Source organism: Pseudomonas sp. PvP028 (assembly GCF_017832255.1).
Lineage (GTDB): Bacteria > Pseudomonadota > Gammaproteobacteria > Pseudomonadales > Pseudomonadaceae > Aquipseudomonas > Aquipseudomonas syringae.
The window spans coordinates 1,372,850-1,430,371 of sequence record NZ_JAFIBL010000001.1 but is presented as its reverse complement, the minus strand read 5'-3'; the positions used below and the strand labels follow the sequence as shown (position 1 = coordinate 1,430,371).

Sequence of the window (57,522 nt, the reverse complement as noted above, 5' to 3'; positions counted from 1 at the left end):
GTTTGGTCCAGGGCAAAGATGCCTGAAACGGCAACCCTTGTTTTGCTCAGGAGAATGGAATCATGAAAAAACTCAGCTCCCGTCAACCTCTCACGCCTCGCGACGAGTTAGATAGCGCGTTGACCGACAGGGTGTTTGTAAAAGGGCTTCGTGCCTTCGAGGCCCAGGCACTGCTTGCACGCCGAGGCTTTCAAGTGGTGATGGCGACCAAGGGTTTCGGCGTTGGAACCCTGCTTGAAAACAACCTGCCACGTCGATGATCCCACGGATCATCAGCGGCACGCGCTCCATCCGACTTGTCCACAGGCCAGCAGATAATCAGCTTGCCTGTGGACAAGTCCCTCTTCGCTGAAAAGGGTAAGAACATGACTCGCACGACGATAGAAGATTTGTTCATTCACGAACTGTCAGACGTCTACAGCGCCGAAAAGCAAATTACCAAAGCACTGCCGCGTCTGGCACGTGCTTCGACCAATCCACTGCTGGCAGAAGCCTTCAAGGCTCATCTTGAAGAAACTCAAGGCCAGATCGATCGTATCGATGAACTGGTGGAAGGCGCTGGTCTGAAGCTGAAACGCATGAAATGCGCGGCCATGGAAGGTCTGATCGAAGAAAGCAAGGAATTGCTGGAAGAGATCGAAAAAGGCGCAGTGCTCGATGCCGCGTTGATCGGCGCATGCCAGAAGGTCGAGCATTACGAGATCGCCAGTTACGGCACACTCATCGCAATGGCCAAACATCTGAAGATGACGGAGGCGGCCGCTCTGTTGAGTGCCACGTTGGCAGAAGAAAAAGGCGCAGACGAAAAGCTGACAGCGATCGCCGAACAGGGCGGAACCCAGGCGGCCACTTCGAAAAAGTAATCATTGTTCACAGCGGCAGCCGCATGACGGTCTACAGGGTGTGGATCCCGTCATGCGGTGCAATGGATCTCCAGAATCAGTGCCTTGCCTTCGTCCATCAGCATAGGGTCTTCAGACACTTCAAGGTGCTTGCTTTTTGCGATCGCAGCCAGCGTCTCATTGGCGGCGATGTGATGCGTGACCACCTGTGAAGATGTAAACCCCGACTGAAAATGCATTTTTTCCGCGCAATCATCACCCTCTGGAATAAGCACGATTGCCACCTATCGGTACCCGGAAAATTACGCTGAATTTCCCTGTACCGAGGCACTCACTTATCTACGCTTCATAGAAAAACAGAAAGTCCCGAATGACTGCGTCAACGTGATGTTCAACTGCCGAGGTACGATTTTCATGACGTCTCTTCAAGTGATGACAGGCGATGCCGTCGTCAAAACCGTCGTTGAAGAAGCCCGTTCAAAAACCGTCTATCAATCATGGATGAATGAACGTGCTCCCGAACATCAACACTATGCGGTCCTGTTTCTGAATCACTGCCTCGCCCTGGCCGAGCGGGAACACTGCGACCTTCCGGCCCAGCCTGAAGCGCTTGAACAGTGGATGGAACAGAACGTAGGGGTCGTGGCTGATCAATATGCGCTCTATCTCGAGCAACGCCGCGCAGGAAAACCGAGACGGTTTTTCAAAAGCAAAGCGCACGCGATGTATTTCATTCAGCAAGTTGCACCGACCAAAATGGTCGACGGCGCCTGGCTATACGGATTGCTGCCGCGCTGGGCAGACTACCGCTTTCACGGCCTGATTCGTACGTACCTTGAAGAACTCGGTGACGGCGAGCAGGCGCAGAATCACGTTTCCCTGTATCGGAAACTGCTGGCGGATCTGGACTGCGACACCAGCGCGCCACTGACAGACGACGCCTACCTACAAGGCGCCATTCAGCTCTCACTGGGGCAGTTGAGCGAGCAGTACCTTCCCGAGGTCATTGGTTACAACCTGGGCTATGAACAGCTGCCACTGCACTTGCTCATCACATCATTCGAGCTGAATGAACTGGGCATTGACCCTTACTATTTCACCCTGCATGTGACGATCGACAACGCCAGCACCGGCCATGCGCGCAAGGCTGCGCAGAGCGTCCTGGAACTGATGCCTGTCGGCCAGGAGCGCGACGAGTTTTATCGTCGTGTCGCCAGTGGTTACCGCCTCAATGAGCTGGGCATGGGATCAACTCAGGTGATCCAGTCGTTCGACCTGGAGCAGGAAGTGATCGCCATGCTTGAGCGCAAGCGCACGTTCGGTCAGCACATGCATTCCGACTACTGCCGTCTCGACGGCAAGACCGTCAACGAGTGGCTCGCCGAGCCCGATCAGATCCCGGAATTTCTTGCCGTACTGGAGAATAGGGGCTGGATCAAACGTCACGAAGACCCTCTGCACAGCCGTTTCTGGAAGCTGTTCGAGGGTGCCGGTGCACCGATGTTCGGTGTCTTCAACGGTTATGAAAAACAACTCGTGCATGACTGGATCGCCGGTGAGTGGCTGTCGGATGGCAGCGCTCAACCCACGGTCGGCAAACGGCTTCCGGAAGCCTTTCGCGCGCGTTTCCGCAACCTGCAAGACGGCGCTCAGCCCTCCCCTGCGCTTGCGGTGCCTGCCTCGGCGGATGCTGATCCGGACGTGCGCGAACTGCACAGGAAACTGGAATCTGCGCCCGCCTCGGAGAAGATGTCCACGTTGATCGAAAGCATGTCGCCGGCAAGACACGCGACCGCCGCCGGCCTGCAAGCGACGCGTCTGTTTGTGAGCAGCATGGCCGAGCGTATGACAGGAGCCCACGCATGAGTCTTCCCCTCCCCGACAGCGTCGCGCTGATTGCCTTGGCGCAGCGCCTTGAGACCAGTGGCTATCGCTTTATCACGCCCACACCCCTGACCCATCAACACGTCAATCAACGCCCGGAAAATCGTACTGCCGCGTCACTGCGCGATGTCTTCGGCTGGAGTCGGCTGATACCGGAATCCATGTTGCCGGTAGAAGAGGCCCAAGGCCTGCTGGCTGCCGGTATTCTGGAACGCAAGGAAGATGGCTTGAAAAGCCGGGTGAGATTTTCCAGCCTGGATAATCTGCTATTGGTGCATTCGGCGTTTCCTACCACAGATGAAGACTCGGTATTTTTCGGTCCGGATACCTATCGCTTCGTGCAGTCCATCAATCGTCATCTGCAAGGCACGTCGCACCCGATCAACCGCGCCGTCGACATCGGCTGCGGTACGGGCGCCGGTGCCATGTTGATCGCGGTCGCCCGTCCGCAGGCTCAGGTGCATGCCGTCGACATCAACCCCAAGGCCCTGCATTTCGCCCAAACCAATGCCACGGTCGCCGGGCTGAAGAATATGGAGTGCTGCCACAGCGATATTCTCTCGGGCCTGAGCGGAAATTTCGACCTGATCGTCGCTAACCCGCCCTACATGAAAGACACCCAGCGCCGCGCCTACCGCCACGGTGGTGATGCACTGGGCGCGGACCTGTCCGTGCGCATCGTGCGCGAATCATTGGACCGCCTCACGCCGGGCGGCTCGCTGGTGCTTTACACCGGCGTGGCCATGGTGGGCGAGCACGATCCGTTCTTCGAGGCGGTGCGCGGCGATATCGATCATGCGGCCCTGGCATGGACCTACCGCGAGCTGGACCCGGATGTGTTTGGCGAAGAGCTGCTTGAAGAGGGTTACGAGGACGTGGACCGTATTGCAGCAGTCGAACTGGTAGTCACCCGACGGCCCGCATGACCCACCGAAATATCTTCAATAGTTCATGCTTATAGCGCGCATAAGAACCGAGCATTGGTCAGCCAGTCAGCATCCCGGTGACACTTGCTACGAGCCATCGATCAACACCTTGCTGTTGATCGATGCAGGCTCGTAGCGCACCGAAAAGGATGACGACACATGCCACGCCTGAACAGGATTATCGAAACAGCCCTCTACGTAGAAGATCTGGCGCGCGCCAGTGAATTCTATTCCGGCACCCTTGAACTGGAAGTGATGTTCGAAAGCGCGACATTGGTGGCCTTCAATGTCGGCGGTGTGAGCACCCTGCTGCTGTTCAAGCGTGGCGCGTCACTACAGACGCAGCACCTGAGCGGCGGAGAGATACCGCCCCACGACGCACAGGGCCGGATTCATGTGTGCTTCGCCATCAATGCCGACGAGATGCAACCCTGGGCTGATCGCCTTGCCAGGGCCGGGGTCGCCATCGAAGGCCGCACCGAGTGGCCCAAGGGCGGATCAAGTATCTACTTCCGCGACCCTGACGAAAATCTCGTCGAACTCCTCACGCCCGGCTGCTGGGCGATTTATTGAATCGCCAAGGTCACACGTTGTTCTGCAAAGGTGGGTCAATAAAGCGGGCAATCGAATGTTGATACGCGAGTGTGCTGCACCTCAATTGTTATGTTATAACAATTGAGTGTTTTTAACTCAGCCTTCCCTAGCGATCTTCCCACGCCATGATCAAGCCTGTTTCCCAATCCTTTCCAGTCACCATAAAGCACGCCTTGCAGGCCGGTCAGCACGCTCGGCAATGGATACCGGGTAAGCCGCCCTCGCGGCACATCACTGTAGGCCCGCGTGTTTGATGCTGGCGCTGGAACGCCTCGCGTGGGCACCGGAACAGACGTCAGTCTGCACGCACGAACACTTTGCCTTGAAGGATATCGACCTGCAGATCGCCGCAGGCGAGTTCGTCGGCCTGATCGGGCCCAATGGCAGCGGCAAAACCAGCCTGCTGCGTTGCGCATTCCGCTACAGCCGCCCGCACAGCGGCAAGGTCGCCATCAATGCCCGCGATATCTGGTCCTGCAGCCCGCGCTGGTGCGCCCGGCACGTGGCAGTGGTTGCCCAGGAGTTTCCCGATGCATTCGGCCTGACGCTGCTGGATGTGGCAAACATGGGTCGCGCGCCTCATCAGGGGTTCTTTGCCGCAGACAGTGACCACGACCGCGCAATTGTCCACAACGCGCTGAACGCCGTCGGGCTGGCGGGCTATGAGCAGCATCGGTTCGACACGCTTTCCGGCGGCGAAAAGCAGCGTTGTCTGCTGGCGCGGGCGCTGGTGCAAGAACCCCGATTGATGGTGCTGGACGAACCCACCAACCACCTCGACCCGCGCCATCAACTGGAATTGCTCGGGCTGGTCAAACAGCTCGGCATGGCCACGCTGGCCAGTATTCATGACCTGAACCTGGCGGCGGCATTCTGTGATCGCCTGTGTGTCATTCATCACGGCCGGCTCATTGCGCAAGGCACGCCCAGGGAGGTGCTGACCCCGGAAATGCTGCTCAGTGTGTTCGGCGCCAAGGCGCTGGTCGACAGCCACCCTCTGCGTGACTACCCACGCATCACCTGGATACCCTGACATGAACTGCCTGTCCGCCCGCCTGGCTTTGGCCGCGTTGCTATGCAGCCCGATGGCGCATGCCGCCTACCCCGTCACCGTGCAAAGCTGCGACCGCTCGGTGACGTTCACGGCTGCGCCGCAGCGTGCCGTCAGCAACGATGTGAACCTCACCAAAATGATGGTTGCCCTGGGTTTGCAATCGCACATGGTCGGCTACAGCGGCATCACCGGCTGGAACAAGCCCGACCAGGCGCTGTTGCGCGACCTGGGCAAGCTGCCCGAGCTGTCCAGTAAATATCCGTCTCTGGAAACGCTGCTCAATGCCAACGCCGACTTCTATTTTGCCGGCTGGAACTATGGTATGCGCGTGGGTGGCGATGTCACGCCGCAAAGTCTCGCCCCGCTGGGCATTCAGGCCTACGAACTGACCGAATCCTGCGCCCAGATAATGCCCCGCACCGAAGCGACGCTGGAGGATGTCTACAACGACCTGCTCAATCTGGGCCGGATATTCGATGTGCAGACCCGGGCCGAAACGCTGGTTGCACAGATGCGCCGCAGCGTGAGCGACGTCGAAAAACGCGTGGCAGGCAAATCGCCGCCGAGGGTGTTTCTGTATGACAGCGGTGAAGACCGGCCGATGACCGCCGGGCGCCTGGCCATTCCCCAAGCGCTGATCAGCGCTGCGGGCGGCCGCAATGTCATGGGCGACGTCGCGGCCAGCTGGACCCACGTCAACTGGGAGTCGGTCGTGCAAAGCAATCCCGAGGTGATCGTGATCGTTGACTACGGCGAAGTCAGCGCTGCGCAGAAACAGCACTTTCTTGAAAACAATCCGGCACTGCAATCCGTGGACGCGATCCGCAACCGGCGTTATGTCGTGCTGCCCTATGTGGCGGTGACGCCCGGCATCGACAATGTCACGGCCATCGAAACGCTTGCAGCGGCATTTCATGACGTGAAGCGATGACGCTGGCGCAGTGGCTGACCGAACGGCCGCGTCGTTACCTGGGCCTGTTGATCGCTCTGACGCTTTTGCTGCTGATGTCGTGCCTGGTGTGCATCACCTTCGGCGCGGCCCCCGTGCCCTTGAGCCGGGTGATGGCTATCCTGATGTTCAAAGTCTCAGGCACTGCCGAACACTCACCGCTCTGGACCGCGGGTCAGGAAACCATCGTCTGGCTCATACGCACGCCCCGCGTACTGCTGGGCGCGCTGGCAGGCGCAGGGCTGGCACTGATTGGCTGTGTTCTGCAAGCCGCGACCCGTAATCCGCTGGCCGATCCGCATTTGCTGGGAGCGACCTCGGGCGCCACGCTTGGCGCAGTGATCGTGGTCATGCATGTGGGCGAAGTGTTTGGCATGCTGACATTGCCACTGGCCGCCTTTGTCGGCTCGCTGGTCAGCCTGTGCCTGGTGTTGTGGCTGGCCAGTCACCAAGGCCGCCTGGACAGCCAGCGCCTGCTGCTCGGCGGCGTGGCCGTGTCCTTCGTGATGATGGCAATTGCCAACCTGTCGTTGTTTCTGGGCGACCACCGCGCCAGTTCCTCGGTGCTGTTCTGGATGCTCGGCGGGCTGGGTCTGGCCCGTTGGGAGTTGCTTGCGGTGCCGTTTATCACAGTGCTGTGCGGTTGGATCCTGCTGCAAGGGCTGGGTCGCTCACTGAACGCGCTGATGGGCGGCGACCAGACTGCCGTGAGCCTTGGCCTGCAAGTGCGCAACGTGCGCCTGCTGGTTTTTCTGATCGCCTCACTGATGACCGGCGTACTGGTCGCCCTGTGCGGCTCCATCGGTTTTGTCGGCCTGATGGTGCCGCACATGGCCAGACGTCTGGTGGGCTCGGAGCGTCGACGATTGTTGCCCGTCGCCACCCTTCTCGGCGCATTGTTGATGGTCTGGGTCGACGTCATCTCCCGCACCCTGATCGCCCCCGAAGACCTGCCGATAGGCATTACGACTGCATTGTTGGGAGGGCTGTTTTTCATTTTCATGATGAAGCGCGGTCAGTAATCGGCAACAAGTTCGCTGCAGGCAAACAGGACTGCCCGCGGCCCTTCTGGCTACATGACAAACTTGTGTCATCGTTTCTTAACACCTTTATGACATTTATTTTGCGCTGGTTATTTAAGGCTGCCGACGCACCTGAATACAAACCGGCTCATCCATTCATGCATGAAGCAGAAGGAGCGACACTTGAGAGTGACAGTGTTCGGAACCGGTTATGTGGGACTTACCCTTGCTGCTTGTCTGGCTGAAGTAGGCCATACCGTGTGTTGCATGGACGTCGACAGCAAGCGCATTGACGCGCTGCGCGAAGGCATATGTCCGATATTCGAGCCCGGCCTTGGCGAACTCCTGCGCAATGGCCTGGACTGCAAGAGACTGAGTTTCACGACCGATGAAGTACACGCCAGTCGCTTTGCAGAGTTGCTATTCATCGCAGTCGGTACGCCAGCGCAAGCCGACGGCAAGGCGGACCTGAGCCAGGTGCTTGCCGTACTGCACTCGGTGATCAGACACGCCGAGAGCGCCCCGATCATTGTCAACAAGTCGACCTCGCCAGTGGGCACCGTTGACCGTCTGCTCGCTGAGATCGCTGCCAGTACGCGACGCGATGACGGCTTTGAAGTGATCAGCAACCCCGAGTTTTTCAAGGAAGGCTGCGCGGTCAGCGATTGCCTGCGTCCGGATCGCATTATCGTCGGCGGGGCCAGCCCGCGAGCGCTGGAGCAGATGCGCGAGTTGTATCAGCCGTTCAGTCGCAACCGCGAGAAGTTCGTGGTCATGGATGCGCGCAGCGCAGAGCTGTCCAAATACGCTGCCAACTGCCTGCTGGCGACCAAGATTTCGTTCATCAACGAGATCGCCAACCTCGCTGAACAAGTGGGTGCCGACATAGAACAGGTGCGGCTAGGCATCGGCTCCGACCCGCGCATTGGCTATGACTTCATTTACCCGGGCTGCGGCTTCGGCGGTTCATGCTTTCCCAAGGACTTGCAGGCGCTGATCGGCACAGCCAGCGAGCACGGCGTGGAAACGGCGTTGCTCAACGCTGTGGAACAGGTCAATAGCCGCCAGAAGCACCGCCTGTTTGAAAATATCCACACGCATTATCGTGGTGATCTCAGTGGCAAGGTCTTCGCCGTCTGGGGACTGGCCTTCAAGCCCAATACCGATGACATTCGCGAAGCCTCCAGCCATACCCTGCTTAAAGCGCTCTGGGCAGCCGGTGCCAGGGTTCAGGCACATGACCCTCAGGCACTGGAAGCGGTCAGGCATCATTACGGTGAGCGAAACGACCTGCAACTGGTGCAGTGCAAGCATGATGCTCTGGAAGGCGCAGACGCCCTGGTGGTGGTGACCGAGTGGCAGGACTACCGGGTACTGGATCTGAACCAGCTCGGCGAAAAGCTCGGTGATCGTGTGGTGTTCGATGGCCGCAACCTGTTCGACCCGTCGCAGCTGCGTGAGGCGGGCTTTACCTACTACGGCATTGGTCGTGGCCGGGCGACTCCGGCATGACGGTGCTGGTGACAGGTGCTGCGGGGTTCATCGGCTTTCATGTCGCCAGGCGTCTGTGCGAACTCGGTGTGGAGGTCGTCGGTATCGACAACCTCAACGATTACTACAGCGTCGAGCTCAAGCAATCGCGCCTTGCCATACTCCAGCGCCTGCCAGGTTTCACGTTCCACAGGCTGGACATCACCGACACCGAAGGCCTGTACACCCTCTTCTCGCAAAACGCCTTCGAACAGGTCATTCATCTGGCGGCGCAGGCCGGTGTGCGTTATTCGCTTGAACAACCGAATGTTTACGCCCAATCCAATCTGGTCGGCTTTATCAACGTGCTCGAGGCCTGTCGGCAGTATCGACCGGCGCACCTGATCTACGCGTCGAGCAGCTCGGTCTACGGCGCCAATACGCGCATGCCGTTTCAGGTAGAGGATGCCGTCGACCGGCCGCTGTCCCTGTATGCCGCCACCAAGCGCGCCAACGAACTCACCGCCTACAGCTATTGCCACTTGTACGGCCTGCGCGCCACAGGGCTGCGCTTTTTCACCGTCTACGGCCCCTGGGGCCGGCCGGACATGGCGCTGTTCAAGTTCACAAAAGCCATGCTCGCCGGCCAGTCTGTGGATATCTACAACCACGGCGAAATGGCGCGGGACTTCACCTACATCGACGACATTGTCGAAAGCATCCTGCGCCTGCGTCTGCTGCCGCCCGATGCCGTTGGCAGCGAGCCGCCTCATCAGCTCTTCAACATCGGCCGGGGTCAGCCCGTCAAGCTGCTGGAGTTCGTCGATTGCCTGGAGGCCGCGCTAGGCCTGCGCGCTGAACGGCGCTACCTGCCCTTGCAAGCGGGCGACGTGCTGCAAACCTGGGCTGACGTCAGTGCGCTGAGCCAATGGATCGACTTTCAACCACAGGTCTCGGTCGACACTGGCGTCAGGGCCTTCGTCGACTGGTATCGGGAGCACTATCAGGCCCGGATCTGCGAGCCACTTCAATAACAAGGACTTCCATGACCACGCCCACTTTTCTCTCCGTCGTGATCCCGGCCAAAAACGAAGCCGACAACCTGCCCTGCCTGATAAAAGAGATTTGCACAGCGCTGGACGGGGAACGCTACGAGATTCTGGTCGTTGATGACGGCAGCACAGACGACACCTTGAAAGTGCTGACTCACCTCAAAGACAGCGGATTGACCTTGTTGCGAATCCTGCGCCACGAGCGATCGCTCGGGCAGAGCACTTCGGTCTATCACGCAGCACTGGCGGCCAACGGCACCTGGCTGGCGACCCTGGACGGTGACGGTCAGAACGACCCGGCGGATATTCCCGGGATGTTGGCGCTGGTACGCGCTCACGCAAACGGCTCCGGTGCGATACAGCTGGTGGCAGGCCACCGAGTGAATCGGCGCGATACCGCCAGCAAACGCTGGGCCTCGCGCTTTGCCAACGGCTTGCGCAGCCGGCTTCTCAAAGACGCGACTCCAGACACCGGGTGCGGCCTGAAACTGATCGAGCGAGCCGCGTTTCTGCGTCTGCCGTACTTCGACCATATGCATCGGTTCATTCCAGCGCTGATTCAGCGACATAACGGCCGTATGGTCACGCACCCCGTCAACCACCGCCATCGCCAGGCCGGCGTGTCCAAGTACGGCAACCTGGACCGCGCGCTGGTCGGCATTCTTGATCTGGTCGGCGTCTGGTGGCTGATCCGTCGGACTCGGCTGGATGTTCAGGCACAGGAACTGCGGCCATGAAGCCGGATAACGAGACTTTCTGGCTGATCCTCGGCTTTGTCGGGCAGGCGGTTTTTACCGGACGCTTTGTCCTGCAATGGCTGTACAGCGAATTCAAGAAGCGCAGCATGATCCCGGTGGGCTTCTGGTACCTGAGCATGCTGGGCAGCACGATCCTGCTGGCCTACGCCATTTACCGACAGGACCCGGTCTTCATCGCCGGCCAGGCCTTTGGTCTGCTGGTGTACATGCGCAACCTGCAGCTGATCAGCCGACAGGCTAAGACACCTGAGGAGCAATGACGGTGCGAACTCACCTTTCGCCTCGCCTCGAGGGATGGCTACTGGTCGCGCTGGCCGTTTTACTGGTCGGGGGCGGCCTGGGCGTGCGTCTGCCGCAGAACGTGGACGAAGAGCGGTTTCTCGGCGTTGCCCTGGAAATGCTGCAGAACGGCTCATGGTTCGTCCCGCACCGGGCCGCGCAGATCTATGCCGACAAACCGCCGCTGTTCATGTGGGCGACGGCATTCTTCATTTGGCTGACGGGCAGCCCGAATATCGCGCTTTACCTGCCCGGGCTGCTCTCTGCAGGCGCAACCACCGCAGTCCTCTACGATCTGGGCACCCGTCTGTGGAACCGACGCATCGGTCGGTACGCTGCCTTGTTGTTCCTGGCGACCTATCAGACCTACAGCATCCTGCGCACCGGGCAGATCGACAGTTTTCTGTGCTTGTGGATTGCGCTGGGCTTCTACGGCCTGGTTCGCCACGTGTTGCTCGGGCCGGCCTGGGGCTGGTTCTATTTCAGCTGTGCGGCGATGGGGCTGGGTATTATCACCAAGGGCGTCGGTTTTGTTCCCGCGTTGATGCTGATCCCTTACGCCTATGCCGCGCGTAAAGGTTGGCACGGTGTGGTGGCCATGCCTGCACAGGCCGCGCGCTGGGCGCTGGGTCTGCTGGTGTTATTGCTGGCCTGCTGCCTGTGGCTGGTGCCGATGATTATCTCGGTCGTGCGTGACGGCGGCCCGGAAGGCTTCGCCTATGTGCAGGAAATACTCTTGCACCAGACGGCCAATCGATACGCCAGCGCCTGGGACCACCGCGAGCCCTTCTGGTATTTCTTCGTCAAAGTCATCCCGCAGTATTGGATGCCGCTGGTGTTGGTGCTGCCCTGGCTGATCCCGGCCTGGCGCCGACAGTTGAGCAAGCACGATGGCCGGGTGTTGGTACTGCTCGGCTGGGTGTTGCTGGTGCTGCTGTTCTTCAGCCTCTCCAGTGGCAAACGCAAGATCTACATCTTTCCGGCGCTGCCCGGCCTGGTACTGGTGGCCGCCCCCTTACTGCCCTGGTTGTTGAAACGCTGGTTACATGACCGCGTCAGGGCTCGGCGAATTGTCCCGGTGGTGGTGGTTGTCTGGCTTGGTCTTTGGTTCGCCAGAGGGTTCGTCGAACCCGTCATAGAGGGCCAAAACCCACACAAGGAACTGATGGAGCAGGCCGCTTACGTCACGCAAGGTGCCGATCTGGTGCTGGTCAACTGGCGCGAGGGGCACTGGCTCTATGCACGCCAACCCATTGTGCATTTCGGTTTTGCCAAGCCGTCGGCAACCGAACAGGCCGCCCGCTGGCTAAGAGAACACCCCGGCACCTTTGCGCTGGTGCCAGGCGAGCAACTGGCCAATTGCTTCTTGCCGGAAAAAGCCCGGCCGCTGGGTCAGACCTCCAGAGCTGACTGGTTCATCGTCGATGCCGATGCCGACAACGGCCTGTGTAAACCGGAAAGTCCGATGCAGGCCTATCGTTTCGCCTGGCAGCAAAATGTTGATTAATCCCCCGCCCAGCCGCCCAACACGCGGGAGTGCCTGACGCCATGCAGCTGGAAACGATCAAGGCAAAGCGCCTTACGTGGTCGAACGTCGCACGAAAGCAGGTATCACTCGCACAACTCGTGCTGAGTGCAGGTGCTCTCGGGCTGCTGATCCTGGCCTATTCCGTGTCGACACACTTTCAGGTCCACCAACAGCTGTATCAGTACGGTCGCACCTGGTTAAAGGGCAATACGGCAGCCGACAAGAATATCTGGCTGCCGGATTTCCATGTGGTTATCGACGCCAAACCACTTGCCCCGGACGTCGCCAATATCTCCGGGATCACCTACGACTACGACAATGACCGACTGCTGGCAGTGACCAACAAAGGCCCCATGCAACTGCTGGCGCTGAACGTGAACGGCGACATAATCGCCCGCTACCCATTGATCGGTTTCGACGACACCGAAGGTGTGGCTTATCTGGGCAACGGTCGCATCGTGCTGTGCGATGAAGATCTCCAGCAACTGGACATCATCACGTTGCCGCCGCAGGCACGCCCCATCCACGTCGAGGAAGCTCAGTTCATTGCGCTACTGATCAACCCCAGTATTCATAACAAGGGATTCGAAGGCGTAACCTACGATCCCGCCAACGACCGCCTGTTCGCGATCAAAGAGCGCGATCCACGGCAGATGTTCGAGGTTTCCGGCGTCCTGCGCTCCATCGATCAAGGCCGCCTGCAGATCAAAGTTGCCGACCGGCTGGACTGGATCACGAAAAGTGTCGCTGCACGCGACCTTTCAGACGGCTACTACGATCCGCGAACCGGCCATTTGCTGCTGCTCAGCGACCAGTCGCGCTCGATCACAGAACTGGACAGCAAAGGACGATTTGTCAGCATTCGATCACTGCTGGGTACCTTCTCCGACCTCAAGCACAGCGCCCCCCAACCCGAAGGCCTGACCATGGATCGCGCAGGCAACCTGTACGTCGTCAGTGAGCCGAATCTGTTTTACAAGTTTTCGAAAGTGCCGGAATAGGTAGTGAAGAAACCAGGCCTTGAGGGCGACTTTCGGGGAGTGGGGTAGGGTCTGTTTTGGGAGTATCGCTGGTCGAGTTGATCAGCGAGTTGCGAGGGTTTATCCACAGGGGGTGGTTTTGAGTTTTGAAAAGCCAAAACCTCACCCCTGTGGATAACTCACTCCACCGTCACCGACTTCGCCAAATTCCGCGGTTGATCCACATCCGTCCCCTTCAACACAGCCACATAATACGAAAGCAACTGCAGCGGAATGGTGTACAGAATCGGTGCCAAGGCATCGATGATGTGTGGCATGGCGATGACGTGGGTGCCTTCGCCGTTCTTCATGCCGGCTTGCTCGTCTGCGAATACGATCAACTCGCCGCCGCGTGCGCGCACTTCCTGCAGGTTGGATTTAAGTTTCTCCAGCAGTTCGTTGTTTGGTGCGACGGTGACGACTGGCATGTCGGCATCGACTAGCGCCAGCGGGCCATGCTTGAGTTCGCCGGCCGGGTAGGCTTCGGCGTGGATGTAGGAGATCTCTTTGAGCTTGAGTGCGCCTTCCATTGCCACCGGGAACTGTGCGCCGCGCCCGAGGAACAGGGTGTGGTGCTTCTCGGCGAACAGTTCGGCGACTTTCTCGACCGTGCCGTCCATTGCCAGCGCTTCGCCGAGGCGCGTCGGCAGGCGACGCAGTTCTTCGACCAGTTGCGCTTCGACGCCCTGCTCCAGCGATCCCTTGACCTGACCCAGCGACAGGGTCAGCAGCAACAAGGCGACCAGCTGGGTGGTGAAAGCTTTGGTCGATGCCACGCCAATTTCCGGACCGGCCTGGGTCAGCAGGGTCAGGTCGGATTCGCGCACCAGTGAGCTGATGCCCACGTTACAGATCGCCAGGCTGGCCAGAAAGCCCAGTTCCTTGGCGTTGCGCAGCGCTGCCAGGGTGTCGGCGGTTTCACCGGACTGCGAGATCGAGACGAACAGGGTGTCCGGCTGAACCACCACCTTGCGATAGCGGAACTCGCTGGCCACTTCGACCTGGCAAGGGATGCTGGCCAGGCCTTCAAGCCAGTAACGCGCGACCATGCCCGCGTGGTAACTGGTGCCACAGGCCACGATCTGAACGTTGCGTACTTTGGCGAACAGCTCGGCAGCCTGTGGACCGAATGCGTGGACCAGCACTTGCTGCTGCCCCAGACGACCTTCGAGGGTGCGCTGTACGACCTTGGGCTGCTCATGAATTTCCTTGAGCATGAAGTGGCGGTACTCGCCCTTGTCGGCGGCTTCGGCGCCTTCATGGTATTGCACCACTTCGCGCTCGACCGACACTCCGTCGACGTTCCAGATCTGCACGCTGTCGCGACGGATCTCGGCGATGTCGCCCTCTTCCAGGTACATGAAACGGTCGGTGACCTGACGTAGCGCCAGTTGGTCGGAGGCCAGGAAGTTTTCACCCAGACCTATGCCGACGACCAGCGGGCTGCCACTGCGAGCGGCCAGCAGGCGATCCGGCTGCGCGGCATTGATGACCGCAAGCCCATAAGCACCGTGAAGTTCTTTCACCGCAGCCTTCAGGGCAACCGCCAGATCGGCGGTGTCCTTGAGCTTGTGGTGCAGCAGGTGGACGATGACTTCGGTGTCGGTATCGGATGCGAAGACGTAACCCAGGCCTTTCAGCTGTTCACGCAGCGCTTCGTGATTCTCGATGATGCCGTTGTGGACAACTGCCAGCGTGTTAGCCGAGAAATGTGGGTGGGCGTTACGCTCACACGGGGCGCCGTGGGTCGCCCAACGCGTGTGGGCGATGCCCAGACGGCCGATCAGCGGCTCGCCGGCAAGTGCCTGTTCCAGTTCACTGACCTTGCCCGAGCGACGACGGCGCTCAAGGATGCCTTCGTTGCTGAAGACTGCCACGCCCGCGCTGTCATAGCCGCGGTATTCAAGGCGCTTGAGGCCCTCGAGCAAAATGGCCGTGATATTACGTTCAGCAACGGCGCCGACGATTCCACACATGGTTATCTCCTAGCTGACAGCAGCACAAATCAAATTGATGCCGCGGGCCTGTATCTGATCGCGTGCCTCACTGGACAGGCGATCATCAGTAATAAGGGTGTGGATACTGCTCCAGGGCAGCTCCAGATTGGGGATCTTGCGACCGACCTTGTCGGCTTCGACCATGACCACCACTTCCCGGGCGACTTCCGCCATGACCCGGCTCAAGCCCAGCAGCTCGTTGAAGGTGGTGGTGCCACGCACCAGATCGATGCCGTCGGCACCGATGAACAGCTGATCAAAGTCGTAGGAGCGCAGTACCTGCTCCGCGACCTGCCCCTGAAAAGACTCCGAGTGCGGGTCCCACGTTCCGCCCGTCATCAACAGGACCGGTTCGTGTTCCAGCTCGGTCAGGGCGCGCGCAACATGCAGGGAATTGGTCATGACCACCAGGCCGGGTTGCTGGCCCAGCTCAGGAATCAATGCCGCCGTGGTGCTGCCGCTGTCGACGATGATTCTGGCGTGCTCGCGAATTCTGCAAACCGCAGCGCGGGCGATGGCTTGTTTGTAACGAGAAACCGGCTGACTGCCATCGCTTATAAGCTCGTGAGGAAGCGGCACTGCGCCCCCGTAGCGGCGCAACAGCAGACCGTTGGTTTCAAGCGCAGCGAGGTCCTTTCGAATCGTAACTTCGGAAGTTTCAAAGCGTCTGGCCAAGTCGTCGACACTTACTTCACCTTGCTCGTTGAGCAGGGCGAGAATGTTGTGGCGACGTTGTGGTGTATTACGCTTCGACATGACTGCCTTAAGTTTCGTTTCGAAAGATAACGAAGGCAATAAAAACCTATTTTTGGGGTTTGGTCAAGGTTTCGGGATGGGGCGGCGCAATTTCTATCAGATACTTGTGACACCGGCTTTTGAGCCTGGGGTGTGACGCGGAGCGTCAAGAACGGCATTCCCGCGCTGGAGCGTGAGGAACGATAGGTGTCTGACGGAACGCTATCGTACCCATGCTCCGCGTGGGTATGCGGTTCTGGACGCTCTGCGTCCTGGCTTGAGTGTCAGGTGTGGATAGTTAGGGCCGCGTGCCAATGTTGAGCATTGGCACGCGGGTCATAAGGGGCTGTGGATAACTCAGTCTTTCCTGATTTTCACCGGCCGCTTCCAGCCTTCGATGTTGCGTTGGCGGGCGCGGGCCACGCCAAGTTGTTCAGCAGGCACGTTCTGCGTGATGGTCGAACCGGCTGCAGTCGTCGCACCGTCCAGGATATCCACAGGCGCAACCAGAGAGTTGTTGGAACCGATGAAGACGTCTGCACCCAACGTGGTCTTGTGCTTGTTGGCACCATCGTAGTTACAGGTGATGGTGCCGGCACCGATATTGGTGCGCGCGCCAACTTCGGCGTCGCCCAGGTACGTCAGGTGGCCGACCTTTGCACCCTCGCCGAGGTTCGCATTCTTGAGCTCGACAAAGTTACCCACATGCGCCTTGGCACCCAGCACGCTGCCTGGTCGCAGGCGCGCAAACGGACCTGCATCACTGCCCTCACCCAGGATTGCGCCTTCGATGTGGCTGTTGGCTTTAACGACGACACCCTTGCGCAGGGTGCTGTCCTTGATGACGCAGTTCGGACCGATGACCACGTCATCCTCGATCACGACCTTGCCTTCAAGAATCACATTGATATCGATCAGCACGTCGCGCCCGACGCTGACTTCACCGCGCACATCGAAGCGCGCAGGGTCGCGCAGGGTCACGCCAGCCGCCATCAGACGACGGGCTTCGCGCATCTGGTAATGACGTTCCAGCTCGGAAAGCTGCTTGCGATCATTGGCGCCCTGCACTTCCATCGCGTCGTGGGGCTGCTCTGTGGCAACCACCAGGCCGTCATTAGCCGCCATGGCAATCACGTCGGTGAGGTAATACTCACCCTGGGCATTGTTGTTGGACAGCCGCCCTAGCCAGTCAGCGAGATGAGCGGCAGGCACCGCGAGAATTCCGGTATTACCTTCGGTGATAGCCTTCTGTGCGTCGCTCGCGTCCTTATGCTCGACGATGGCACAGACACGATTCTGATCGTCGCGAACGATACGGCCGTAACCGGTCGGGTCATCCAGCGTAACGGTCAGCAGACCCAGTTGCTGCGGATTGACCAGTTCGAGCAGGCGCGAAAGCGTTTCCACTTCGATCAACGGTACATCGCCATAAAGAATCAATACGGTGTCAGCCGTCAGCGCGGGCAGCGCCTGAGCAACCGCATGGCCGGTACCGAGTTGCTTGTCCTGCATCACGAAATTCAAGTCATCGGCTGCCAGCTGTTCACGCACGGCATCAGCGCCGTGCCCGATCACGACGTGTATTCCACTTGGGGATAACTGACGTGCGCTGTGGATAACATGACCCAGCATGGAATTGCCGGCCACGGGGTGCAGAACCTTCGGCAGCGCGGAACGCATCCGGGTACCTTGGCCAGCAGCGAGAATAACGATATCGAGAGACATGATAGGACTACCAACTGAGCGGCAACCGGACCGAAGACGGGCTGACTTGAAAGAGGAAATCTGAAAAAAGAAAAAGGGTAGCCGAGGCTACCCTTTTTCTCAATCGCGCATCGAGTGCAGCAGGGTTAGCCGCCGAACTTCTTGCGAATTTGCTGAACGGTGCGCAGCTGAGCTGCAGCCTCGGCCAGACGAGCAGTTGCAGATCCGTAATCGAAATCTGCGCCCTTCTCGTTCAGGGCCTTCTCTGCAGCCAGTACGGCTGCCTGAGCAGAAGCTTCATCCAGGTCGGCAGCACGTTGCACAGTATCGGCAAGCACCTTGACCATGTTCGGCTGAACTTCAAGGAAACCACCGGAGATGTAGAACACCTCGGCTTCCCCACCCTGCTTGATCAAGCGGATCGGGCCCGGCTTCAGATCAGTGATCAGCGGCGCGTGGCCTGGAGCGATACCGATATCACCCAGGTTGCCGTGCGCAATCACCATCTCGACCAGACCGGAGAAGATTTCCCCTTCCGCGCTGACGATGTCGCAATGGACTGTCATAGCCATTTGCTTGCCTCAACCTAATAGCGCCCGTTGCCGGGCGCCGGGATTACAGTTTCTTGGCTTTCTCGATCGCTTCTTCGATGCCGCCGACCATGTAGAACGCTTGTTCTGGCAGGTGGTCGTAGTCACCGTTGAGGATGCCTTTGAAGCCAGCAATGGTGTCTTTCAGGGAAACGTATTTACCCGAAGCACCGGTGAAGACTTCTGCCACGAAGAAAGGCTGGGACAGGAAGCGCTGGATCTTACGAGCACGGTTAACCAACTGCTTGTCGGTCTCCGAGAGCTCGTCCATACCCAGGATCGCGATGATGTCTTTCAGCTCTTTGTAACGCTGCAACACGTACTGAACGCCGCGAGCGGTGTCGTAGTGTTCCTGGCCAATGACGTTCGGGTCCAGCTGGCGCGAAGTCGAATCCAGTGGATCTACCGCCGGGTAGATACCCAGAGAGGCGATGTCACGGGACAGTACGACGGTGGCGTCCAAGTGGGCAAACGTGGTAGCTGGCGATGGGTCAGTCAAGTCATCCGCTGGTACGTATACGGCCTGGATCGAGGTGATCGAACCATTCTTGGTGGAAGTGATGCGCTCTTGCAGAGTGCCCATCTCTTCAGCCAGGGTCGGCTGGTAACCTACTGCGGAAGGCATACGGCCCAGCAGTGCGGATACTTCGGTACCGGCCAGGGTGTAACGATAGATGTTGTCGACGAACAGCAGAACGTCGTTACCTTCGTCACGGAACTTCTCGGCCATGGTCAGGCCGGTCAGTGCTACGCGCAGACGGTTACCCGGCGGCTCGTTCATCTGACCGTAGACCAGTGCCACTTTGTCCAGAACGTTGGAGTCCTTCATCTCGTGGTAGAAGTCGTTACCCTCACGAGTACGCTCACCCACACCGGCGAACACGGAATAACCGCTGTGCTCGATGGCGATGTTACGGATCAGTTCCATCATGTTTACGGTCTTGCCGACACCGGCACCACCGAACAGACCGACTTTACCGCCCTTGGCGAACGGGCAGACCAGGTCGATAACCTTGATGCCGGTTTCCAGAAGGTCGTTGCCGCCTGCCTGCTCAGCGAAGGACGGTGCAGGACGGTGAATGCCCCAGCGCTCTTCGGTGGCGATCGGGCCAGCTTCGTCGATCGGGTTGCCCAGCACGTCCATGATCCGGCCCAGCGTCGCTTTACCGACCGGTACGGAGATGGCTGCGCCAGAGTCTGTTACTTCCAGACCACGCTTCAAGCCCTCAGTGGAGCCCATCGCAATGGTACGAACCACGCCGTCGCCCAGCTGCTGCTGAACTTCCAGGGTGGTTCCTGCCGCGCTCTGAACTTCCAGCGCGTTGTAGATACTCGGTACGCTATCGCGTGGGAATTCCACGTCGATCACGGCGCCGATGATTTGAACGATACGTCCGCTACTCATTAGCTGGTTCCTCTAATATTTGAACCGTTAAACCGCGGCAGCGCCGCCGACGATTTCCGAGATCTCTTGGGTGATCGCTGCCTGACGCGCCTTGTTGTAGATCAGCTGCAAATCGCTGATCAAATCACCGGCGTTGTCTGTGGCGTTCTTCATCGCGATCATCCGCGCTGCTTGTTCAGCTGCGTTGTTCTCGACCACCGCCTGGTACACCTGCGATTCCACGTAGCGAACCATAAGGCCGTCTAGCAGCTCTTTGGCATCGGGTTCGTAGAGATAGTCCCAGTGGTGCTTGAGCCCTTGATCCGGGGTTGCCACCAGCGGAATCAATTGCTCCACTGTTGGTTGCTGGGTCATGGTGTTGATGAACTTGTTGGATACCACGGACAGGCGATCAATACGGCCATCCAGGTAGGCATCCAGCATCACCTTGACGCTGCCGATCAAGTCGTTGATCGACGGCTCTTCGCCCAGGTGGCTGATCGCAGCGACGACGTTACCGCCGAAGTTGCGGAAAAATGCCGCACCTTTGCTGCCGACCACGCACAGATCGATCTCTACACCGTTTTCACGGTTCACCGCCATGTCCTTGACCAGAGTCTTGAACAGGTTGGTATTCAAGCCACCACACAGACCACGGTCACTGCTCACTACGACATAACCGACGCGCTTAACAGGGCGCTCGATCATGAACGGGTGGCGGTACTCCGGGTTGGCGTTTGCCAGATGACCAATCACCTGACGAATGCGCTCCGCGTAAGGACGGCTAGCAGCCATGCGCATTTGAGCCTTGCGCATTTTGCTGACCGCCACTTTTTCCATGGCGCTGGTGATCTTTTGCGTGCTTTTGATGCTCGCAATCTTGCTGCGAATCTCTTTTGCGCCTGCCATGTAACACCTATCAGGTTAGCAAGCGGGAGCCTTGCGGCCCCCGCTGCGGCTTACCAGGTTTGGGTGGCCTTGAACTTCTCGATGCCGGCTTTCATGCCAGAATCGATTTCGTCATTGAAGTCACCCTTCACGTTGATCTTCGCCATCAAATCGGCGTGATCGCGGTTGAAGTAAGCAATCAGCGCTTGTTCAAAGCTGCCGATCTTGGTGATTTCGACGTCAGTCAGGAACCCACGCTCAGCGGCATACAGCGACAGCGCCATGTCAGCGATCGACATTGGTGCGTATTGCTTCTGCTTCATCAGCTCGGTGACGCGCTGACCATGCTCAAGTTGCTTGCGGGTCGCCTCGTCCAGGTCAGAAGCGAACTGGGCGAATGCCGCCAGTTCACGGTACTGAGCCAGAGCGGTACGGATACCACCGGAAAGCTTCTTGATGATCTTGGTCTGAGCGGCACCACCCACACGGGATACCGAAACACCGGCGTTCACAGCCGGACGGATGCCGGAGTTGAACATGGCCGATTCCAGGAAGATCTGACCGTCGGTGATGGAAATCACGTTGGTCGGAACGAACGCGGAAACGTCGCCAGCCTGGGTTTCGATGATCGGCAGTGCGGTCAGGGAACCGGTTTTGCCGGTCACTGCGCCGTTGGTGAACTTCTCTACGTACTCTTCGGAAACACGCGATGCGCGCTCCAGCAGACGGGAGTGGAGATAGAACACGTCGCCTGGGTAAGCTTCACGGCCTGGTGGACGGCGCAGCAGCAGGGAAATCTGGCGGTAAGCCACTGCTTGCTTGGACAGATCGTCATAAACGATCAACGCGTCTTCACCGCGGTCGCGGAAGAACTCGCCCATGGTGCAACCCGAGTACGGTGCAAGGAACTGCAGCGCAGCGGATTCGGAAGCACTTGCAGCCACGACGATGGTGTTAGCCAGTGCGCCGTTTTCTTCGAGCTTGCGAACAACGTTGGCGATGGTCGATTGCTTCTGACCGATCGCTACGTAGACGCAGAAGATGCCGCTGTTCTTCTGGTTGATGATTGCGTCGATGGCCAGAGCGGTTTTACCGATCTGACGGTCACCGATGATCAGCTCACGCTGGCCACGGCCGACAGGAATCATGGCATCGACAGCCTTGTAGCCAGTCTGTACAGGCTGGTCTACCGACTTACGCCAGATCACGCCTGGAGCAACTTTCTCGACCGCATCGGTCTCGGTGTTGTTCAGCGGACCTTTGCCGTCAACTGGATTACCCAGTGCATCGACAACGCGACCCAGCAGTTCCTTACCCACCGGAACCTCGAGGATGCGGCCAGTGCACTTGGCGCTCATGCCTTCAGCCAGAGTCGTGTAAGCGCCCAGTACAACGGCACCCACGGAGTCTTGCTCAAGGTTCAGCGCCATACCGTAGACGCCGCCCGGAAACTCGATCATTTCGCCGTACATTACGTCGGCCAGACCATGAATCCGCACGATACCGTCAGACACGCTGACGACTGTGCCTTCGTTACGGGCTTGGGAGGTTACATCGAGCTTGTCGATGCGACCCTTGATGATTTCACTTATTTCGGAAGGATTGAGTTGCTGCATTGCTCTGCTGCCCCTTCAAACTCAAGATTTCAATGCTTCGGCTAGTTTCGCGATCTTGCCACGAACTGAGCCATCGATAACCAGGTCGCCGGCGCGGATGACGACACCCCCTATAAGAGAGGCATCCTCCGCAGCATGCAGGCGCACTTCCCGGCCGAGCCGTGCACTGAGAACCTTGGCGAGTTTGTCTTGCTGTTCTTGGTTCAATGCGAAAGCACTGGTGACATCCACATCGACCGATTTTTCCTGCTCGGCCTTGTACAGGTCGAACAGTTCGGCGATCTCCGGCAAAAGCGGGAGGCGGTCGTTTTCAGCAACGACGTGAATGAAATTCTGTGCCTTGGCATCGAACTTTTCGCCACACACTTCAATAAAAGTGGTGGCCTTTTGTGCGCTCGTCAGTCGCGGGGCCTTGAGCATGCGCTGCATGGTGTCGTCTTGTGACACCGCAGCAGCCAGGCCGAGCATGGCTGACCAATTGGCCAGCTGCTGGTGGGCCTGCGCATGCTCGAAGGCCGCCTTCGCGTAAGGTCGGGCCAACGTGGTCAGTTCTGCCATGATCGCCCTCGCTTAAATTTCAGCAGCCAGTTTGTTAACCAGCTCCGCGTGCGCGTTTTGATCGATTGTGGCACCCAGGATCTTCTCTGCGCCATTGACTGCCAGGCTACCCAACTGGGCGCGCAAGGCGTCTTTGACACCGTTCAGTTCCTGCTCGATCTCGGCATGAGCCTGAGCCTTCACACGGTCAGCTTCAACGCGTGCCGTTTCACGGGCTTCGTCGACAATCTGAGTACCGCGTTTCTTGGCTTGCTCAATGATCTCGGCTGCTTGAGCTTTAGCTTCGCGCAGTTGTTGACCCGCTTTTTCTTGGGCCAGCTCCAGGTCGCGAGCTGCTCGGGAAGCAGCGTCCAGTCCATCCGCGATCTTCTTCTGACGTTCGTGCAAAGCCGCGATGACCGGAGGCCACACGAACTTCATGCAGAAAATCACAAAAATGAAGAACGCAACGGACTGGCCAATCAGGGTTGCATTAATGTTCACGCCAACACCTCGCTCGTTCGTTGTCCATCACACCAATCAACTCGAAAATTCGAGTGATCAGCCAGCGAGTTGACCAACGAAGGGGTTCGCAAAGGTGAAGAACAGAGCGATACCGACACCGATCATGGTCACGGCGTCGAGCAAGCCCGCAACGATGAACATTTTAACTTGCAGCATTGGAACCATTTCCGGCTGACGCGCTGCGCCTTCCAGGAACTTGCCGCCCAACAGGCCGAAACCGATTGCAGTACCCAGTGCGCCCAGGCCGATCAACAGTGCAACAGCGATAGCGGTTAGACCAACTACAGTTTCCATCTTTCCTCCCGACTTTTACGTCGTATTGGTTAGGTTTTTTTAATTGAAGCGGTAAAACAAAATCGTTTCTACATCAGCCCTTGCGGGCACCGCCTCGCCACTGGCGAGACGGTCATCAGACGCGTCCTGAGACGAATCTCAATGGTTATCTTCGTGAGCCATCGACAGGTAGACGATGGTCAGCATCATGAAGATGAACGCTTGCAGGGTGATGATCAGGATGTGGAACACAGCCCACGCCCACTGCAGCACTACACCCAGACCGCTGAGCCACAACAGACCGCTGCCGAACATCACGGCGATCAGAATGAAGACCAGCTCGCCAGCATACATGTTGCCGAACAGACGCAGAGCCAGGGAAATCGGCTTGGCGATGAGCGTCACGAATTCCAGCAGGAAGTTGACCGGGATCAACAGCGCCTGAACGAACAGGTTCTTGCTGCCAAACGGGTGAAGGGTCAGCTCGCCGATGAAACCGCCGATGCCCTTGACCTTGATGCTGTAGAAAATGATCAGTGCGAACACGGACAGGGCCATGCCCAGCGTGGCGTTCGGGTCAGTGGTCGACACGGCACGGAACGGAATGTGCGAGTCACCCGAGATCATCATCGCCAGCTGTGGAATCCAGTCCACCGGTACCAGGTCGACCGCGTTCATCAGGAATACCCAGACGAAAATGGTCAACGCCAGTGGCGCGATGACCGCGCTGCGGCCGTGGAAGCTGTCTTTCACGCTGCCGTCGACGAACTCGACCAGAACTTCGACGAAGTTCTGCAGTGCGCCAGGCTGACCGGAAGTTGCCTTCTTGGCCGCCATGCGGAAGATCAGAACGAAAATCAGACCCAACGCAACCGACCAGCCGAGGGTATCGACGTGGAAGGCCCAGAAACCCATTTCCTTGGCTTCCGCTGCGGTGTGGGCAAAGCCCCATTCGCCATTGGGCAGGTGCCCGAATGTAAGGTTCTGCAAGTGGTGCTGGATATAGCCCGAAGCTGTTTGCTCTGCCATGGTTGCCTCAAACGCCCTAAGGTCTCGAAAGTCTTGTTCTCGTAAGCAGGGGAGCGAACCAGTTGACCACCTGGATCAACATGAACACGCCGAATACAGCCAGCGGCGCCAAAGGCTTCACACCTGCGAACGTCAATGCAAAAAGCACTGCCGTGAAAATCAGTTTGCCTGCCTCGCCGGCGTAGAACGACCGAACGATGGCTTGCGCTGCTCTGGCCCCGGAAAACCGGAATGCCTTGTGAGCAAAGTATAAATTGGGTAGCCAGGCTATCAGGCCTCCGCAGAGTCCCGAATATCCTGCAACGACTCCTTGCCACTGCCACAGCACCAATGCGGCCATGAGCAGCACGATCAATTGAGCCAGCAAAAGCGGGAAAACCGCCAGGCGATAGAACGGCAAGCGGTCTGGCATGCGGGATTCCATCGCAACTGCTCCTTTGATGTCGGTCGCCATGATCAATAACTTGGCATAATTTGTGCCGACAAAATGCGCGCAGAGTATAGGGGCGGTTAAGCCCCTATTCAACAGTCGGGTAGTGATTTCCGACTATACGCTACAGAGCAATTGTTTCAGCGGATGTGAGCGAGCACTCCCTGAAGCTCGTCCAGCGAGTTGTAACGGATAACCAATTGACCTTTGCCCTTCTGACCGTGACGAATCTGCACCGCAGAGCCCAGACGCTCGGCCAGGCGCTGTTCGAGGCGGCTGATGTCCGGGTCGGTCTTCACCGGCTCGGCGGCCTCTGCCTTGCCACTCAGCCACTGCCTGACCAGTGCTTCGGTCTGGCGTACGGTAAGCCCGCGTGCGACAACATGTCGCGCACCTTCGACCTGCCGATCTTCACCCAGTCCGAGCAATGCACGCGCATGGCCCATTTCCAGATCGCCATGAGACAGCATCGTCTTGATGGCCTCCGGCAAGGCGATCAGGCGTAACAGGTTGGCGACACTGACTCGCGACTTGCCGACGGCATCAGCCACCTGCTGCTGGGTCAGTTGAAACTCCTGCTGCAAGCGCTGCAGCGCCATGGCCTCTTCAATCGGGTTGAGGTCCTCACGCTGGATGTTCTCGATCAGCGCCATCGCAATCGCGGTTTCGTCCGGTACATCGCGGACCATCGCCGGGATCGTCTCCACACCTGCCTGCTGGCTGGCACGCCAGCGACGCTCACCCGCGATGATCTCGAAGCGGTTGTCACCGATAGGACGCACCACGATCGGCTGCATCACGCCCTGCGACTTGATCGACTGCGCAAGTTCTTCGAGTGCCTGCGGGTCCATGTCACGGCGCGGCTGGTACTTGCCGCGCTGGATCAGGTCCAGCGGCACATGCTGCAACTCACTTGGCGGGGCCTTGACGGCCTGTTCTTCCAGCGAACTGACGGTTGGACTGCTCAGAAGTGCGTCCAACCCACGTCCGAGACCTCGTTTCTTGACGGCCATGGGAATTCCTTAGGTTGGCTGAGCGGTTTTTGCGCCGCGACGTTGACGACGAACCAGTTCACTTGCCAGGGCCAGATAGGCCAGCGCACCACGAGACGACTTGTCATACGCCAGTACCGGCATGCCGAAACTCGGTGCCTCGGCCAGGCGGATGTTCCTCGGTATCACGGTGTCGTACAGCTGCTCGCCGAAGTGTTCCTTGAGCTGCGCCGAAACGTCGTTGATCAGGCTCAGCCGCGGATCATACATGGTGCGCAGCAGGCCTTCGATTTTCAGCTGCGGGTTGAGCAGTTCAGCGATGCGCTTGATGTTATCCACAAGGTCACTGAGACCTTCGAGTGCAAAGTACTCGCACTGCATGGGGATAATTACGCCGTCTGCCGCGACCAGTGCGTTCAGGGTCAGCATCGACAGCGAAGGTGGGCAATCGATGAGAATGTAATCGTAATTCTCGCGGATAGGCGCCAGCGCATTGCGCAGACGACTCTCTTTCATCTGCATTTCCAGCAGAACCACTTCGCCCGCCGTCAGATCACGGTTGGCCGGAAGCAGTTGATAACCACCGTGCTCGGAAAACTGCATGGCCTCGCCCAGATCGCATTCGCCGATCAACAGGTCGTAGACGGAGTTTTCCAGGTTGTGTTTATCCACACCGCTGCCCATGGTCGCATTACCCTGGGGATCGAGATCGATCAACAGCACACGGCGCTTGGTCGCGACCAGTGACGCGGCGAGGTTGATGCATGTGGTGGTCTTGCCGACCCCACCTTTCTGGTTCGCTATCGCGAATACCTTAGCCATTCTTGCTTGTGTTCCCAGTCATGCCGTGCGGCGCAGTATCAGCAGATGGCGTTGGCCTTGGCAACCCGGAACGGTCAAGGCGTGTGCGCTATCGAGGTGAAAATCCGAGGGCAATGCTACCAGCTCATCGTCAGGATGCAGCCCTTTCATTGCCAGCCAGCGTGTATTGACGTCGCCCATGTGACGCGTCCAGCCGGTGAAGTCTTCCAGGCTGCTGAACGCACGGGAGATGATCCCGTCGAAAGGCACTTCAGGCTGATAACTTTCTGCACGGCTGTGGATAACTTCAAGATTATCCAGTTTCAGCTCAAGTTTGACCTGGGTCTGAAACCGGGTTTTCTTGCCATTGCTGTCCAGCAGCGCCACTTTGCGCTCCGGAAACAGGATGGCCATGGGAATGCCGGGCATCCCACCGCCGCTGCCGACGTCGATCCAGCGTGTACCTTCGATGAAGGGCACCACACTGAGACTGTCGAGCAGATGCCTCGATACCATTTCGTCCGGGTTGCGTACCGCAGTCAGGTTGTAGGCCTTGTTCCACTTGATCAACAACGCCAGATACGCCAGCAATTGCTCGTGCTGTGCCGGGCTGAGGTCAATCCCCAATTCCCGGGCACCGGTGGATAACTCTTGGGCGTGTTGCGGGGTGACCATAGAACTCAAGCGCTTTGCTCCAACTGACGGCCCGCGCCGCGTTTTTTCAAATGGATCATCAACAGCGATATCGCTGCAGGCGTAACGCCGGGGATGCGCGATGCCTGTCCGAGTGTTTGCGGACGAGTTATCCCCAGCTTGCTTTGGATTTCTTTCGACAGGCCGGAGATCGCGGCGTAGTCGATGTCTTCCGGCAGACCAGTGTCTTCACTGGCGCGCAGACGGGCAATTTCGTCCTGCTGGCGGTCAATGTAACCGGCATATTTTGTCTTGATCTCGACCTGCTCGGCGACCTGGGGATCGATGCAGCCCTGGCCAGTGATTGAAATCAGGCTGGCGTAGTCGATTTCCGGACGAGTCAGCAGGTTGAGCAAATTGTATTCGTGGGTCAGCGGCGTGCCGAAGTGTGCAGCAATCGCATCGCCCTGCTCGGTACCGGGACGCACCCAGGTACTTTTCAAACGCTGTTCTTCCAGCTCGATGCTTTCACGCTTGGTGCAGAACGCAGCCCAGCGGGCATCGTCGACCAGGCCCAGTTCGCGGCCCTTTTCGGTAAGTCGCAGGTCAGCGTTGTCTTCGCGCAGGATCAAACGGTATTCGGCCCTGGAAGTGAACATCCGGTAAGGCTCTTGCGTACCGAGCGTGATCAGGTCGTCGACCAGAACGCCGATGTACGCTTCATCGCGACGCGGGCACCAGCTGTCTCGACCCTGTGCGCGCAGCGCGGCATTGGTCCCGGCCAGCAAACCCTGAGCGCCTGCCTCTTCGTAACCGGTCGTGCCGTTGATCTGGCCAGCGAAGAACAGACCGCCGATGACCTTGGTTTCCAGGCTGTATTTCAGATCACGCGGGTCGAAATAGTCGTATTCGATGGCGTAACCAGGGCGAACGATGTGTGCGTTCTCCATGCCGCGAATCGATTGGACGATCTGCAATTGCACGTCGAATGGCAACGACGTGGAAATACCGTTCGGGTACAGCTCGTGCGTGGTCAACCCTTCCGGCTCGATGAAGACCTGATGGCTTTCCTTGTCGGCAAACCGGTGGATCTTGTCTTCGATCGACGGGCAGTAACGTGGACCAATACCTTCGATAACACCCGAATACATCGGCGAGCGATCGAGGTTGGACGCAATGATTTCGTGAGTCCGCGCGTTGGTGTGCGTAATCCAGCAACTGACCTGCGGCGGATGCTGTTCCTTGTTGCCCAGGAACGACATGACCGGGATCGGTGTGTCACCTGGCTGCTCGGTCATCACCGAGAAATCCACAGAACGCCCGTCAATGCGTGGCGGGGTCCCGGTTTTCAGGCGGCCGACGCGTAGCGGTAGTTCACGCAGTCGTTGCGCCAGTGCGATCGAGGGAGGATCACCTGCCCGACCGCCCGAGTAATTTTGCATACCGATGTGGATAAGTCCGCCAAGGAACGTACCTGTGGTCAACACCACGGACTCGGCAAATATGCGCATACCCATCTGGGTCACGACGCCGCGCACTTGATCCTGTTCGACGATCAGGTCATCGCAGGCTTGCTGAAATATCCACAGATTCGGCTGGTTTTCCAGGATTTCGCGGATGGCTGCCTTGTACAGCACGCGATCAGCCTGTGCACGGGTAGCTCGTACGGCCGGCCCCTTGCGGCTGTTCAGCACGCGGAACTGGATACCGCCCTTGTCAGTAGCCATGGCCATGGCGCCGCCCAAGGCGTCGATTTCCTTGACCAGATGGCTTTTACCGATACCACCTATGGCCGGGTTGCAACTCATCTGGCCGAGTGTTTCCACGTTGTGGGTCAGCAACAGGGTTTTGACACCCATGCGTGCCGACGCCAGTGCGGCCTCGGTACCGGCATGACCGCCACCGATGACGATCACTTCAAAACGGGAAGGGAAATCCACCACGCACCTCGTGCCTGTTGTCGATGAGAAATTGGGATAGCTGACAAGTATAGGGACTTACCCCACCTGAATGAAACCCGTTGGACAAAATTTAACCAGCTGTGGAAAACTCGCGAATAAAGAAAATAAAAAGGAAAGAAAGTTTATAAAGCCTTGTTTTTATGTTTATTCTTACTGAGCCACCTTTCTGTGGATAGATCTCTACAGGCCTTTATTTTCAAAGTGTACAGAGATTCAAAAGCCTGTGTTCATGTGGGGATGAGGGGTTTGGATAACCGTCCTGAGCCTGTTGATAAGATAGCCACTTGTCCACAGGGGCATTTATCTTCAGGTTTGCACCCTGCTTACCCACCGAGCTGAAGGGCAGTTATTCACAGGGCTTAATCCACAAAAAAACGGCTCTTCAGCAAAAATCAGGCACAGAAAATCCCTCCCTCGGGCATGTCTGCTCGTCAGATTCAGGTGTCGAGGCAAAATTAAAGGAGGAAATAGCCGAGTATGTGGATAACGCTGCCGCTGAAAGAGGCGTCTTGTGGTGCTTGAAGGCATGACCCAGGGCGGGCCATGCCAGGAGGTTTACTTACCGATGCAGAAGCTAGAGAAGATTCTGCCAAGCAGGTCGTCGGAACTGAATGCGCCGGTAATCTCGCCAAGCGCTTGCTGTGCCTGACGCAGGTCTTCGGCCAGTAGCTCTCCAGCGCCCGCCAGGGTGAGTTGAGCCCTGCCGTGTTCCAGCGAGTCACTGGCATGGCGCAGCGCCTCAAGATGGCGTCGACGCGCGCTGAAGCTGCTTTCCGAGGTTTGTTCATAGCCCATGCAGGCCTTGAGATGCTCGCGCAGCAGTTCAAGCCCTTCGCCACCAGACCTGGCGCTCAGGCTGATGGTGACGTGGCCATCAACGCTGGTCTGCAGATCGACGGGGTCTCCACTCAGATCTGCCTTGTTGCGTATCAGCGTGACTTTCGACGGGTCCGGGCGCTGCTCGAGGAATTCGGGCCACAGTGCAAACGGGTCTGCTGCCTCCGGCGCGGTCGCATCCACCACCAGCAGAATCCGGTCAGCTTCGCCGATGGCCTTGAGTGCGCGCTGCACGCCGATCATTTCCACCTGATCTTGAGTATCCCGCAGCCCTGCAGTGTCGACTACGTGCAACGGCATTCCATCTATGTGGATATGTTCACGCAGTACATCGCGGGTGGTGCCGGCGATCTCGGTGACAATTGCCGCCTCCCTGCCCGCCAGAGCGTTCAACAGACTGGATTTGCCCGCATTAGGGCGTCCGGCAATCACCACGGTCATGCCGTCGCGTAATAAGGCACCCTGCCCGGCTTCACGCAGCACTGTGGATAACTCGGCACGCACGTCATCGAGCATCTTCAGAACGTGGCCATCGGCAAGGAAGTCGATTTCCTCTTCGGGGAAGTCGATTGCAGCCTCTACGTAGATGCGCAGGCTGATCAATTTCTCGGTCAAGTTATCCACACGCCGTGAGAAAGCACCCTGCAGTGAGCGCAGTGCATTACGCGCTGCCTGTGCAGAACTTGCCTCGATCAGGTCGGCAATCGCTTCTGCCTGAGCAAGATCGAGCTTGTCATTGAGAAAGGCGCGCTCACTGAACTCGCCCGGACGAGCCAGTCGGCTGCCCAGTTGCAGGCAGCGTTGCAGCAGCATGTCCAGAACGATGGGACCACCATGACCCTGAAGTTCCAGAACGTCTTCGCCGGTGAATGAGTTGGGTCCCGGAAAATACAGCGCAATGCCTTCGTCGAGTACCTGGCCGGCGTCATCGACAAAGGGGCCGTAGTGGGCAAATCGGGGCTTGAGGGTCCGGCCGATAATGGCTTCGGCGGCCTTGCCCGCCAGAGGGCCTGATAGCCGGACGATACCGACACCGCCACGCCCTTGGGCTGTGGCGATGGCGGCAATGGTTTCACGAGGAACGTTCATGCTCCGGCTCCCGGGCAAATGACGGATAGCAAAACGCCCCACTAGGGGGCGTCTTGTAGAACTTATTCACAGGTTAGATCAGGCAGCTGCTTTCTTGGTAGCGGCTTCGATCTTGCGAGTGATGTAAGCCTGCTGAGCGATCGACAGGGTGTTGTTCACAACCCAGTACAGAACCAGACCGGCAGGGAACCACAGGAAGAAGAACGTGAAAATGATCGGCATCATTTTCATGACCTTGGCCTGCATCGGATCTGGCGGAGTCGGGTTCAGACGCTGCTGAATGAACATGGTCGCGCCCATGATGATCGGCAGGATAAAGAACGGGTCCTTGATCGACAGGTCGGTTATCCACAGGATCCATGGTGCCTGACGCATTTCCACGCTTTCCAGGAGTACCCAGTACAGCGAAAGGAAAACCGGCATTTGCACAAGAATAGGCAAGCATCCACCCAGCGGGTTGATCTTCTCTTTCTTGTACAGCTCCATCATTGCCTGGGACATCTTCTGACGATCATCGCCATGCTGCTCTTTCAGCAATGCAAGCTTCGGAGCCACGGCGCGCATGCGTGCCATCGACTTGTAGCTGGCTGCGGAGAGCGGGAAGAACAGGCCTTTGATCAGCATGGTCAGAACAATGATCGACCAGCCCCAGTTACCGAGGATGGCGTGGATATGTTGCAGCAGCCAGAAGATAGGCTGGGCAATGAACCACAGGAAACCATAATCGACGGTCAGCTCCAGGCCTGGGGATAACTCTTTGAGTACCGCCTGGCTTTTCGGACCTGCGTACAGGGTGGCACTGGTTTCACCTTGTGCACCAGGTGCAACCGACAGAGTCGGGCTGGTGAAGCCGATGATGTAGTTGCCCTGGCTGTCTTTGCGGGTCTGAACGGCGTTGGTTGCGTTGTGATCCGGAATCCACGCAGTCACGAAGTAGTGCTGCAACCATGCAACCCAACCGCCCTGGACAGTTTCCTTGACCTGGCCCTTGTCGATATCTTTCATCGACACTTTCTTGTACGGCTCGGCCGCAGTCCACAGGGCAGCGCCCAGATAGGTAGCGGTGCCGGTAGCAGTCGTCGAAGAAGGATCGGAGCTGGCATCGCGCTTCAATTGCGCGAACAGATTACCCGACCAGGGTTGTGCGCTCTGGTTATCCACAACGTAAGTCATGACCAGATCGTACAGACCGCGCTTGAAGGTGAAGCGCTTGATGTAATTGACGCCGTTTTCCGAGAATTTCAGATCCACGACCATCGTGTCCTGGCCATCAGCCAGTTGATAAGTCTTTTGTGTGGAGGTGTAAACCGGACGACCGGCAGCGCGTGCATCAGGACCGTTGGTCCCGGTCAGGCCGCTTTGTGCCAGAAAAGTACGCTCGCCGCCGTTGTCGAACAACTGAAACGGAACGTCAGGACGATCCTGACGACGCGGGTACAGAGGCAAACGAAGCTGAACGACGTCGCCACCCACCGGATCGATCGCCAGATCGAGCACATCGGTCTTGACGTGGATAAGGTCTTTGCTGGCTACGGCCGGAGTTTCAAGAGGTGCTGCAGCCGTATTGGCCGTAGCGTTTGCGCTTGGAACATCGGCACTTGCAGAACCATTAGTACCAGCGGCCGTATCCGGAATACCCGGTGCGGTGGTGCTGGCTGCAACATTCTGGGTCGGCATGGCAGCCTGGCCATAGTCTTGGTTCCATTTCAGAACCCCGACGTAGGTCACGATTGCCAGGGCGACGATCAGGATCGTGCGTTTAATATCCATGATTACTCGGCCATCGAAGAAGAACGGGAGGTGGGGACAGCTGGAACCGGGTCATAACCACCGGGATTCCATGGGTGACAGCGACCAAGACGACGAATTGACAGCCAGCCACCGCGCAAAAGGCCATGATTTTCGATGGCTTCATACGCGTAGCAGGAGCAACTGGGGTAGAAACGACAGTGACTGGCCATCAGCGGGCTAATGGCATAGCGATAGAACTGGATCGGAACGAGTGCCAGTTTACGCATCTGGACTGTCTACCCCTGCAGGTTCGGATTTTTCTTCCGGAATGGGTCGGCTACGCGCCAGACGTTTCCAGAGCTTGCCGAAATGCTGAATCAGTTCAGGGTTTTCTACGTCACCCAAGCCTTTACGCGCGACGATCACGATATCCCAACCGACCAAACTGTCTTGGTGTTGGCGAAATGATTCGCGCATCAGGCGTTTCAAACGATTGCGCTCGACGGAGAGCTTCACGCTCTTTTTACCTATCACAAGCCCCAGGCGGGGATGATCGAGGTCGTTGTTGCGCGCAAGGAGCAGGAGATTTTTCCCCGGAACCTTGCCGGTAGGGGAGTCAAAGACTGCCTTGAAATGCCGGGGAGTGAGCAAACGCTTTTCCCGACTGAAGTCTCGACTCACCTCCTGTGCCGATTTATCAAACTGCCAGACGCTTACGGCCTTTGGCACGACGACGCGAAAGAACTGCGCGGCCGTTTTTGGTGGCCATACGTGCACGGAAACCGTGGGTGCGGGCGCGCTTGATAGTGCTGGGTTGGAAAGTACGTTTCATGGCGTGTTACCTGGTTCGTCCACTACGGGCCGGAATGGCCCCCGTTTTAAGAGACCGGGGATTCTAGAGAAAGCAGGCCCGCAGGTCAATTTCCAACCAGCTTTTCTTCATAGGCGTCTTTTTATAGCTGAACGTCCTCTTCTTCTCATTCACCGCTACGCTAACCCGCTCCTGTTATAGAAATAAAAAGAAGAGAGTATTTAAAGCTTCTTTATAAAGCTTATAACTCTTACGCAGAGCTTTTCTGTGGATAACATCACACAGCCCTTGTTATTCAATGTGTACAGAGGTCAGAAAGGTTGTCGAGAAACGGTGCCTTGCCTGTGCCGGACCCTCGGAAAAGCTGTGCATGGAACGCCTCTTTATCCACAGGCGAGTTATGCACAGAGTTCAAGCCCGACTTATGCAACGGGCTGAAGACGGGTTATCCACAGCGCTTACGCGTTGACCGTTTGTCGTGTGGGCCATGCATAAATCGTTGATTTATAGCCGTCTGTGAGCAACCTACATGTGGATAAGTCGCCTCTGGGTCGTTACAATGGCGGCTGTTTTTGCCTCACCGGCTTTCAACTCAGGGGATATCCGTGTCAGTGGAACTTTGGCAGCAGTGCGTGGAGCTTTTGCGCGATGAGCTGCCTGCCCAGCAATTCAACACTTGGATCCGTCCGCTACAGGTCGAAGCCGAAGGCGACGAGTTGCGTGTGTATGCACCCAATCGTTTTGTTCTCGACTGGGTCAACGAAAAGTACCTTGGTCGTTTGCTTGAGCTTCTTGGCGAACACGGTCAAGGCATGGCCCCTGCTCTTTCCTTATTAATAGGAAGCAAGCGCAGCTCCGCACCCCGTGCCGCTCCGAATGCGCCATTGGCCGCTGCAGCCTCCCAGGCGCTGTCTGCCAACTCGGTGAGCAGCGTCTCGGCACCGGCTCCTGCCACGGCTGCGCCAGCTGCTGCCGTAGCGACGCCGGCACCGGTTCAGAACGTTGCAGCACACAACGAGCCGTCGCGTGACAGCTTTGATCCGATGGCAGGTGCCAGCTCGCAACAAGCGCCCGCTCGCGCAGAACAGCGCACCGTTCAGGTAGAAGGTGCGCTCAAGCACACCAGTTACCTGAACCGTACGTTCACCTTCGAGAATTTCGTCGAGGGTAAGTCCAACCAGCTGGCACGCGCTGCGGCCTGGCAGGTTGCCGACAACCCCAAGCATGGCTACAACCCACTGTTCCTTTATGGCGGTGTGGGTCTCGGTAAAACTCACTTGATGCATGCTGTGGGTAACCACCTGCTGAAGAAGAATCCGAATGCCAAGGTCGTGTACCTGCACTCGGAGCGCTTCGTCGCAGATATGGTCAAGGCGTTGCAGCTCAATGCAATCAACGAGTTCAAGCGCTTCTACCGCTCAGTCGATGCGCTGCTGATCGATGACATCCAGTTTTTTGCGCGCAAGGAACGCTCACAGGAAGAGTTTTTCCACACGTTCAACGCGCTGCTGGAAGGCGGACAACAGGTCATTCTGACCAGCGACCGCTATCCCAAGGAAATCGAAGGCCTTGAAGAGCGACTCAAGTCGCGTTTCGGCTGGGGCCTGACGGTTGCCGTCGAGCCTCCGGAGCTGGAAACCCGCGTGGCGATCCTCATGAAGAAAGCAGATCAGGCCAAGGTCGATCTGCCTCATGACGCAGCGTTCTTCATTGCCCAGCGAATTCGCTCCAACGTGCGTGAGCTTGAAGGTGCGCTCAAGCGCGTCATCGCTCACTCGCACTTCATGGGCCGCGACATCACCATCGAGTTGATTCGCGAGTCGCTGAAGGACTTGCTGGCGTTGCAGGACAAGCTGGTCAGTGTGGATAACATTCAGCGCACCGTCGCCGAGTACTACAAGATCAAGATCTCCGATTTGTTGTCCAAGCGTCGTTCCCGCTCTGTCGCCCGGCCTCGCCAGGTCGCGATGGCGCTCTCCAAGGAACTCACCAACCACAGTCTTCCGGAAATCGGTGATGTGTTTGGTGGCCGTGACCACACGACCGTCTTGCACGCATGCCGAAAGATCAACGAGCTCAAGGAATCCGATGCGGATATCCGCGAGGACTACAAGAACCTGCTGCGCACTCTGACTACGTGATAACGCCAGTGCAGCTCATCAAGGCAAGGGACTAGACCATGCATTTCACCATTCAACGCGAAGCCCTGTTGAAACCCCTGCAATTGGTCGCCGGCGTCGTCGAACGCCGCCAGACCTTGCCGGTTCTTTCCAATGTTCTCCTGGTCGTCGAAGGTCAGCAACTGTCGCTGACGGGTACGGATCTGGAAGTCGAACTGGTTGGCCGCGTCCAGCTGGAAGAGCCTGCCGAGCCTGGAGAGATCACGGTTCCTGCGCGCAAGCTCATGGACATTTGCAAGAGCCTGTCTAATGACGCGCTGATCGACATCAAGCTCGACGAATCGAAACTGATCGTCAAGGCCGGTCGTAGCCGCTTCACTCTGTCGACACTGCCTGCCAATGACTTCCCTACCGTCGAAGAAGGTCCGGGCTCGCTGACGTTCACTCTGGTGCAGAGCAAACTGCGTCGCTTGATCGAGCGCACCAGCTTTGCGATGGCCCAGCAGGACGTTCGTTACTACCTCAATGGCATGTTGCTGGAAGTAAGCGCCGGTATCTTGCGCGCAGTGGCTACTGACGGTCACCGCCTGGCCATGTGCTCGATGTCTGCCGATATCGAACATGCCGATCGCCATCAGGTGATCGTTCCACGTAAAGGTATTCTCGAAATGGCGCGCCTGCTGACCGAGCAGGACGGCACGGTCAGTATCGTTCTGGGTCAGCATCACATTCGTGCGACCACTGGCGAATTCACCTTCACCTCCAAACTGGTGGATGGCAAGTTCCCCGACTACGAGCGCGTGCTGCCTAAAGGTGGTGACAAGCTGGTGCTCGGTGATCGTCAGGCACTGCGTGAGGCGTTCAGCCGTACGGCGATTCTGTCCAACGAGAAGTACCGCGGCATCCGTCTGCAACTGGCCAGCGGTCAATTGAAGATTCAGGCCAACAACCCTGAGCAGGAAGAAGCAGAAGAAGAAATCAGCGTTGAATACAACGGTGATTCGCTGGAGATTGGTTTCAACGTGAGCTACCTGCTCGACGTGCTGGGCGTCATGACGACTGAGCAGGTTCGCCTGATTCTGTCTGACTCCAACAGCAGCGCACTGGTGCAAGAGTCTGATAACGACGACTCCGCCTACGTTGTCATGCCGATGCGTCTGTAACTTCATGTCCAGCGCAACCTAGATGTCTCTTAGTCGCGTCTCGGTCACCGGGGTGCGCAATCTGCACCCGGTGACCCTCTCCCCCTCCCCGCGTATCAATATCCTCTACGGCGCAAACGGCAGTGGCAAAACCAGCGTGCTGGAAGCTATCCATCTGCTGGGCATCGCCCGCTCGTTTCGCAGCAGTCGCCTGTTGCCTGTCATTCAGTACGAGCAGCCGTCATGTACGGTTTTCGGGCAGGTCGATCTTGCGCAAGGTGGACACAGCAATCTAGGTGTTTCACGCGACCGCCAAGGCGAGTTCCAGATTCGTATCAACGGGCAAAACGCCAGAAGCGCAGCGCAGCTAGCAGAAATTCTGCCGCTGCAGCTCATCAACCCCGACAGCTTCCGATTGCTCGAAGGTGCGCCGAAGATACGCAGGCAGTTTCTGGATTGGGGAGTGTTCCACGTGGAACCTCGCTTTATGGCTACGTGGCAGCGCCTGCAGAAGGCCCTCAAGCAGCGGAACTCGTGGCTTCGGCATGGTACACTTGACGCCGCTTCACAGGCGGCATGGGACCGTGAGCTGTGCTCGGCAAGTGATGAGATCGACGAGTTCCGTCGGGCTTATATCAAGGCACTGAAGCCGGTCTTTGAACAGACTTTGAGCGAACTTGTTGAGCTTGAAGGTTTGACCCTGAGCTACTACCGAGGATGGGACAAGGAAAAAGAGCTAAGTACAGTGCTCGCCTCTTCCCTCCACCGCGATCAGCAAATGGGCCACACCCAGGCCGGACCACAACGAGCTGACCTGCGCCTTAGATTAGGCGCGCACAATGCGGCAGATATTCTGTCTCGCGGTCAGCAAAAGCTGGTGGTCTGCGCACTGCGTATTGCTCAGGGACATCTGGTCAGCCAGGTCCGTCGAGGCCAGTGTATTTACCTGGTAGATGATTTGCCCTCCGAACTGGATGACAACCATCGACGCGCGCTTTGCCGCTTGCTGGAAGAATTACGCTGCCAGGTTTTTATCACCTGTGTAGATCAAGAATTTTTGAGGGAAGGCTGGCAGACGGAAACGCCAGTCGCTTTGTTCCACGTGGAACAAGGCCGTATCACCCAGACCCACGACCATCGGGAGTGATTGCATGAGCGAAAACCAAACGTACGACTCGTCCAGCATTAAGGTGCTGAAAGGACTTGATGCCGTACGCAAGCGTCCCGGAATGTACATCGGTGATACAGACGATGGCAGCGGTCTGCACCACATGGTGTTCGAGGTGGTTGATAACTCGATCGACGAAGCATTGGCAGGCCATTGCGACGACATCAGCATCATCATCCACCCAGACGAATCTATCACCGTGCGCGACAACGGCCGCGGTATTCCGGTAGACGTGCATAAAGAAGAAGGCGTATCTGCAGCCGAGGTCATCATGACCGTGCTCCACGCTGGCGGTAAGTTCGATGACAACTCCTACAAAGTATCCGGTGGTTTGCACGGTGTAGGTGTCTCTGTGGTTAACGCCCTTTCAGAGCTTCTGTTGCTGACGGTCCGCCGTAGCGGCAAGATCTGGGAACAGACCTATGTTAATGGTGTTCCACAGGAACCGATGAAGATCGTCGGTGAAAGTGACAGCACAGGCACTCAGATCCACTTCAAGCCGTCCGCTGAAACGTTCAAGAACATCCACTTCAGCTGGGACATTCTGGCCAAGCGGATTCGTGAGCTGTCCTTCCTGAACTCCGGTGTCGGCATTGTCCTCAAGGATGAGCGCAGCGGTAAGGAAGAATTGTTCAAATACGAAGGCGGTCTGCGCGCGTTCGTTGAGTACCTGAACACCAACAAAACACCGGTTAACGAAGTGTTCCACTTCAACATCCAGCGTGATGACGGTATCGGTGTCGAGATTGCTTTGCAGTGGAACGACAGCTTCAACGAGAACCTGCTGTGCTTCACTAACAACATTCCGCAGCGTGATGGCGGTACTCACTTGGTGGGTTTCCGTTCTGCGCTGACGCGTAACCTGAACAACTACATCGAGCAGGAAGGTCTGGCCAAGAAGCACAAGGTCGCGACCACTGGCGATGATGCGCGTGAAGGTCTGACGGCGATCATTTCGGTCAAGGTGCCTGATCCGAAGTTCAGCTCGCAGACCAAGGACAAGCTGGTTTCGTCCGAAGTCAAAACGGCTGTCGAACAGGAAATGGGCAAGTACTTCTCCGACTTTCTGTTGGAAAACCCGAACGAAGCCAAAGCGGTTGTCGGCAAGATGATCGACGCAGCCCGTGCCCGTGAAGCTGCGCGCAAGGCGCGTGAGATGACCCGTCGTAAAGGCGCACTGGATATCGCTGGCTTGCCGGGCAAACTGGCGGACTGCCAAGAGAAAGACCCTGCCCTCTCCGAACTGTACCTGGTGGAAGGGGACTCTGCTGGCGGATCAGCCAAGCAGGGGCGTAACCGTAGAACCCAGGCCATCCTGCCGCTCAAGGGCAAGATCCTCAACGTTGAAAAAGCGCGTTTCGACAAGATGATCTCTTCGCAGGAAGTGGGCACCTTGATCACTGCGCTGGGCTGCGGTATTGGCCGTGAAGAGTACAACATCGACAAGTTGCGTTATCACAACATCATCATCATGACCGATGCTGACGTCGACGGCTCGCACATCCGTACCCTGCTGCTGACCTTCTTCTTCCGTCAGTTGCCTGAGCTGATCGAGCGTGGCTACATCTACATCGCTCAGCCGCCGCTGTACAAGGTCAAGAAAGGCAAGCAGGAGCAGTACATCAAGGACGACGAGGCCATGGAAGAATACATGACCCAGTCGGCCCTTGAAGACGCCAGCCTGCACCTCAGCGAATCGGCACCGGGTATCTCCGGTACTGCGCTGGAGAAGCTGGTCAACGACTTCCGCATGGTCATGAAGACCCTCAAGCGCCTGTCGCGTCTGTACCCACAGGAACTGACCGAGCACTTCGTCTACCTGCCGCCGATCACGCTCGAGCAGCTGTCTGACCACGAGGGCATGCAAGCCTGGCTGGCACTGTTCGACGCGCGTCTGCGCACCGGCGAGAAGTCGGGTCTGGTCTACAAGGCCAGCCTGCGTGAAGACCGTGAACGCAACGTCTGGCTGCCAGAGGTCGAACTGATCTCCCACGGCCTGTCGAACTACGTCACCTTCAACCGCGACTTCTTCGGCAGCAACGACTACAAGACCGTTACCGCTCTGGGCGCGCAGATCAGCACGCTTCTGGAAGAAGGTGCCTACGTGCAACGTGGCGAGCGCAAGAAGCCCGTCAACGAGTTCAAGGAAGCCCTCGCCTGGTTGATGGCCGAAAGCACCAAGCGCCACACCATCCAGCGCTACAAAGGTCTGGGTGAAATGAACCCGGACCAGCTGTGGGAAACCACCATGGACCCGAGTGTGCGCCGCATGCTGAAAGTCACCATCGAAGACGCCATCGGCGCTGACCAGATCTTCAACACCCTCATGGGTGATGCGGTCGAGCCACGCCGTGACTTTATTGAAAGTAATGCGTTGGCCGTGTCCAACCTCGACTTCTGATGAAAGCGTGATCGAACACCAACCCCGGCGAAAGCCGGGGTTTTTGTTTGTGGAGTTTGGCCTGCTCGTCAGTCGACGGCGCTACCCCCTTCCCTGTTTCTACAAAATGCAACCTGCGCCATCTGAGGCTGTTCAGGGCCTTTTAATCACTGTCGTCCAGCAGGTTGTTCAACGCAATGGCGCGCAATTCTCGAACTTTAGCGATGCTTTTTTCTGGCGACGACCGGATCACATCTCTTGGGTCATTGATTCGCACCCGACCATACCCATCGATCAGGAACTGTAAGTCTTCAATGTGCAGGCTATGGGTTCTGAGTCTGGATATGATCTCATCACAGTCCTTCATAACGTTTTTATTGAAAGCCATGTCAGTTGGAATGTGTTTACGGTTATGGATAACGTCTTCGGAGTCCAGCGCATGATGGATGTAGTCTTTCGCTATCCCGACCTTGTTATCGTATTTGACTAAGGCGTATGCATCAACGACCGGAAACCCGAGGTCTTTCAGGTGTTTGGTCATCTTCAGCTCTTTTGCTGCGTATTCATTTCCGGAAATAATCCCGGTTGTGTCTGGCCGGATCAGGCATATGCATTGCCGTGGATCCTGCCGAGAATGATAAACATCCTTCTGACTTCCGCTTCCAAGCTTTTCGCCCACGGAAGGGATTGAAGTAAGTTCGGTAGGCGCGGCGACATCCTGGATACCCGGATGTCGCTGGATGGAGGCAGCACTGGAAACAATTGGCATAATGGTCACCGCTGTGTATTCGAGTTTACTGGTGTGTGATTCGCGAGCCGAGTCGTCGCTATCCTGTGCAATGAGTGAAGCATTGAGTGAGTTGGGTTCCCTGCTTAGCGGCTTTTTTGCACAGATTAGATACGTTGTATTGGTCAAGTAGGATCGGATCGGCCACTCATGGGCAAGACTGCTGGCCGTCGATCGTGGTTGATGACGAGCTATGCTTCTATGATGCAGGCCAGCTTACTGTCTTGGTCCGGACCCATATTCCACTGCTGTCCGTCGGTACTGTGCTGGCCATGGTTAATTGCGAGCCAATAAAAAACCGACCTCTTACAGGTCGGTTTCTGATACATCATTAAAACTTATGCACGTTTTTCAGGTTTTTATAGCCTGAAAAAATATGTATACGAATGAACAGGTTAAGCAGTCTTTTTCATCGATTTCAGAAAAACCGTACACAGGTTATCCACAAAATCACGCCGGGACTTTTTCGGGAGTTGCTGCAGGCTCGACAGGCGAACCCATCGCGCGTTGTGTGTTTTCATTCCAGGTCTGCACACGGTCATTCAACGCTGCAATGGCGCGTGGGCCTGTGCCTTCTGCATACATTGGCTCGCCGATTACCAATTGAATGGTGCCTGGTTTTTTCGCCCAGCCGTCGCGAGGCCAGTACTTGCCTGCGTTGTGCGCGACAGGCAGCACAGGCAGATCAGCGTTCACTGCCAGTGCAGTACCGCCTCGAGAGAATTTGCCGACCTGGCCGTAAGGCACGCGTGTGCCCTCCGGGAAGATCAATACCCAGACGCCATCCTTGAGCAGCTCGTCGCCCTTCTTGGCAATTTCCCTGAGTGCGGCTTTCGGGTTTTCGCGGTCGATGGCGATCGGGCGCAGCATTGCCATCGCCCAGCCAAAGAACGGCACATACAGCAGTTCACGCTTAAGGACCTGACTCATGGGCTCGAAATACGCCGACAGAAAGAAGGTCTCCCAGGTGCTCTGATGGTTGGAGATGATCACGCAGGGGGTTTTCGGGACGTTTTCAGCGCCAGTCACTTCGACCTTGATGTTAAGGAACACCTTGGTCAGCCAGATGGCGCAGCGGCACCAGTAGACGTTAATGAAGCGATAGCGGGCTTTGAACGGCAGAAAAGGCGCAATGAAAAAACTCAACGTGCACCACAACAGCGAGCTGGTGCCCAGCAACAGGTAAAAGAAGAAGGTCCTGATTGCCTGCATGATCGACATAGTTACGTTTACCGTACGGGCAGGTGCCCGCTCCTTGAGCGTCCTGAACCTGAAGAGCTGACTGTTCAGTGAGCGCTATTGTGGATAAGTTCTGCGGCAACTGCCGCCAGATCGTCAAAAATCAATGTGCCTGCCGGCACTCCGCCTTCCAGCGTCTTGCGTCCTTTGCCGGTCATCACCAGCACAGGCTGCGAATCGACGGCCAATGCGGCCTGCAGGTCACCCTTGCTGTCGCCCACGAACCAGAGACCTTTGAGGTCCGCTGTGTAATGACGGGCGATGGCCTGCAGCATGCCGGGTTTTGGCTTGCGGCAGGTACAGCCATCGTCTGGCCCATGCGGGCAATAGACGATCAAACCGAGCTCGCCGCCCTGCTCCGCCACCAGCTTGCGCAAGCGCACGTGCATGGCATCCAGAGTGGCCAGATCGTAATAACCTCGGGCAATGCCCGACTGGTTGGTGGCGACGGCCACCGTCCAGCCGGCCTTGCTCAGCGCTGCGATAGCTTCGATCGAGCCAGGAATGGGCAGCCACTCCGCCACCGACTTTATGTAAGTGTCGGAGTCATGATTGATCACGCCATCCCGATCGAGTATCAGAAGTTTCACAGCGACTCCTTGTCAGCCCAGCAGCGAGATGTCGGCGACGCCGAGGAACAGACCGCGCAAACGCGACAACAGGGCATAACGGTTGGCACGCACGTTGGCGTCTTCCGCGTTGACCATGACGGCTTCGAAGAATGCATCGACCGGCTCACGCAACATCGCCAGACGCGCCAGCGATTCGCTGTACTGACGCTCGGCAGCCATCGGCTGGGTCGCGTGATCGGCCTGTTGGATGGCCGAGTACAGCGAGAACTCGTTGGCGTTGTCGAAATACTTGGGCTCGACGGTCTGGGCAATGCTGCCCTCGGCCTTGCTCAAGAGATTCGATACACGCTTGTTCACTGCGGCCAGTGCAGCGGCCTGTGGCAGTTTGCGGAAGGCCTGGACCGCCTGGACGCGCTGATCGAAATCCAGCGCCGAAGCGGGTTGCAGGGCGCGTACCGAGAGGTACACCGCCACGTCGACGCCTTCGTCTTCGTAACGCGCGCGCAGACGATCGAAGATGAACTCGAGGACCTGTTCCGCCAGACCGGCTGGCTTGATCTTCGCGCCGAACTGCGTAACGGCGAATTTCACCGTTTCGATCAGGTTCAGGTCGAGCTTCTTCTCGATCAGGATACGCAGGATGCCCAGCGCAGCGCGACGCAGTGCATAAGGGTCTTTGCTGCCGGTAGGCAGCATGCCGATCCCGAAGATGCCGACCAGTGTGTCGAGCTTGTCGGCAATGGCTACCGCAGCGCCAGTCAGCGTGGTCGGCAGTTCGGCACCCGCGCCACGTGGCATGTACTGCTCGTTGAGCGCCAGTGCGACGTCTTCAGGTTCGCCGTCGGCCTTGGCGTAGTAGTAACCGGCAATGCCCTGCATTTCCGGAAACTCGCCGACCATCTCGCTCGACAGATCGCACTTGGACAGCAGACCGGCCCGCGCTGCACGCTGGGCGTCGCCGCCAATGCGGGGGGCGATGTAGGCGGCCAGTTTCGACACGCGTTCGGCCTTGTCGAACACACTGCCCAATTGCGCCTGGAACACGACGTTCTTCAGGCGATCGTTGAAGGTTTCCAGCTTCTGCTTCTTGTCCTGCTTGAAGAAGAACTCGGCGTCGGTCAGGCGTGGACGAACCACCTTCTCGTTACCGGCGATGATCTGTGCCGGGTCCTTGCTCTCGATGTTGGCCACGGTGATGAAGCGCGGCAGCAGTTTGCCGGTGCCGTCCAGCAGGCAGAAATACTTCTGGTTGTCCTGCATGGTGGTAATCAAGGCTTCCTGAGGGACTTCCAGGAAGCGCTCTTCGAACGAGCACACCAGCGGAACCGGCCACTCGACCAGACCGGCGACTTCGTCCAGCAGGCTTGGCGGCACGATGGCGGTACCTTCCTGCTGGGCGGCCAGTTCGTCGACGCGTTTACTGATGATCTGGCGACGTTCGTTGAAGTCGGCCAGTACATGAGCGGCGCGCAGGTCACTGAGGTAACCGGCAGGCGAAGAAATGCGCACGTCTTGCGGATGATGAAAGCGATGACCGCGCGAATGACGACCCGCGCTCTGGGCGAGGATCGTGCAATCGACTACCTGATCACCGAACAGCATCACCAGCCACTGGGTCGGCCGCACGAACTCTTCCTTGCGAGCCCCCCAGCGCATGCGCTTGGCGATCGGCAGGTCGTTCAGCGAGTCTTCGACGATGGTCGGCAACAGGGACGTCGTCGGCTTGCCGAGGATGGTCTGGCTGTAACGCAGTTTCGGGCCGCTCTGATCGATTTCACTCAGGTCGACGCCGCACTTCTTGGCGAAGCCCAGGGCGGCCTGAGTCGGATTACCGTCGGCATCGAACGCTGCCTGACGCGGCGGGCCGTCGAGGTTGACGCTGCGATCCGGTTGTTGCGTGGCCAGTGCGGTAATCAGTACGGCCAGACGACGCGGTGCGGCGTAGACCTGTTTGGCGCTGTAGGTCAGACCTGCGCCAGCGAGGCCTTTTTCAATGCCGGCGAGAAATGCATCGGCCAGTGAGACGAGGGTCTTGGGTGGCAGTTCTTCGGTGCCCAGTTCGACCAGAAAATCTTGAGCACTCATTGCGCTGCCTCCAGCTTGGCCAACACTTCATCGCGTAGATCGGGCGGCGCCATCGGGAAGCCGAGACGGGCCCGGGCCTGCAGGTAGGCCTGAGCCACTGAGCGGGCCAGCGTGCGTACGCGCAGGATGTATTGCTGACGTGCCGTCACGGAAATCGCGCGACGGGCATCCAGCAGGTTGAAGGTGTGCGAGGCCTTGAGGACCATTTCGTAGCCGGGCAATGGCAGCTCCAGCTCAATCAGGCGTGCGGCTTCGCTTTCGTAGAAGTCGAACAGCTCGAACAGCTTGTCGACGTTGGCGTGTTCAAAGTTGTAGGTCGACTGCTCCACCTCGTTCTGGTGGAACACGTCGCCGTAGGTCACTTTGCCGAACGGGCCGTCAGCCCAGACCAGATCGTAGACCGAGTCCACGCCCTGCTGGTACATCGCCAGACGCTCGAGGCCGTAGGTGATTTCGCCGGTGACCGGGTAGCACTCCAGACCACCGACCTGCTGGAAGTAGGTGAACTGCGAGACTTCCATGCCGTTGAGCCAGATCTCCCAGCCCAGACCCCAGGCGCCCAGCGTCGGCGATTCCCAGTTGTCTTCGACGAAGCGCACGTCGTGCACCAGCGGATCGAGGCCGATGTGCTTGAGCGAGCCCAGGTACAGTTCCTGGAAGTTGTCCGGATTCGGCTTGAGAATCACCTGAAACTGGTAATAGTGCTGCAGGCGGTTCGGGTTTTCGCCGTAGCGGCCGTCAGTCGGGCGACGGCTTGGCTGTACGTAAGCGGCGTTCCAGGTTTCCGGGCCTACGGCGCGCAGAAACGTGGCAGTGTGGAACGTGCCGGCGCCTACTTCCATATCGTAGGGCTGAAGTACCACGCAACCTTGTTCTGCCCAGTATTGCTGGAGGGCGAGGATCAAGTCTTGGAAGGTACGCACGGCTGGCGTAGGCTGGCTCACAAATTTCACCTGTGCTGGGCTGCGATTCAAAGAGCGGGAGTATACCCGATTCGGCCGCACGTCCACTCGTTGGGAGCCCTATGACACGCTGCTTTTGGTGCAACGAAGACCCCCTGTACATCGCATATCACGATCAGGAGTGGGGAGTGCCGCTGCGCGATGCGCAGAAGCTCTTCGAGTTGCTTTTGCTCGAAGGGTTCCAGGCCGGGCTGTCGTGGATCACGATTCTCAAGCGGCGGGCGCGTTATCGCGAAGTGCTGCACGGTTTTGACGTTGAGCGCCTGGCGCAGCTGAGCGATGCCGAAATAGAGGCGCTGATGCTCGATCCGAGCATCATCCGCAACCGCCTCAAACTCAAGGCCGTGCGCACCAATGCGCGGGCCTGGCTGGCGCTGGAAGATCCGGTCGCTCTGCTCTGGTCGTTTGTTGGCGGTACCCCGAAGATCAATCACTTCAAGGATCGCAGCGAAGTCCCGGCGATTACCGCCGAGGCCGAAGCGATGAGCAAGGCACTGAGAAAGGCCGGTTTCACCTTTGTCGGCCCGACCATCTGTTACGCCTACATGCAGGCCAGCGGCATGGTCATGGACCACACCGTCGATTGCGATCGGTATGCGATCCTGAGCCGCTGACGGTTACACTACCCGCCTCGAGAATCTGGGAGTCATCTGTGGATAAGTTCAAAGGCGCCGTAATGGTCGGGGCGTTGCGATTGTTTGCGCTGTTGCCATGGCGCGCTGTGCAGTGGACAGGCACCGCGATTGGCTGGCTGATGTGGAAGCTGCCCAACCGTTCGCGGGAAGTGGCGCGGATAAATCTGTCCAAGTGCTTCCCCGAGTTGAGCGAGCCAGAGCTGGAAAAGCTCGTCGGCCGCAGTCTCATGGACATCGGCAAGACCTTGACCGAAAGCGCCTGTGCGTGGATCTGGCCGGCACAGAAATCGATCGACCTGGTGCGTGAAGTCGAAGGGCTCGATGTGCTCAAGGACGCGCTGGCCTCCGGCAAGGGCGTGGTCGGCATCACCAGTCACCTGGGCAACTGGGAAGTGCTCAATCACTTCTATTGCAGCCAGTGCAAGCCGATCATTTTCTATCGTCCACCCAAGCTGAAAGCCGTGGACGATCTGTTGCGCAAGCAGCGTGTGCAGTTGGGCAACCGGGTGGCGGCGTCGACCAAGGAAGGCATTCTCAGTGTCATCAAGGAAGTGCGCAAAGGCGGCTCGGTGGGCATTCCGGCCGATCCGGAGCCGGCCGAATCAGCCGGCATCTTCGTGCCCTTCTGCGGTACCCAGGCGCTGACCAGCAAGTTCGTGCCGAACATGCTGGCCGGTGGCAAGGCAGTCGGCGTATTCCTGCACGCCATGCGCCTGCCGGATGGTTCGGGCTATAAGGTGGTCCTCGAAGCCGCGCCTGAAGCGATGTACAGCACCGACACCGAAACCTCGGCCGCTGCGATGAGCAAAGTGGTCGAGAAATATGTGCGGGCGTACCCGAGCCAGTACATGTGGACGATGAAACGCTTCAAGAAACGCCCGCCAGGCGAGGCGCGCTGGTACTAGGAAAGAACGGACGCGGAGCGTCCGGAACGGCATGCCCACGCTGGAGCATGGGCACGATAGTGTTTCCCTCAACTGGCCGCCGCAATCAACCCGCGTCGTCCCAGCGCCACCTGAGTCCCTTCCGGACTCATTCGTATCAGGTTCACCGGGATGGATTTGGCTGCAGGGGTGTTGCCGTGTTTATCCCGGTTGGCCAGTGGCAGCAGGCCGTTGGTTTCCGGGTAGTACGCGGCGCAGCAACCCTGGGGCACGTCGTAGGGAATGACTTTGAAACCCGCTGCACGCCGCGCCGTGGTCGGGTCGAGCGCCGTCTGAAACTCGATGTAGTCCCCGGCCTTCAGCCCCAGGCGTTCGATGTCCTGCGGGTTGAGCATCACCACCATGCGATCGCCAAAGATGTCCCGATAACGGTCATCGTTGGAATACACCGTGGTGTTGAACTGGTCATGGCTGCGGATCGTCATCAACTGCAAATGCTCGGCGCCCGGCGGCGTGTCGTCTTCGTCGTAGATGCCTTCGGGAAAGAGGAAGTTGGCCTTGCCCGACTCGGTGTCCCACTTGCGTTCACTGGCAGCATTGGGCAGACGGAACCCTCCAGGTTCGAGGATGCGCTGATTGAAGTCATAGAACTGTTCGGGCAGCACTTCTTCGATCTTGTCGCGAATCCAGGCATAGTCGCCCACATAGCTGTCCCAGTCCACCTTGGGATTGGGCGCCAGCGTCGCTTTGGCGATACCGGCAATGATGGCGATTTCGGAAATCAGATGTTTCGACGCAGGCTCCAGCATGCCGGTCGAACCGTGCACCATCGACATCGAGTCCTCCACCGTGATGGTTTGCGCCACGCCGTTCTGCAGGTCGCGTTCCGAACGCGCCACGCATGGCAGCAGAAAGGCCTTCTGTCCATGGACGGTCGCGCTGCGGTTGAGCTTGGTGTTGACCAGCACCGTCATTTTCAGGCGGCTGACGGTCGGGCAGATCACATCGGTGTCCGGAATGGCGCGGAAGAAATTGCCGCCCATGGAGATGAGCGCTTCCACCTCACCACGCAACAGGGCTTCGCAGGTCTCGGCCACGGCATGGCCTTTTTCTCTGGACGCTTCAAAACCGAACACCTTGCTCATGCTGGCCAGAAACGGTTCGCCGGCCTTTTCATAGATGCCCATCGTTCTGTCGCCCTGTACGTTGGAGTGTCCACGTACCGGGCAAGCGCCCGCACCGAGCTTGCCGATGTTGCCGCGCAACAGCAGCAGGTTGATGATCTGCTGCATGGCATCACCGCCACGCTTGTGCTGAGTGACGCCCATCCCCCAGCAGCAGATGACCCCCTTCGAGCGCTTATAGACCGTCGCCACCTCTTCGATGGCCTGACGCGTCAAACCCGAATGGCGCTCGATGATGTCCCAGGGCAACTGTCGGCAATAATCGGCGTACTGCTCGAAGCCATGGGTGTGTTCTTCAATGAACGCCACATCGAGGACACGCGGCAGGTTTTCACGCTGCGCCACGTCATCGGCTTCGATCACGGCCTTGCAAACGCCTTGCAGGGCGATCATGTCGCCGCCGATCCTGACCTGATGGTACTGCGAGCTGATTTCCACCCCATGCAGACTGAGCATGTCGCGCGGGTCCTGCGGCGCCGCAAAACGTACCAGCGCCCTCTCCCGCAGCGGGTTGAACGAGATGATGCTCGCGCCCCGGCGCGCGGCGGCGTGCAGCTCGGACATCATGCGCGGGCTGTTGGTCCCGGGGTTCTGGCCGATGATGAAAATCGCGTCGGCGTTCTCGAAATCTTCCAGCGTCGTGGTGCCTTTGCCGACCCCGATCGACTCGGGCAGCGCCGCGGTGGTAGTTTCATGGCACATGTTCGAGCAGTCAGGGAAGTTGGCCATGCCGTACAGGCGACCGAACAGCTGATAGAGAAAGGCGGCTTCGTTCGACGTGCGCCCGGAGGTGTACAGCTCCAGCTTCCACGGATCGCTCAGGCCGCGCAGTTCTTCGCCGATCTCGGCGAACGCTTCGTCCCAGGTGACCGGCAGGTATTTGTCAGTGGTGGCGTCGTAGCGCATCGGCTCGGTAATACGGCCTTCTGCTTCCAGGTCATGATCGCTCCAGGTCGCCAGTTCGCTGACTGTGTGCCGGGCGAAGAACTCGGGCGTCACGCGTTTCTTGGTCGATTCCCAGGCCAGTGCCTTGGCACCGTTCTCGCAGTATTCAAAGGTATGCGGCTTCTTTGGGTCCGGCCAGGAGCAACTGGGGCAGTCGAAGCCGCCAGGCTTGTTCATGGACATCAGCGTGCGGTTGCCCTTGATCAGCACATGCTGGTGCAGCAGGTGCTTGTTGACCGCACTGAGCGCGGGCCAGCCACCCGCCGGTGTGCCGTCGGTCTGTGATCCCTGAAGCGGGGCCTGGGAATTTTCCGATTCGGACATGGGGTGTGTTCTCTCTCATAAAGCCCGTGAAGGCATGATGCTCGTGTGTCTGAGATACACGGGCTCAGAGAGAATTCGCCCGAGTCGACGAGCGTTGCCGACAGGGCGCGTCGGCAAGAGGTTCAGTCAGGGTCATACCCTGTTCAGGAGCGGTTCAGAAAAAGCTCAGGCCGACCTGAAACAGCCGCTCGACCTCGCGGATGCACTTCTTGTCCACAAGGAACATGATCACATGGTCACCGGATTCGATCACGGTGATGTCATGAGCGATAAGCACTTGTTCGTCGCGGATGACTGCACCGATTGCCGTACCGGTCGGCAGGTTGATGTCTTTGATGGCGCGGCCGACGACCTTGCTGCATTTCGAGTCGCCGTGAGCGACGATCTCGATGGCTTCGGCTGCACCGCGTCGCAGCGAATGCACGCTGACGATATCACCGCGGCGCACGTGGGCCAGCAGCGTGCCGATGGTTGCCAGTTGCGGGCTGACCGCAACGTCGATTTCGCCGCCTTGCACCAGGTCGACGTAAGCCGGGTTATTGATCAGCGTCATTACCTTGCGTGCGCCCAGACGCTTGGCCAGCAGCGACGACATGATGTTGGCTTCATCGTCGTTGGTCAGCGCCAGGAACAGGTCGGTGTTGCTGATGTTTTCTTCCAGCAGAAGATCGCGGTCCGATGAGCTGCCCTGCAGAACCACTGTACTGTCCAGGTGCTCCGACAGATAGCGGCAGCGCGCCGGGCTCACTTCGATGATCTTCACCTGATAGCGGCTTTCGATGGCCTCAGCCAGACGCTCGCCGATGTTGCCGCCACCGGCGATGACAATACGTTTGTAGTTCTCGTCCAGGCGCCGCAGTTCGCCCATCACGGCGCGAATATCAGCCTTGGCGGCGATGAAGAACACCTCGTCGTCGGCCTCGATGACCGTGTCGCCATGCGGCAGTATCGCCCGGTCGCGGCGATAGATCGCCGCGATGCGTGTGTCGACATTCGGCATGTGCGCCCGTAGCTGGCGCAGCGGCTGTCCGACCAACGCGCCGCCGTAGTAGGCTTTGAGCGCGACCAGCTGCGCTTTGCCTTCGGCGAAGTCGATCACTTGCAGCGCACCGGGGTATTCGATCAGACGCTTGATGTAGTTGGTGACGACCTGCTCCGGACTGATCAGCACGTCGACCGGGATCGCGTTTTTATCGAACAGGCCTGCGCGTGTCAGGTACGCCGCCTCACGGATGCGCGCGATCTTGGTCGGCGTGTGGAACAGCGTATGGGCCACCTGACAGGCGATCATGTTGGCTTCGTCGCTGCTGGTCACCGCGACCAGCATGTCGGCGTCATCTGCGCCGGCCTGACGCAATACCGCCGGGTAGGAGCCCTTGCCCTGCACGGTGCGGATGTCCAGGCGGTCGCCCAGATCGCGCAACCGGTCGCCGTCAGTGTCGACCACGGTGATGTCGTTGGCTTCGCCCGCCAGATGCTCGGCCAGCGTACCGCCTACCTGACCTGCACCCAGAATGATGATTTTCACGCGCTTACTCCCGCACCGCCGCGATCTTGATCAGTTTGGCGTAGTAGAAACCGTCGTGGCCGCCTTGCTGGGCCAGCAGCTGGCGACCATGGGCTTGCTTGATACCCGCGGGCGGCTGTCCGGCCTGCCCGGCGATGTCCAGCTCTCTGGCCCCGGAGGTGCGCGCCAGAAACGCCTCGATGACGTCGGTGTTTTCGGTCGGCAGTGTCGAGCAGGTCGCGTACACCAGCATGCCGCCTACCTGCAGCGTAGGCCACAACGCGTCGAGCAGCTCGCCCTGCAACGTCGCCAGCGCGGCGATGTCGTCTGCCTGGCGAGTCAGTTTGATGTCTGGGTGCCGACGAATCACGCCGGTCGCCGAGCACGGTGCGTCGAGCAGGATGCGCTGGAACGGTTTGCCGTCCCACCACTGCGCTGTCTCGCGTGCATCGGCTGCAATCAGCTCGGCATCCAGACCCAGGCGATCGAGGTTTTCACGCACGCGCACCAGACGCTTGGCTTCCAGATCCACCGCCACCACGCCGCTCAGTTGCGGCTGCACTTCCAGCAAATGGCAGGTCTTGCCGCCCGGTGCGCAGCAGGCATCGAGTACTCGTTGCCCGGGGGCCAGCTCCAGCAGGTCTGCGGCCAGTTGCGCGGCTTCGTCCTGCACGCTGATCCAGCCTTCGGCAAAACCGGGCAGCGAGCGCACATCGCACGGCTCGGCGAGGACGATGCCGTCCTGACTGAAGGTGCACGCGCTGGCTTGCAGGCCGGCAGTGTTGAGCAGTTCGAGGTATTGACCGCGACGGTTATGGCGTCGGTTGACGCGCAAGATCATCGGCGGGTGCGCATTGTTGGCCGCGCAGATGGCTTCCCACTGTTCCGGCCAAGCGGCTTTCAGGGCTTTCTGCAGCCAGCGCGGGTGGGCCGTACGCACCACCGGGTCGTGTTCCAGTTCGATCAGCAGCGCCTCGCCATCACGTTGCGCATTGCGCAGCACGGCGTTAAGCAAGCCTTTGGCCCAGGGCTTTTTCAACTTGTCGGCGCAACCCACGGTTTCACCGATGGCAGCGTGGGCCGGAATGCGGCTGTAGAACAGCTGATAAAGGCCGACCAGCAACAAGGCTTCAACGTCGGCGTCGGCGGCTTTGAAGGGCTTTTGCAGCAGTTTGGCCGCCAGTGCCGACAGGCGTGGCTGCCAGCGCGCGCTGCCGAACGCCAGGTCCTGAGTCAGGCCACGATCTCGCACCTCTACCTTGTCCAGTTGAGTCGGCAACGAGCTGTTCAGCGAAGCCTTGCCGCTGAGCACGGCAGCCAGTGCCTTGGCGGCGGCCAGACGCGGGTTCATTGGCCCAGCACCGTGCCGATGGCAAATTTCTCGCGGCGGCTGTTGAACAGATCCGTGAAGTTCAGCGGCTTGCCGCCCGGCAATTGCAGTCGGGTCAGGCGCAGCGCGTTCTGCCCGCAGGCGACGATCAGGCCATCCTTGCTGGCGCCAAGAATCGTCCCCGGCGCGCCCTGCCCTTCGGCCAGATCGGCGGCCAGGACTTTCAGGGTTTCTTCGTTCAGCGTGCTGTGGCAGATCGGCCAGGGGTTGAAGGCGCGGACCAGACGCTCTAGCTCATCAGCCGGACGTGTCCAGTCCAGACGCGCTTCGTCCTTGTTCAGTTTGTGGGCGTAGTTGGCCAGGCTGTCATCCTGAACCTCGCCGACCAGCGAACCGTCCGCCAGACCGGCAATGGCCTGCAACACAGCAGGCGGACCGAGTTCGGCCAGGCGATCATGCAGCGTGCCGCCCGTGTCCTGCGCGGTAATCGGGGTGACGGCCTTGAGCAGCATCGGCCCGGTGTCCAGGCCCGCTTCCATGCGCATCACGGTCACGCCGCTCTCTGCATCACCGGCCTGCACCGCACGCTGAATCGGCGCCGCACCGCGCCAGCGCGGCAGCAGCGACGCATGGCTGTTGATGCAACCCAGGCGCGGAATATCCAGCACCACTTGCGGCAGGATCAGGCCGTAGGCGACGACCACCATCAAATCCGGTTGCAGGGCTGCCAGTTCAGCCTGCGCAGCAGGATCGCGCAGTGTGGGCGGCTGCATGACCGGTACGTCGTGTTGCAGCGCCAATTGCTTGACCGGGCTGGGCATCAGCTTTTGTCCACGACCGGCCGGGCGATCGGGCTGGGTGTACACGGCGACGATCTGGTGAGGGCTGTCGAGCAGGGCCTTGAGGTGTTCGGCGGCGAATTCCGGGGTGCCGGCGAAGACGATGCGCAGTGGCTCAGTCATGGAGTTCTCATTATAAAAAAAGGCCTGTTCAGGCCTTTTGGGGTAACGACGGATCAGGCGTTGAGCTTGTGCTGCTTTTCGAGCTTCTTCTTGATCCGGTCACGCTTGAGGTTGGAAAGGTAATCGACGAACAGCTTGCCGTTCAGGTGATCGCATTCATGCTGGATACAGATGGCGAGCAGGCCCTCGGCGACCAGTTCGTAAGGCTTGCCGTCACGGTCCAGTGCCTTGACGCGGACCTTTTGCGGGCGGTCGACGTTCTCGTAGAAACCGGGAACCGACAGGCAGCCTTCCTGATACTGACCCATTTCATCGGTCAGTTTTTCGATTTCAGGATTGATGAGGACCATCGGTTCGCTGCGGTCTTCGCTCAGGTCCATGACGACTACGCGCTTGTGGACGTTGACCTGAGTCGCGGCCAGGCCGATACCTGGCGCTTCGTACATGGTTTCAAACATGTCGTCGACCAACTGGCGAATGCCTTCGTCTACCATCGCCACAGGTTTGGCGATGGTGCGCAGGCGCGAATCGGGAAATTCGAGGATGTTTAGAATGGCCATATACGTAAGAGCTGCACTGTTAAGGTAAAGTCAATGTTGGGTGCCGGGCCCGGGAGTTCAAGGCAGGCAGCCCAGGACAGGACTCTAGGGTTCGCGTGAGGCAACATGATAAAGGGATTCACCGCATGAGGAAATCACTACTCGCCCTGCTGCTGCTGACCGCCAGCGGTCTTGCGCAGGCGCAAGTGCAACTCAGGGAAGGCTATCCGCAGAGCTACACCGTTGTCGCCGGGGACACACTCTGGGACATTTCCGGAAAATTCTTGCGTGAACCGTGGAAATGGCGCGAGATCTGGCGGGCCAATCCGCAAGTCCACGACCCCGACCTGATCTACCCCGGTGACACGCTCGCGCTGATCTGGGTCGATGGTCAGCCGCGTGTGACGCTCAATCGCGGCGAATCGCGTGGCACCATCAAATTGTCACCGCGTGTGCGCAGTACGCCGATGGTCGAGGCCATTCCGAGCATTCCGCTGGGTGCGATCAACTCATTCCTGATCAGCAATCGGATTGTCGACAACGCCGAGCAGTTCGAAAAAGCCCCCTACATCGTCGCCGGCAATGCCGAGCGCGTGCTCAGTGGCAACGGTGATCGTGCCTACGCACGAGGCGCGCTTGACCCGTCGCACAGCGTCTATGGCATCTTCCGTCAGGGCAAGACCTACATCGATCCCAAGACCCAGGAAGTGCTGGGCATCAACGCCGATGACGTCGGCAGCGCCGAGGTGGTCGCCACCGAGGGTGACGTCTCGACCCTGATTCTGCAGCGCTCCACGCAGGAAGTGCGTCTGGGCGACCGCTTGTTAAGCAGCGAAGAGCGCGCCATCAGCTCGACGTTCCTGCCCAGCGCTCCGCAGGCGCCGATAGACGGTTTGATTCTGGATGTGCCACGCGGCGTCACCCAGGTCAGCGTGCTGGATGTGGTCACGCTCGACAAGGGCAAACGCGACGGCCTGACCGAGGGCAACGTGCTGGCGATCTACAAGACCAGCGAGACTGTGCGCGACCGAATCACCGGAGAGCTGGTAAAAATCCCCGACGAACGGGCCGGCCTGCTGATGGTTTTCCGTACTTACGACAAGCTTAGTTACGCCTTGGTCCTGCAAGCCAACCGATCTTTGGCCATCATGGACAAGGTTCGCAACCCGTAGACGCATGTTTCAGATCTGACACGGATTTGTGTGACGAACCAGACACTTATCAAATTGTTGTCAACAGAGTTATCCACAGGTTTGTGCATCATTCGGGATGCACGATGGATCAGGGACGATCTCATGCCATTGTTCGAAAATACCTCATCTTCGCCCGCAGAGCTGGAAGCGCGTTTGCGCATCCACCGCCTGCCTGAGATAGGGCCGAAACGCTTTTCCAGACTGATCGAAGCCTTCGGTTCGGCCTCGTCGGCGCTCAGTGCGCCGGCCAGCGCATGGCGTGCGCTGGGCATTCCTGGTGCCTGTGCCGAGGCGCGTCGTGATCCATTAGTACGTGATGGCGCCAGTGCCGCACTGGCCTGGCTGGAGCGTCCGGGCCAGCATTTGCTGATGTGGGACGACCCTGGCTACCCCGCATTGCTGGCGCAGATCGCTGATCCACCGCCGCTGATCTTCATTGCCGGCGACCCTTCGATTCTTGAGCGTCCGCAGTTGGGTATGGTCGGCAGTCGTCGCGCCTCCCGGCCCGGGCTGGACACCGCCAGCGCTTTTGCGCGCAGCCTGGCGGCTGCTGGTTTTGTGATCACCAGTGGCTTGGCGCGGGGTATCGACGGCGCCGCGCATCAGGGCGCATTGGATGTTGGGGGGCTTACAATCGGCGTGCTTGGCACCGGGCTCGAAAAACTTTATCCACAGCAGCATCGCGCGCTCGCAGCGCAGATGGCCGCCCAGGGCGGCGCAGTGATTTCCGAGTTCCCGCTGGACGCCGGACCGCAGGCCAGCAACTTCCCGCGACGTAACCGAATCATCAGCGGCCTGTCGCTTGGCATACTGGTGGTCGAGGCCAGTGTCGCCAGCGGCTCGTTGATTACCGCGCGACTGGCCGCCGAGCATGGACGGGAGGTGTATGCCATACCCGGCTCGATTCATCACCCTGGCGCCAAGGGCTGTCATCAGTTGATACGTGACGGCGCGACACTGGTCGAGACCGTCGAGCACATTCTTGAAGGCTTGCAGCACTGGAAACGTGTTGCGCCCAGCGTCGATCCCGTCACGCCGGCGAAGCCTGGCCCTTGCGATCATCCGCTGTTGGCGCTGCTGCACGCCGCACCGCACACCAGCGAGGGGCTGTCGGTGTCATGCGGCTGGCCGTTGCCCAAGGTATTGGCAGGCCTGACCGAGCTGGAACTGGATGGACGCATAAGCTGTGAAGCAGGACGATGGTTCGCCAGAGCGCCCTGAGGTTAAACTGCCCCCAGGATTCAGTGGAGAGACAAACAATGGTCAGCAGTTGGCGAGTGCAACAAGCCGCTCAGGATATTCGAGCCGGTGCGGTGATTGCTTACCCGACCGAGGCAGTCTGGGGGCTGGGGTGCGATCCGTGGGATGAAGAAGCGGTCTATCGTCTGCTGGCGATCAAGTCACGGCCGGTGGAAAAAGGCCTGATCCTGATTGCCGACAACATTCGTCAGTTCGACTTCCTGTTCGAAGACTTCCCTGAGCTGTGGCTTGACCGCATGGCCAGCACCTGGCCTGGGCCCAACACCTGGCTGGTACCGCATCAGAACCTGCTGCCCGAATGGATCACCGGTATTCACGAAACCGTGGCGCTGCGCGTTACCGATCACCCTACCGTGCGTGAACT

At 58.6% G+C, this 57,522-nt stretch carries 56 protein-coding genes (2 of these 56 only partly in view); 24 read left to right on the top strand and 32 right to left on the bottom strand.

Annotation, left to right across the window (positions count from 1 at the left end):
* The 3 genes from JOE34_RS06435 to JOE34_RS06425 all read left to right on the top strand — a co-directional run.
* Positions 1–26 carry the 3' portion of a manganese catalase family protein gene (locus JOE34_RS06435; protein WP_209995321.1) on the top strand. The gene continues 856 nt to the left of window position 1, outside the view, so 26 of the gene's 882 nt are visible here — the last part of the coding sequence; its start codon lies beyond the left edge, outside the window; its stop codon occupies positions 24–26.
* 36 nt (positions 27–62) lie between these two features.
* On the top strand, positions 63–260 hold the full coding sequence (locus JOE34_RS06430; RefSeq protein ID WP_003432767.1) for a hypothetical protein: 198 nt from the start codon (positions 63–65) through the stop codon (positions 258–260).
* A gap of 105 nt (positions 261–365) precedes the next feature.
* Positions 366–863: a ferritin-like domain-containing protein gene (locus JOE34_RS06425; RefSeq protein WP_032659628.1), complete on the top strand. Its 498-nt coding sequence runs from the start codon at positions 366–368 to the stop codon at positions 861–863.
* A gap of 50 nt (positions 864–913) precedes the next feature.
* Here JOE34_RS06425 and JOE34_RS06420 read toward each other — a convergent pair whose 3' ends face one another.
* A complete protein-coding gene (locus JOE34_RS06420; protein ID WP_209996893.1) occupies positions 914–1,126 on the bottom strand; it encodes a hypothetical protein in 213 nt (70 codons plus the stop codon).
* A 130-nt stretch (positions 1,127–1,256) separates the two neighbouring features.
* On the opposite strand from JOE34_RS06420, the gene JOE34_RS06415 reads away from it, so the two are divergent.
* The 12 genes from JOE34_RS06415 (at position 1,257) to JOE34_RS06360 (ending at position 13,359) form a co-directional block, all read left to right on the top strand.
* A complete protein-coding gene (locus JOE34_RS06415; protein WP_209995318.1) occupies positions 1,257–2,708 on the top strand; it encodes an iron-containing redox enzyme family protein in 1,452 nt (483 codons plus the stop codon).
* Positions 2,705–3,652 carry a class I SAM-dependent methyltransferase gene (locus JOE34_RS06410; protein ID WP_209995315.1) on the top strand — a complete coding sequence of 316 codons (948 nt, stop codon included), beginning with the start codon at positions 2,705–2,707 and terminating at the stop codon, positions 3,650–3,652. The genes JOE34_RS06415 and JOE34_RS06410 overlap by 4 nt, the downstream gene beginning before the upstream one ends.
* Positions 3,653–3,811: 159 nt before the next feature.
* Positions 3,812–4,225: a VOC family protein gene (locus tag JOE34_RS06405; protein WP_032659459.1), complete on the top strand. Its 414-nt coding sequence runs from the start codon at positions 3,812–3,814 to the stop codon at positions 4,223–4,225.
* 274 nt (positions 4,226–4,499) lie between these two features.
* Positions 4,500–5,279, top strand: coding sequence for an ABC transporter ATP-binding protein (locus tag JOE34_RS06400; protein ID WP_209995305.1), 780 nt, complete (start codon positions 4,500–4,502; stop codon positions 5,277–5,279).
* Between the two features lies 1 nt (position 5,280).
* Entirely contained in the window at positions 5,281–6,231 is a 951-nt protein-coding gene (locus JOE34_RS06395) for an ABC transporter substrate-binding protein (RefSeq protein ID WP_003432756.1), read from the top strand.
* The gene (locus tag JOE34_RS06390) at positions 6,228–7,271 is read left to right on the top strand and encodes an iron ABC transporter permease (RefSeq protein WP_209995303.1); all 1,044 of its coding nucleotides are present in this window, start codon (positions 6,228–6,230) and stop codon (positions 7,269–7,271) included. The genes JOE34_RS06395 and JOE34_RS06390 overlap by 4 nt, the downstream gene beginning before the upstream one ends.
* A gap of 183 nt (positions 7,272–7,454) precedes the next feature.
* Positions 7,455–8,783: a UDP-glucose/GDP-mannose dehydrogenase family protein gene (locus JOE34_RS06385; RefSeq protein WP_046720205.1), complete on the top strand. Its 1,329-nt coding sequence runs from the start codon at positions 7,455–7,457 to the stop codon at positions 8,781–8,783.
* Positions 8,780–9,775 carry an NAD-dependent epimerase/dehydratase family protein gene (locus JOE34_RS06380; RefSeq protein ID WP_046720206.1) on the top strand — a complete coding sequence of 332 codons (996 nt, stop codon included), beginning with the start codon at positions 8,780–8,782 and terminating at the stop codon, positions 9,773–9,775. The genes JOE34_RS06385 and JOE34_RS06380 overlap by 4 nt, the downstream gene beginning before the upstream one ends.
* A gap of 11 nt (positions 9,776–9,786) precedes the next feature.
* Positions 9,787–10,530 (top strand): glycosyltransferase family 2 protein, encoded by a 744-nt coding sequence (locus JOE34_RS06375; protein ID WP_010422852.1) that lies wholly within the window; start codon positions 9,787–9,789, stop codon positions 10,528–10,530.
* Entirely contained in the window at positions 10,527–10,811 is a 285-nt protein-coding gene (locus tag JOE34_RS06370; RefSeq protein WP_010422854.1) for a lipid-A-disaccharide synthase N-terminal domain-containing protein, read from the top strand. Before JOE34_RS06375 ends, JOE34_RS06370 begins: the two co-directional genes overlap by 4 nt.
* Positions 10,808–12,337 (top strand): glycosyltransferase family 39 protein, encoded by a 1,530-nt coding sequence (locus tag JOE34_RS06365; protein WP_024663797.1) that lies wholly within the window; start codon positions 10,808–10,810, stop codon positions 12,335–12,337. The genes JOE34_RS06370 and JOE34_RS06365 overlap by 4 nt, the downstream gene beginning before the upstream one ends.
* Positions 12,338–12,378: 41 nt before the next feature.
* Complete coding sequence (locus tag JOE34_RS06360) at positions 12,379–13,359, top strand: SdiA-regulated domain-containing protein (RefSeq protein WP_024665774.1); 981 nt, start codon at positions 12,379–12,381, stop codon at positions 13,357–13,359.
* 158 nt (positions 13,360–13,517) lie between these two features.
* Here JOE34_RS06360 and glmS read toward each other — a convergent pair whose 3' ends face one another.
* The 21 genes from glmS to rpmH form a co-directional block, all read right to left on the bottom strand.
* Positions 13,518–15,353: a glutamine--fructose-6-phosphate transaminase (isomerizing) gene (gene glmS, locus JOE34_RS06355; RefSeq protein ID WP_010422860.1), complete on the bottom strand. Its 1,836-nt coding sequence runs from the start codon at positions 15,351–15,353 to the stop codon at positions 13,518–13,520.
* Positions 15,354–15,362: 9 nt separating this feature from the next.
* On the bottom strand, positions 15,363–16,130 hold the full coding sequence (locus JOE34_RS06350; protein ID WP_010422861.1) for a DeoR family transcriptional regulator: 768 nt from the start codon (positions 16,128–16,130) through the stop codon (positions 15,363–15,365).
* A 336-nt stretch (positions 16,131–16,466) separates the two neighbouring features.
* The gene (gene glmU, locus JOE34_RS06345) at positions 16,467–17,834 is read right to left on the bottom strand and encodes a bifunctional UDP-N-acetylglucosamine diphosphorylase/glucosamine-1-phosphate N-acetyltransferase GlmU (RefSeq protein WP_004403369.1); all 1,368 of its coding nucleotides are present in this window, start codon (positions 17,832–17,834) and stop codon (positions 16,467–16,469) included.
* A gap of 125 nt (positions 17,835–17,959) precedes the next feature.
* Positions 17,960–18,385 (bottom strand): F0F1 ATP synthase subunit epsilon, encoded by a 426-nt coding sequence (locus JOE34_RS06340; protein ID WP_003413751.1) that lies wholly within the window; start codon positions 18,383–18,385, stop codon positions 17,960–17,962.
* A 43-nt stretch (positions 18,386–18,428) separates the two neighbouring features.
* Positions 18,429–19,808, bottom strand: coding sequence for a F0F1 ATP synthase subunit beta (atpD, locus tag JOE34_RS06335; RefSeq protein WP_002555982.1), 1,380 nt, complete (start codon positions 19,806–19,808; stop codon positions 18,429–18,431).
* A gap of 27 nt (positions 19,809–19,835) precedes the next feature.
* Positions 19,836–20,696 carry a F0F1 ATP synthase subunit gamma gene (gene atpG / locus JOE34_RS06330; protein ID WP_003367855.1) on the bottom strand — a complete coding sequence of 287 codons (861 nt, stop codon included), beginning with the start codon at positions 20,694–20,696 and terminating at the stop codon, positions 19,836–19,838.
* A 50-nt stretch (positions 20,697–20,746) separates the two neighbouring features.
* Positions 20,747–22,291 carry a F0F1 ATP synthase subunit alpha gene (gene atpA / locus JOE34_RS06325; protein ID WP_003315957.1) on the bottom strand — a complete coding sequence of 515 codons (1,545 nt, stop codon included), beginning with the start codon at positions 22,289–22,291 and terminating at the stop codon, positions 20,747–20,749.
* Between the two features lie 21 nt (positions 22,292–22,312).
* Entirely contained in the window at positions 22,313–22,849 is a 537-nt protein-coding gene (locus JOE34_RS06320) for a F0F1 ATP synthase subunit delta (RefSeq protein WP_003315956.1), read from the bottom strand.
* A 12-nt stretch (positions 22,850–22,861) separates the two neighbouring features.
* The gene (locus JOE34_RS06315; protein ID WP_003315955.1) at positions 22,862–23,332 is read right to left on the bottom strand and encodes a F0F1 ATP synthase subunit B; all 471 of its coding nucleotides are present in this window, start codon (positions 23,330–23,332) and stop codon (positions 22,862–22,864) included.
* Between the two features lie 57 nt (positions 23,333–23,389).
* The gene (gene atpE, locus JOE34_RS06310; protein ID WP_002555987.1) at positions 23,390–23,647 is read right to left on the bottom strand and encodes a F0F1 ATP synthase subunit C; all 258 of its coding nucleotides are present in this window, start codon (positions 23,645–23,647) and stop codon (positions 23,390–23,392) included.
* A 138-nt stretch (positions 23,648–23,785) separates the two neighbouring features.
* The gene (gene atpB / locus JOE34_RS06305; protein WP_003315954.1) at positions 23,786–24,655 is read right to left on the bottom strand and encodes a F0F1 ATP synthase subunit A; all 870 of its coding nucleotides are present in this window, start codon (positions 24,653–24,655) and stop codon (positions 23,786–23,788) included.
* A gap of 16 nt (positions 24,656–24,671) precedes the next feature.
* Complete coding sequence (locus tag JOE34_RS06300; protein WP_002555989.1) at positions 24,672–25,079, bottom strand: F0F1 ATP synthase subunit I; 408 nt, start codon at positions 25,077–25,079, stop codon at positions 24,672–24,674.
* 146 nt (positions 25,080–25,225) lie between these two features.
* The gene (locus JOE34_RS06295; RefSeq protein WP_003315951.1) at positions 25,226–26,098 is read right to left on the bottom strand and encodes a ParB/RepB/Spo0J family partition protein; all 873 of its coding nucleotides are present in this window, start codon (positions 26,096–26,098) and stop codon (positions 25,226–25,228) included.
* A gap of 9 nt (positions 26,099–26,107) precedes the next feature.
* On the bottom strand, positions 26,108–26,899 hold the full coding sequence (locus tag JOE34_RS06290) for a ParA family protein (RefSeq protein ID WP_002555991.1): 792 nt from the start codon (positions 26,897–26,899) through the stop codon (positions 26,108–26,110).
* Positions 26,900–26,917: 18 nt separating this feature from the next.
* Complete coding sequence (gene rsmG, locus JOE34_RS06285) at positions 26,918–27,562, bottom strand: 16S rRNA (guanine(527)-N(7))-methyltransferase RsmG (RefSeq protein WP_003367844.1); 645 nt, start codon at positions 27,560–27,562, stop codon at positions 26,918–26,920.
* The gene (mnmG, locus tag JOE34_RS06280; protein ID WP_032659633.1) at positions 27,559–29,451 is read right to left on the bottom strand and encodes a tRNA uridine-5-carboxymethylaminomethyl(34) synthesis enzyme MnmG; all 1,893 of its coding nucleotides are present in this window, start codon (positions 29,449–29,451) and stop codon (positions 27,559–27,561) included. The genes rsmG and mnmG overlap by 4 nt, the downstream gene beginning before the upstream one ends.
* A gap of 576 nt (positions 29,452–30,027) precedes the next feature.
* Positions 30,028–31,398, bottom strand: a complete 1,371-nt coding sequence (mnmE, locus tag JOE34_RS06275; protein WP_003421520.1) for a tRNA uridine-5-carboxymethylaminomethyl(34) synthesis GTPase MnmE — start codon at positions 31,396–31,398, stop codon at positions 30,028–30,030.
* Between the two features lie 78 nt (positions 31,399–31,476).
* Entirely contained in the window at positions 31,477–33,168 is a 1,692-nt protein-coding gene (gene yidC / locus JOE34_RS06270; protein ID WP_003315945.1) for a membrane protein insertase YidC, read from the bottom strand.
* Between the two features lie 2 nt (positions 33,169–33,170).
* On the bottom strand, positions 33,171–33,416 hold the full coding sequence (gene yidD, locus JOE34_RS06265; protein WP_002551313.1) for a membrane protein insertion efficiency factor YidD: 246 nt from the start codon (positions 33,414–33,416) through the stop codon (positions 33,171–33,173).
* The gene (gene rnpA, locus JOE34_RS06260; protein ID WP_002551314.1) at positions 33,409–33,810 is read right to left on the bottom strand and encodes a ribonuclease P protein component; all 402 of its coding nucleotides are present in this window, start codon (positions 33,808–33,810) and stop codon (positions 33,409–33,411) included. The genes yidD and rnpA overlap by 8 nt, the downstream gene beginning before the upstream one ends.
* Positions 33,811–33,826: 16 nt before the next feature.
* Positions 33,827–33,961 carry a 50S ribosomal protein L34 gene (gene rpmH, locus JOE34_RS06255; protein ID WP_002551315.1) on the bottom strand — a complete coding sequence of 45 codons (135 nt, stop codon included), beginning with the start codon at positions 33,959–33,961 and terminating at the stop codon, positions 33,827–33,829.
* Positions 33,962–34,545: 584 nt separating this feature from the next.
* Between rpmH and dnaA the strand changes: the two genes are divergently transcribed.
* From dnaA to gyrB, 4 genes are read left to right on the top strand one after another with little or no spacing between them, the layout of a single operon-like run.
* A complete protein-coding gene (dnaA, locus tag JOE34_RS06250; protein WP_003437057.1) occupies positions 34,546–36,081 on the top strand; it encodes a chromosomal replication initiator protein DnaA in 1,536 nt (511 codons plus the stop codon).
* Between the two features lie 38 nt (positions 36,082–36,119).
* Positions 36,120–37,223 (top strand): DNA polymerase III subunit beta, encoded by a 1,104-nt coding sequence (gene dnaN / locus JOE34_RS06245; protein ID WP_032659497.1) that lies wholly within the window; start codon positions 36,120–36,122, stop codon positions 37,221–37,223.
* A 22-nt stretch (positions 37,224–37,245) separates the two neighbouring features.
* Entirely contained in the window at positions 37,246–38,349 is a 1,104-nt protein-coding gene (gene recF, locus JOE34_RS06240) for a DNA replication/repair protein RecF (RefSeq protein ID WP_010422957.1), read from the top strand.
* A 4-nt stretch (positions 38,350–38,353) separates the two neighbouring features.
* On the top strand, positions 38,354–40,771 hold the full coding sequence (gyrB, locus tag JOE34_RS06235) for a DNA topoisomerase (ATP-hydrolyzing) subunit B (RefSeq protein ID WP_209995300.1): 2,418 nt from the start codon (positions 38,354–38,356) through the stop codon (positions 40,769–40,771).
* 142 nt (positions 40,772–40,913) lie between these two features.
* Here gyrB and hopBF1 read toward each other — a convergent pair whose 3' ends face one another.
* The 5 genes from hopBF1 to glyQ all read right to left on the bottom strand — a co-directional run bounded on the left by hopBF1 (position 40,914) and on the right by glyQ (position 46,377).
* The gene (gene hopBF1, locus JOE34_RS06230) at positions 40,914–41,519 is read right to left on the bottom strand and encodes a T3SS effector protein kinase HopBF1 (protein ID WP_096115555.1); all 606 of its coding nucleotides are present in this window, start codon (positions 41,517–41,519) and stop codon (positions 40,914–40,916) included.
* A gap of 468 nt (positions 41,520–41,987) precedes the next feature.
* The gene (locus JOE34_RS06225; RefSeq protein WP_010422968.1) at positions 41,988–42,758 is read right to left on the bottom strand and encodes a lysophospholipid acyltransferase family protein; all 771 of its coding nucleotides are present in this window, start codon (positions 42,756–42,758) and stop codon (positions 41,988–41,990) included.
* Between the two features lie 65 nt (positions 42,759–42,823).
* The gene (gmhB, locus tag JOE34_RS06220; protein WP_003340124.1) at positions 42,824–43,366 is read right to left on the bottom strand and encodes a D-glycero-beta-D-manno-heptose 1,7-bisphosphate 7-phosphatase; all 543 of its coding nucleotides are present in this window, start codon (positions 43,364–43,366) and stop codon (positions 42,824–42,826) included.
* 12 nt (positions 43,367–43,378) lie between these two features.
* Entirely contained in the window at positions 43,379–45,433 is a 2,055-nt protein-coding gene (gene glyS, locus JOE34_RS06215) for a glycine--tRNA ligase subunit beta (protein WP_010422975.1), read from the bottom strand.
* The gene (glyQ, locus tag JOE34_RS06210; RefSeq protein ID WP_002551326.1) at positions 45,430–46,377 is read right to left on the bottom strand and encodes a glycine--tRNA ligase subunit alpha; all 948 of its coding nucleotides are present in this window, start codon (positions 46,375–46,377) and stop codon (positions 45,430–45,432) included. The genes glyS and glyQ overlap by 4 nt, the downstream gene beginning before the upstream one ends.
* A gap of 80 nt (positions 46,378–46,457) precedes the next feature.
* On the opposite strand from glyQ, the gene JOE34_RS06205 reads away from it, so the two are divergent.
* Both JOE34_RS06205 and JOE34_RS06200 read left to right on the top strand, forming a co-directional pair.
* Positions 46,458–47,009 carry a DNA-3-methyladenine glycosylase I gene (locus JOE34_RS06205; RefSeq protein ID WP_010422981.1) on the top strand — a complete coding sequence of 184 codons (552 nt, stop codon included), beginning with the start codon at positions 46,458–46,460 and terminating at the stop codon, positions 47,007–47,009.
* Positions 47,010–47,047: 38 nt separating this feature from the next.
* Positions 47,048–47,935, top strand: a complete 888-nt coding sequence (locus JOE34_RS06200; protein WP_003304634.1) for a lysophospholipid acyltransferase — start codon at positions 47,048–47,050, stop codon at positions 47,933–47,935.
* A 68-nt stretch (positions 47,936–48,003) separates the two neighbouring features.
* Here JOE34_RS06200 and JOE34_RS06195 read toward each other — a convergent pair whose 3' ends face one another.
* The 5 genes from JOE34_RS06195 to def form a co-directional block, all read right to left on the bottom strand.
* Entirely contained in the window at positions 48,004–50,367 is a 2,364-nt protein-coding gene (locus tag JOE34_RS06195; RefSeq protein ID WP_010422983.1) for an FdhF/YdeP family oxidoreductase, read from the bottom strand.
* Between the two features lie 154 nt (positions 50,368–50,521).
* Positions 50,522–51,895 (bottom strand): Trk system potassium transporter TrkA, encoded by a 1,374-nt coding sequence (gene trkA / locus JOE34_RS06190; protein ID WP_003315933.1) that lies wholly within the window; start codon positions 51,893–51,895, stop codon positions 50,522–50,524.
* Between the two features lie 4 nt (positions 51,896–51,899).
* Positions 51,900–53,225, bottom strand: a complete 1,326-nt coding sequence (rsmB, locus tag JOE34_RS06185) for a 16S rRNA (cytosine(967)-C(5))-methyltransferase RsmB (protein ID WP_209995298.1) — start codon at positions 53,223–53,225, stop codon at positions 51,900–51,902.
* Positions 53,222–54,166 (bottom strand): methionyl-tRNA formyltransferase, encoded by a 945-nt coding sequence (gene fmt / locus JOE34_RS06180; RefSeq protein ID WP_004403438.1) that lies wholly within the window; start codon positions 54,164–54,166, stop codon positions 53,222–53,224. The genes rsmB and fmt overlap by 4 nt, the downstream gene beginning before the upstream one ends.
* 53 nt (positions 54,167–54,219) lie before the next feature.
* On the bottom strand, positions 54,220–54,726 hold the full coding sequence (gene def, locus JOE34_RS06175) for a peptide deformylase (RefSeq protein ID WP_209995296.1): 507 nt from the start codon (positions 54,724–54,726) through the stop codon (positions 54,220–54,222).
* A gap of 125 nt (positions 54,727–54,851) precedes the next feature.
* Here def and JOE34_RS06170 point away from each other — a divergent pair, with 125 nt between their 5' ends.
* The 3 genes from JOE34_RS06170 to JOE34_RS06160 all read left to right on the top strand — a co-directional run.
* Positions 54,852–55,877: a LysM domain-containing protein gene (locus tag JOE34_RS06170; RefSeq protein ID WP_003318473.1), complete on the top strand. Its 1,026-nt coding sequence runs from the start codon at positions 54,852–54,854 to the stop codon at positions 55,875–55,877.
* Between the two features lie 123 nt (positions 55,878–56,000).
* Positions 56,001–57,119, top strand: a complete 1,119-nt coding sequence (dprA, locus tag JOE34_RS06165; protein WP_096116303.1) for a DNA-processing protein DprA — start codon at positions 56,001–56,003, stop codon at positions 57,117–57,119.
* 38 nt (positions 57,120–57,157) lie between these two features.
* Positions 57,158–57,522 carry the 5' portion of an L-threonylcarbamoyladenylate synthase gene (locus tag JOE34_RS06160; protein ID WP_003340101.1) on the top strand. It continues 193 nt past the right edge of the window, so only the first 365 of its 558 coding nucleotides appear in the window; it begins with the start codon at positions 57,158–57,160; its stop codon lies beyond the right edge, outside the window.

Bases quoted from the DNA above. Each gene is read 5' to 3' on its own strand.
- dnaN (WP_032659497.1), top strand. From the start codon at position 36,120: ATGCATTTCACCATTCAACGCGAAGCCCTGTTGAAACCCCTGCAATTG.
- glmU (WP_004403369.1), bottom strand. From the start codon at position 17,834: ATGTCTCTCGATATCGTTATTCTCGCTGCTGGCCAAGGTACCCGGATG.
- JOE34_RS06350 (WP_010422861.1), bottom strand. From the start codon at position 16,130: ATGTCGAAGCGTAATACACCACAACGTCGCCACAACATTCTCGCCCTG.
- JOE34_RS06170 (WP_003318473.1), top strand. From the start codon at position 54,852: ATGAGGAAATCACTACTCGCCCTGCTGCTGCTGACCGCCAGCGGTCTT.
- gyrB (WP_209995300.1), top strand. From the start codon at position 38,354: ATGAGCGAAAACCAAACGTACGACTCGTCCAGCATTAAGGTGCTGAAA.
- atpD (WP_002555982.1), bottom strand. From the start codon at position 19,808: ATGAGTAGCGGACGTATCGTTCAAATCATCGGCGCCGTGATCGACGTG.
- JOE34_RS06320 (WP_003315956.1), bottom strand. From the start codon at position 22,849: ATGGCAGAACTGACCACGTTGGCCCGACCTTACGCGAAGGCGGCCTTC.
- JOE34_RS06365 (WP_024663797.1), top strand. From the start codon at position 10,808: ATGACGGTGCGAACTCACCTTTCGCCTCGCCTCGAGGGATGGCTACTG.
- JOE34_RS06205 (WP_010422981.1), top strand. From the start codon at position 46,458: ATGACACGCTGCTTTTGGTGCAACGAAGACCCCCTGTACATCGCATAT.
- JOE34_RS06225 (WP_010422968.1), bottom strand. From the start codon at position 42,758: ATGTCGATCATGCAGGCAATCAGGACCTTCTTCTTTTACCTGTTGCTG.
- rsmB (WP_209995298.1), bottom strand. From the start codon at position 53,225: ATGAACCCGCGTCTGGCCGCCGCCAAGGCACTGGCTGCCGTGCTCAGC.
- JOE34_RS06195 (WP_010422983.1), bottom strand. From the start codon at position 50,367: ATGTCCGAATCGGAAAATTCCCAGGCCCCGCTTCAGGGATCACAGACC.
- atpE (WP_002555987.1), bottom strand. From the start codon at position 23,647: ATGGAAACTGTAGTTGGTCTAACCGCTATCGCTGTTGCACTGTTGATC.
- def (WP_209995296.1), bottom strand. From the start codon at position 54,726: ATGGCCATTCTAAACATCCTCGAATTTCCCGATTCGCGCCTGCGCACC.
- glyS (WP_010422975.1), bottom strand. From the start codon at position 45,433: ATGAGTGCTCAAGATTTTCTGGTCGAACTGGGCACCGAAGAACTGCCA.
- rpmH (WP_002551315.1), bottom strand. From the start codon at position 33,961: ATGAAACGTACTTTCCAACCCAGCACTATCAAGCGCGCCCGCACCCAC.
- JOE34_RS06390 (WP_209995303.1), top strand. From the start codon at position 6,228: ATGACGCTGGCGCAGTGGCTGACCGAACGGCCGCGTCGTTACCTGGGC.
- dprA (WP_096116303.1), top strand. From the start codon at position 56,001: ATGCCATTGTTCGAAAATACCTCATCTTCGCCCGCAGAGCTGGAAGCG.
- JOE34_RS06405 (WP_032659459.1), top strand. From the start codon at position 3,812: ATGCCACGCCTGAACAGGATTATCGAAACAGCCCTCTACGTAGAAGAT.
- glmS (WP_010422860.1), bottom strand. From the start codon at position 15,353: ATGTGTGGAATCGTCGGCGCCGTTGCTGAACGTAATATCACGGCCATT.
- JOE34_RS06290 (WP_002555991.1), bottom strand. From the start codon at position 26,899: ATGGCTAAGGTATTCGCGATAGCGAACCAGAAAGGTGGGGTCGGCAAG.
- JOE34_RS06430 (WP_003432767.1), top strand. From the start codon at position 63: ATGAAAAAACTCAGCTCCCGTCAACCTCTCACGCCTCGCGACGAGTTA.
- yidD (WP_002551313.1), bottom strand. From the start codon at position 33,416: ATGCGTAAACTGGCACTCGTTCCGATCCAGTTCTATCGCTATGCCATT.
- JOE34_RS06340 (WP_003413751.1), bottom strand. From the start codon at position 18,385: ATGGCTATGACAGTCCATTGCGACATCGTCAGCGCGGAAGGGGAAATC.
- recF (WP_010422957.1), top strand. From the start codon at position 37,246: ATGTCTCTTAGTCGCGTCTCGGTCACCGGGGTGCGCAATCTGCACCCG.
- mnmE (WP_003421520.1), bottom strand. From the start codon at position 31,398: ATGAACGTTCCTCGTGAAACCATTGCCGCCATCGCCACAGCCCAAGGG.
- atpA (WP_003315957.1), bottom strand. From the start codon at position 22,291: ATGCAGCAACTCAATCCTTCCGAAATAAGTGAAATCATCAAGGGTCGC.
- JOE34_RS06360 (WP_024665774.1), top strand. From the start codon at position 12,379: ATGCAGCTGGAAACGATCAAGGCAAAGCGCCTTACGTGGTCGAACGTC.
- hopBF1 (WP_096115555.1), bottom strand. From the start codon at position 41,519: ATGCCAATTGTTTCCAGTGCTGCCTCCATCCAGCGACATCCGGGTATC.
- JOE34_RS06395 (WP_003432756.1), top strand. From the start codon at position 5,281: ATGAACTGCCTGTCCGCCCGCCTGGCTTTGGCCGCGTTGCTATGCAGC.
- atpB (WP_003315954.1), bottom strand. From the start codon at position 24,655: ATGGCAGAGCAAACAGCTTCGGGCTATATCCAGCACCACTTGCAGAAC.
- JOE34_RS06410 (WP_209995315.1), top strand. From the start codon at position 2,705: ATGAGTCTTCCCCTCCCCGACAGCGTCGCGCTGATTGCCTTGGCGCAG.
- JOE34_RS06400 (WP_209995305.1), top strand. From the start codon at position 4,500: ATGCTGGCGCTGGAACGCCTCGCGTGGGCACCGGAACAGACGTCAGTC.
- JOE34_RS06370 (WP_010422854.1), top strand. From the start codon at position 10,527: ATGAAGCCGGATAACGAGACTTTCTGGCTGATCCTCGGCTTTGTCGGG.
- JOE34_RS06415 (WP_209995318.1), top strand. From the start codon at position 1,257: ATGACGTCTCTTCAAGTGATGACAGGCGATGCCGTCGTCAAAACCGTC.
- JOE34_RS06375 (WP_010422852.1), top strand. From the start codon at position 9,787: ATGACCACGCCCACTTTTCTCTCCGTCGTGATCCCGGCCAAAAACGAA.
- JOE34_RS06300 (WP_002555989.1), bottom strand. From the start codon at position 25,079: ATGGAATCCCGCATGCCAGACCGCTTGCCGTTCTATCGCCTGGCGGTT.
- JOE34_RS06425 (WP_032659628.1), top strand. From the start codon at position 366: ATGACTCGCACGACGATAGAAGATTTGTTCATTCACGAACTGTCAGAC.
- atpG (WP_003367855.1), bottom strand. From the start codon at position 20,696: ATGGCAGGCGCAAAAGAGATTCGCAGCAAGATTGCGAGCATCAAAAGC.
- JOE34_RS06295 (WP_003315951.1), bottom strand. From the start codon at position 26,098: ATGGCCGTCAAGAAACGAGGTCTCGGACGTGGGTTGGACGCACTTCTG.
- yidC (WP_003315945.1), bottom strand. From the start codon at position 33,168: ATGGATATTAAACGCACGATCCTGATCGTCGCCCTGGCAATCGTGACC.
- JOE34_RS06380 (WP_046720206.1), top strand. From the start codon at position 8,780: ATGACGGTGCTGGTGACAGGTGCTGCGGGGTTCATCGGCTTTCATGTC.
- fmt (WP_004403438.1), bottom strand. From the start codon at position 54,166: ATGACTGAGCCACTGCGCATCGTCTTCGCCGGCACCCCGGAATTCGCC.